The sequence below is a fragment of the Pantoea sp. 9140 genome (assembly GCF_000745295.1).
Classification (GTDB): domain Bacteria; phylum Pseudomonadota; class Gammaproteobacteria; order Enterobacterales; family Enterobacteriaceae; genus Pantoea; species Pantoea vagans.
This window is the reverse complement of sequence record NZ_JQNO01000002.1, coordinates 341285-398955: the sequence shown is the minus strand read 5'-3', so window position 1 is coordinate 398955 and position 57671 is coordinate 341285. Positions and strand designations below refer to the sequence as shown.

The 57671-nt window shown below is 55.8% G+C and carries 46 protein-coding genes (2 of these 46 running past the window's edge); 22 read left to right on the top strand and 24 right to left on the bottom strand.

The window, feature by feature from the left end; translation table 11 throughout:
• From FA92_RS21145 to FA92_RS21125, 5 genes are all read right to left on the bottom strand, one after another.
• A protein-coding gene (locus FA92_RS21145; RefSeq protein ID WP_033785067.1) for an AAA family ATPase crosses the window boundary here: on the bottom strand, window positions 1-4175 show its 5' portion. It extends 1366 nt beyond the left edge of the window; 4175 of the gene's 5541 nt are visible here — the first part of the coding sequence; its start codon is at window positions 4173-4175; its stop codon lies off the left edge, out of view.
• Window positions 4175-4558 (bottom strand): response regulator, encoded by a 384-nt coding sequence (locus tag FA92_RS21140; RefSeq protein WP_033735675.1) that lies wholly within the window; start codon window positions 4556-4558, stop codon window positions 4175-4177. Before FA92_RS21140 ends, FA92_RS21145 begins: the two co-directional genes overlap by 1 nt.
• A 43-nt stretch (window positions 4559-4601) precedes the next feature.
• On the bottom strand, window positions 4602-4856 hold the full coding sequence (locus FA92_RS21135) for a XapX domain-containing protein (protein WP_033785066.1): 255 nt from the start codon (window positions 4854-4856) through the stop codon (window positions 4602-4604).
• A gap of 2 nt (window positions 4857-4858) precedes the next feature.
• Complete coding sequence (locus tag FA92_RS21130) at window positions 4859-5080, bottom strand: DUF1427 family protein (RefSeq protein ID WP_033785065.1); 222 nt, start codon at window positions 5078-5080, stop codon at window positions 4859-4861.
• 62 nt (window positions 5081-5142) lie between these two features.
• Window positions 5143-5835 carry a hydrolase gene (locus FA92_RS21125; RefSeq protein ID WP_013196231.1) on the bottom strand — a complete coding sequence of 231 codons (693 nt, stop codon included), beginning with the start codon at window positions 5833-5835 and terminating at the stop codon, window positions 5143-5145.
• A 287-nt stretch (window positions 5836-6122) separates the two neighbouring features.
• Here FA92_RS21125 and FA92_RS21120 point away from each other — a divergent pair, with 287 nt between their 5' ends.
• Genes FA92_RS21120 through FA92_RS21105 form a run of 4 tightly spaced genes read left to right on the top strand, consistent with a single transcriptional unit; the run spans window position 6123 to window position 10909 of the window.
• A complete protein-coding gene (locus tag FA92_RS21120; RefSeq protein ID WP_033785064.1) occupies window positions 6123-8000 on the top strand; it encodes an amidohydrolase in 1878 nt (625 codons plus the stop codon).
• Between the two features lie 2 nt (window positions 8001-8002).
• Window positions 8003-8425: a DoxX family protein gene (locus FA92_RS21115; protein WP_033785062.1), complete on the top strand. Its 423-nt coding sequence runs from the start codon at window positions 8003-8005 to the stop codon at window positions 8423-8425.
• Window positions 8412-10037, top strand: coding sequence for an MFS transporter (locus tag FA92_RS21110; RefSeq protein ID WP_033785060.1), 1626 nt, complete (start codon window positions 8412-8414; stop codon window positions 10035-10037). The genes FA92_RS21115 and FA92_RS21110 overlap by 14 nt, the downstream gene beginning before the upstream one ends.
• A gap of 50 nt (window positions 10038-10087) precedes the next feature.
• Window positions 10088-10909, top strand: coding sequence for an alpha/beta hydrolase (locus FA92_RS21105; RefSeq protein WP_033785059.1), 822 nt, complete (start codon window positions 10088-10090; stop codon window positions 10907-10909).
• A gap of 41 nt (window positions 10910-10950) precedes the next feature.
• On the opposite strand, the gene FA92_RS21100 is transcribed toward FA92_RS21105, so the two are convergent.
• The 5 genes from FA92_RS21100 to FA92_RS21080 all read right to left on the bottom strand — a co-directional run bounded on the left by FA92_RS21100 (window position 10951) and on the right by FA92_RS21080 (window position 16263).
• Window positions 10951-11676 (bottom strand): pirin family protein, encoded by a 726-nt coding sequence (locus FA92_RS21100; protein WP_013196226.1) that lies wholly within the window; start codon window positions 11674-11676, stop codon window positions 10951-10953.
• A 163-nt stretch (window positions 11677-11839) separates the two neighbouring features.
• The gene (locus FA92_RS21095; protein WP_033785057.1) at window positions 11840-12820 is read right to left on the bottom strand and encodes a LacI family DNA-binding transcriptional regulator; all 981 of its coding nucleotides are present in this window, start codon (window positions 12818-12820) and stop codon (window positions 11840-11842) included.
• 68 nt (window positions 12821-12888) lie between these two features.
• The gene (locus tag FA92_RS21090) at window positions 12889-13950 is read right to left on the bottom strand and encodes a sugar phosphate isomerase/epimerase (RefSeq protein WP_033785055.1); all 1062 of its coding nucleotides are present in this window, start codon (window positions 13948-13950) and stop codon (window positions 12889-12891) included.
• A 26-nt stretch (window positions 13951-13976) separates the two neighbouring features.
• Entirely contained in the window at window positions 13977-15206 is a 1230-nt protein-coding gene (locus FA92_RS21085; protein WP_033785053.1) for an MFS transporter, read from the bottom strand.
• A 145-nt stretch (window positions 15207-15351) separates the two neighbouring features.
• A complete protein-coding gene (locus FA92_RS21080) occupies window positions 15352-16263 on the bottom strand; it encodes a DMT family transporter (protein ID WP_033785179.1) in 912 nt (303 codons plus the stop codon).
• 231 nt (window positions 16264-16494) lie between these two features.
• Here FA92_RS21080 and FA92_RS21075 point away from each other — a divergent pair, with 231 nt between their 5' ends.
• Window positions 16495-17511: a lipoate--protein ligase A gene (locus FA92_RS21075; protein ID WP_033785178.1), complete on the top strand. Its 1017-nt coding sequence runs from the start codon at window positions 16495-16497 to the stop codon at window positions 17509-17511.
• Between the two features lie 182 nt (window positions 17512-17693).
• On the opposite strand, the gene cspA is transcribed toward FA92_RS21075, so the two are convergent.
• Entirely contained in the window at window positions 17694-17906 is a 213-nt protein-coding gene (gene cspA, locus FA92_RS21070; protein WP_003855207.1) for an RNA chaperone/antiterminator CspA, read from the bottom strand.
• A gap of 424 nt (window positions 17907-18330) precedes the next feature.
• Complete coding sequence (locus FA92_RS21065) at window positions 18331-19527, bottom strand: MFS transporter (protein WP_033785051.1); 1197 nt, start codon at window positions 19525-19527, stop codon at window positions 18331-18333.
• A gap of 304 nt (window positions 19528-19831) precedes the next feature.
• Between FA92_RS21065 and FA92_RS21060 the strand changes: the two genes are divergently transcribed.
• The gene (locus tag FA92_RS21060; RefSeq protein ID WP_033785049.1) at window positions 19832-20581 is read left to right on the top strand and encodes an NAD(P)-dependent oxidoreductase; all 750 of its coding nucleotides are present in this window, start codon (window positions 19832-19834) and stop codon (window positions 20579-20581) included.
• Between the two features lie 101 nt (window positions 20582-20682).
• On the opposite strand, the gene FA92_RS21055 is transcribed toward FA92_RS21060, so the two are convergent.
• Complete coding sequence (locus FA92_RS21055; RefSeq protein WP_033785047.1) at window positions 20683-21576, bottom strand: ABC transporter six-transmembrane domain-containing protein; 894 nt, start codon at window positions 21574-21576, stop codon at window positions 20683-20685.
• 104 nt (window positions 21577-21680) lie between these two features.
• Here FA92_RS21055 and FA92_RS21050 point away from each other — a divergent pair, with 104 nt between their 5' ends.
• From FA92_RS21050 to FA92_RS21040, 3 genes are all read left to right on the top strand, one after another.
• The gene (locus FA92_RS21050) at window positions 21681-22265 is read left to right on the top strand and encodes a TetR/AcrR family transcriptional regulator (RefSeq protein ID WP_013196216.1); all 585 of its coding nucleotides are present in this window, start codon (window positions 21681-21683) and stop codon (window positions 22263-22265) included.
• Window positions 22266-22728: 463 nt separating this feature from the next.
• A complete protein-coding gene (locus FA92_RS21045) occupies window positions 22729-24114 on the top strand; it encodes a diaminobutyrate--2-oxoglutarate transaminase (RefSeq protein WP_013196214.1) in 1386 nt (461 codons plus the stop codon).
• Window positions 24115-24128: 14 nt separating this feature from the next.
• Complete coding sequence (locus tag FA92_RS21040; protein WP_033785044.1) at window positions 24129-25595, top strand: aspartate aminotransferase family protein; 1467 nt, start codon at window positions 24129-24131, stop codon at window positions 25593-25595.
• Window positions 25596-25725: 130 nt separating this feature from the next.
• Here FA92_RS21040 and FA92_RS21035 read toward each other — a convergent pair whose 3' ends face one another.
• A complete protein-coding gene (locus FA92_RS21035; protein WP_033785043.1) occupies window positions 25726-26598 on the bottom strand; it encodes a LysR family transcriptional regulator in 873 nt (290 codons plus the stop codon).
• 178 nt (window positions 26599-26776) lie between these two features.
• Here FA92_RS21035 and FA92_RS21030 point away from each other — a divergent pair, with 178 nt between their 5' ends.
• Window positions 26777-27790, top strand: a complete 1014-nt coding sequence (locus FA92_RS21030) for a nitronate monooxygenase (RefSeq protein WP_033785042.1) — start codon at window positions 26777-26779, stop codon at window positions 27788-27790.
• A gap of 340 nt (window positions 27791-28130) precedes the next feature.
• Entirely contained in the window at window positions 28131-28265 is a 135-nt protein-coding gene (locus tag FA92_RS23790) for a hypothetical protein (protein ID WP_013196210.1), read from the top strand.
• A 103-nt stretch (window positions 28266-28368) separates the two neighbouring features.
• Here FA92_RS23790 and FA92_RS21025 read toward each other — a convergent pair whose 3' ends face one another.
• Window positions 28369-29682 (bottom strand): MFS transporter, encoded by a 1314-nt coding sequence (locus FA92_RS21025; RefSeq protein WP_033785041.1) that lies wholly within the window; start codon window positions 29680-29682, stop codon window positions 28369-28371.
• 205 nt (window positions 29683-29887) lie between these two features.
• On the opposite strand from FA92_RS21025, the gene FA92_RS21020 reads away from it, so the two are divergent.
• Window positions 29888-30199: a VF530 family protein gene (locus tag FA92_RS21020; protein ID WP_033785177.1), complete on the top strand. Its 312-nt coding sequence runs from the start codon at window positions 29888-29890 to the stop codon at window positions 30197-30199.
• A gap of 71 nt (window positions 30200-30270) precedes the next feature.
• Here FA92_RS21020 and mqo read toward each other — a convergent pair whose 3' ends face one another.
• Window positions 30271-31920 carry a malate dehydrogenase (quinone) gene (mqo, locus tag FA92_RS21015; protein ID WP_033785040.1) on the bottom strand — a complete coding sequence of 550 codons (1650 nt, stop codon included), beginning with the start codon at window positions 31918-31920 and terminating at the stop codon, window positions 30271-30273.
• Between the two features lie 350 nt (window positions 31921-32270).
• Here mqo and FA92_RS21010 point away from each other — a divergent pair, with 350 nt between their 5' ends.
• The gene (locus FA92_RS21010; RefSeq protein ID WP_033785039.1) at window positions 32271-33860 is read left to right on the top strand and encodes a sensor histidine kinase; all 1590 of its coding nucleotides are present in this window, start codon (window positions 32271-32273) and stop codon (window positions 33858-33860) included.
• Window positions 33857-34576, top strand: coding sequence for a two-component system response regulator DcuR (dcuR, locus tag FA92_RS21005; protein WP_033785037.1), 720 nt, complete (start codon window positions 33857-33859; stop codon window positions 34574-34576). Before FA92_RS21010 ends, dcuR begins: the two co-directional genes overlap by 4 nt.
• On the opposite strand, the gene FA92_RS21000 is transcribed toward dcuR, so the two are convergent.
• Both FA92_RS21000 and FA92_RS20995 read right to left on the bottom strand, forming a co-directional pair.
• Window positions 34570-35532 (bottom strand): FAD:protein FMN transferase, encoded by a 963-nt coding sequence (locus FA92_RS21000; protein WP_033785036.1) that lies wholly within the window; start codon window positions 35530-35532, stop codon window positions 34570-34572. The genes dcuR and FA92_RS21000 overlap by 7 nt on opposite strands.
• Window positions 35533-35595: 63 nt before the next feature.
• Window positions 35596-38376 carry a flavocytochrome c gene (locus FA92_RS20995; protein WP_033785175.1) on the bottom strand — a complete coding sequence of 927 codons (2781 nt, stop codon included), beginning with the start codon at window positions 38374-38376 and terminating at the stop codon, window positions 35596-35598.
• Window positions 38377-38965: 589 nt separating this feature from the next.
• On the opposite strand from FA92_RS20995, the gene FA92_RS20990 reads away from it, so the two are divergent.
• Both FA92_RS20990 and fumA read left to right on the top strand, forming a co-directional pair.
• Window positions 38966-40474 carry an anion permease gene (locus tag FA92_RS20990; RefSeq protein WP_033785035.1) on the top strand — a complete coding sequence of 503 codons (1509 nt, stop codon included), beginning with the start codon at window positions 38966-38968 and terminating at the stop codon, window positions 40472-40474.
• Window positions 40475-40630: 156 nt separating this feature from the next.
• A complete protein-coding gene (fumA, locus tag FA92_RS20985; protein WP_033785034.1) occupies window positions 40631-42277 on the top strand; it encodes a class I fumarate hydratase FumA in 1647 nt (548 codons plus the stop codon).
• 329 nt (window positions 42278-42606) lie between these two features.
• Here fumA and FA92_RS20980 read toward each other — a convergent pair whose 3' ends face one another.
• Both FA92_RS20980 and FA92_RS20975 read right to left on the bottom strand, forming a co-directional pair.
• Complete coding sequence (locus FA92_RS20980) at window positions 42607-43263, bottom strand: SDR family oxidoreductase (RefSeq protein ID WP_033785033.1); 657 nt, start codon at window positions 43261-43263, stop codon at window positions 42607-42609.
• 89 nt (window positions 43264-43352) lie between these two features.
• Window positions 43353-44420: an SDR family oxidoreductase gene (locus FA92_RS20975; protein ID WP_013196196.1), complete on the bottom strand. Its 1068-nt coding sequence runs from the start codon at window positions 44418-44420 to the stop codon at window positions 43353-43355.
• Window positions 44421-44520: 100 nt separating this feature from the next.
• Here FA92_RS20975 and FA92_RS20970 point away from each other — a divergent pair, with 100 nt between their 5' ends.
• The 4 genes from FA92_RS20970 to FA92_RS20955 all read left to right on the top strand — a co-directional run bounded on the left by FA92_RS20970 (window position 44521) and on the right by FA92_RS20955 (window position 49126).
• Window positions 44521-45423: a LysR family transcriptional regulator gene (locus FA92_RS20970; RefSeq protein ID WP_033785031.1), complete on the top strand. Its 903-nt coding sequence runs from the start codon at window positions 44521-44523 to the stop codon at window positions 45421-45423.
• 321 nt (window positions 45424-45744) lie between these two features.
• A complete protein-coding gene (locus FA92_RS20965; protein ID WP_033785029.1) occupies window positions 45745-47187 on the top strand; it encodes a sugar porter family MFS transporter in 1443 nt (480 codons plus the stop codon).
• A gap of 91 nt (window positions 47188-47278) precedes the next feature.
• Window positions 47279-48106, top strand: a complete 828-nt coding sequence (locus tag FA92_RS20960) for a TIM barrel protein (RefSeq protein ID WP_033785027.1) — start codon at window positions 47279-47281, stop codon at window positions 48104-48106.
• Window positions 48107-48115: 9 nt separating this feature from the next.
• Complete coding sequence (locus FA92_RS20955) at window positions 48116-49126, top strand: Gfo/Idh/MocA family oxidoreductase (RefSeq protein ID WP_033785026.1); 1011 nt, start codon at window positions 48116-48118, stop codon at window positions 49124-49126.
• A 135-nt stretch (window positions 49127-49261) separates the two neighbouring features.
• On the opposite strand, the gene FA92_RS20950 is transcribed toward FA92_RS20955, so the two are convergent.
• The 4 genes from FA92_RS20950 to malT all read right to left on the bottom strand — a co-directional run bounded on the left by FA92_RS20950 (window position 49262) and on the right by malT (window position 54573).
• Window positions 49262-49735, bottom strand: coding sequence for an OmpA family protein (locus tag FA92_RS20950; RefSeq protein WP_033785025.1), 474 nt, complete (start codon window positions 49733-49735; stop codon window positions 49262-49264).
• A gap of 2 nt (window positions 49736-49737) precedes the next feature.
• Complete coding sequence (locus tag FA92_RS20945; RefSeq protein WP_033785024.1) at window positions 49738-50946, bottom strand: diguanylate cyclase; 1209 nt, start codon at window positions 50944-50946, stop codon at window positions 49738-49740.
• A 1-nt stretch (window position 50947) separates the two neighbouring features.
• Window positions 50948-51472, bottom strand: coding sequence for a YfiR family protein (locus tag FA92_RS20940; RefSeq protein WP_239780561.1), 525 nt, complete (start codon window positions 51470-51472; stop codon window positions 50948-50950).
• Between the two features lie 398 nt (window positions 51473-51870).
• Window positions 51871-54573 (bottom strand): HTH-type transcriptional regulator MalT, encoded by a 2703-nt coding sequence (gene malT, locus FA92_RS20935; RefSeq protein ID WP_033785022.1) that lies wholly within the window; start codon window positions 54571-54573, stop codon window positions 51871-51873.
• A gap of 282 nt (window positions 54574-54855) precedes the next feature.
• Here malT and malP point away from each other — a divergent pair, with 282 nt between their 5' ends.
• Both malP and malQ read left to right on the top strand, forming a co-directional pair.
• The gene (gene malP, locus FA92_RS20930; protein WP_033785021.1) at window positions 54856-57258 is read left to right on the top strand and encodes a maltodextrin phosphorylase; all 2403 of its coding nucleotides are present in this window, start codon (window positions 54856-54858) and stop codon (window positions 57256-57258) included.
• 8 nt (window positions 57259-57266) lie between these two features.
• A protein-coding gene (gene malQ, locus FA92_RS20925; protein WP_033785020.1) for a 4-alpha-glucanotransferase crosses the window boundary here: on the top strand, window positions 57267-57671 show its 5' end (the start). 1662 nt of this gene lie beyond the right edge of the window; 405 of the gene's 2067 nt are visible here — the first part of the coding sequence; the start codon lies at window positions 57267-57269; its stop codon lies beyond the right edge, outside the window.

Here is a 57671-nt window from a genome sequence, read left to right as displayed (position 1 = left end):
GTGCGTATCTCCTGACCGGTACGGATCACCGCTGACAGCACGGATAAAGGCAGGTCGGTGGCGAGAGGCCGCTCTTTGACAATCTGCACCCGTACCCCCTCTGCCATGCTCTCTGCCCAGGCCTGCGTCTCCGGCAGGTTGCCATCCAGAATCCGGATGAGCCGACAGCGCTGAGCACCGGCCCGTTCCAGCAGCATTCGCATCAGGGTATGTATCAACCGATCAAGGTTGATCTCCTCCGTCAGGGCGCGCACGGCGGTCAGCACGCTTTCCATGTCATAAAACGCAGCATCCTGAGTAAACGGAATCGTCGCCAGCGCGCTGTTTTGCAGCGGCGCAGACAGATGCGGATAGCGCTGCTCCAGCTGACGCACCATCGCCTGCGCACCCCAGTTCTCCCAGCTTCCTGTTGCGGCTTTAATATACGCATCTGCTGCGATATCCAGCTGCAAAGCCTTATAACAGCGGCCTGCCAGCTGATTCGCCAGCGCATGAATGTGCAGATACCCCGCCTGTCTGGAGAGACGAATAGCCCGTTCATACTGCTGCAGCGCTTCGCCCGTGTTGCCATCAAGACGCGCACACTCGGCCCTGAGCAGAGCATATTTGTCTGCAAACAGAGCGGGGTTGAGGTCTGCCCAGTCAGCAAATTTATCGAGATGGCCGCGCAGCGCGTTGCTGTCAGCCGCTTCAGGCTGGTGACTCAGTGACAATGCGCTGTAGAAATGAAAATCCATCAGATAGATATAAGCGGGCACTGCGCTAATCAGCGGATGAACCGCCTCAAAACAGCGCAGCGCCTCCCGGTATTCAGCCGCGAAGAAATGCGCCATTCCCCGATAGAGACCGGCCCAGAACCGCACCATCGCTTTAGGGCCGGATATCGGCCCCGGCTCACTGCCCGCCACCAGCGGCAAAGAGGTGACACGATCCTCTGCCCTGAATCCATTACTGTTACGCAGTTGCATCACCAGTTGCTTCTGCATCACCAGCACGTTCTCGACATCGGGATAATACGATTTGCGGGTAAACGCGAGCCCACGCTCAATGGAGGTCAGCACTGACTCAAGGTGATCGCCGCGTGTCAGCGTATTCATGATCTGATGACGCAGCGAGAGGCAGGCAAAAGAGCGGTCGCCATGCATCACCGCCACGCGAAAACTTTCGCGGGCACACTCCACGGCGACCTCCAGCGGCTGTGTCCAGATCCCCACCTGATCGAGTGGCAGCAGCGTGCGTGCTTTGTAGCGGATAAAGTTATGCTCTTCCACCAGCTCACGCGCCACACGGCCACAGGCATAGCTAAACTGCCAGGCCTGATAGCGGTCGCCAGTCAGTACGCTGAACCAGGCGAGACCAAACGCAGAAGCCCCAGTCATGCCCTGGTCCAGCGTCATCTCCAGCATCCGGCAGACCAGCATCAGATGCAGCTGCGGGCAATCGTAGGCGGAAACAAAAATGGTGCTGGCCATCAGGTTCAGCACCGACTCCGTTTCGGCATTATTGTTCAGCGGAAGCCATGAAAAAGCCGCTTGCGGGGAGTCGCCGATGCGCGTCCTGAGCGACAGCCAGGCGGCGTCGATCTCTGCGTCTTCCGGATTGCGGTTGAAATGCTCACCAAAGACCGCCAGCCAGGCGAGAGCGGTTTCCAGCGCCAGATGATTGTCAGACTGGCGCATATGAATTTCAGCAGAGAGACAGGCAGCCCTGGATTTTTCACTGAGTGTGCCAGGCTCACGCAGCAGTCGGGTGCAGAGCGATTGTGCGTTGCTGAGATTACCGTGCAGAAACTCGCACTCTGCCTCATCCAGACCCAGCATAAAGTCATTACCGGTCACCATCCGCTGGCTAAGCCGCTGGGCGGTGCGCAGATAGCGCAGCGCCGAGAGGTAGTCCCCGGCACGCTTTGCCCCCTGTGCAGCGCGCAGACAGAGCGGATAATACCGCTCACGCTCTGCGACACTCAGCGGCAGTTCAGCAATCATGCCAATGTGATAAACCGCCCGGAACAGTGTTTCACTGTTATCCGCCGTCATCACCGCATCTGACAGCCAGGCCGCCGCCTGCTGGTGAAGATGCTGTTGCTGTCGGCGGTCGGGCAGTAAAAATGCCGCGTTGTGAACCCGATCGTGGGTAAAGGCGTAGTTGCCGCCCGTCAGGGCGATAAAACGGCCACTGACAGCAGGTTCAAGCTGCTGCTGAAGCCGTGTAACAGGCGTCCCGCTGATATGACTTATCAGGGAGAGTTCGCCGCTGGCGCCCAGGCAGGCCAGATCGCTCAGCAACTGCCGTGTTATCTCCGGCATCCGTACCAGCTGATTCAGCACCAGCGTTGCCACGTTGTCGGTGTACTGACGCGCAATCAGTGCCTGGCTGTCGTAATGCCATTTAAGCGGGTTCTGACGAAAGTAAATGACCCCATCGTCCACCGCCTGACGAAAGAACTCCTGCACAGAGAGCGGATTGCCCCCGGTTTTGTCGAAAATAATCTGTGCCAGTTCGCGATGGCCACCGGGACGGGTATGCAGCCTCCCCGCCAGCCAGCGGCCAATGCTTTTCACGCTTAGCGGCTGCGGCGTCAGCGCCACAAGCCGCGCCGCGGATTCTCTGATCCGCAGCAGAAAACCGGCAATCATCGGACAGGGCATCGATTCGCCCTCCCGGAAAGCGAGCACCAGCATAAAAGGCAGATGTTCACTTCGAGTGATCAGCGTTTCCAGCAGTTGCAGCGTGGCATTATCTGCCCAGTGAACATCATCAATCAGCATCACCAGCGGGCGACCCGGCGTGGCAAAAGCCTCAATCAGCGCACACGCCATCTGGTTAAACTGCTCGCGGGCGTCCGTGGCGTGGCGTACCACGGGCGGCAGTGTCCGGATATTCAGCAGCTGTTTTAATTCAGGCACCAGCTCAATGGCTAAATCGGTATATCCGCCCAGTAACCGCAGCAGTCGCCCCCGCCATTTGCTGACTTCCGGGGCTGACAAACCCAGCAGATAGAGCGTGACCGTACGAAACGCGGAGGCGATTGCGGCATAGGGGGCGGCTGGCGAATGCTGATCGGCCTTGCTGGCGGCCAGCAGAATCTGTCGGTGCTGCAGGTTTTTCAGTGCAGAGGCGATGATGGCAGATTTCCCGGAACCGGGTGCCCCGCTCAGCATCACCAGACTCTGCGTGCCGCTGCGGTTGACCGCCTCAAGCGTGGTCAGTAATGCGCGCGCCTGTGGATGCTGCGTGAACAGCATCTCGGGGCGGAAACTGCTGCTGAACCGCTCCTGCAGACCGGGCGTAAACGGCGCAATGGTATTTTCGGCAGTGAGGGTCGCCTGACAGCGGCGCAGATCGGCCATCAGTCCCTGCACGGTCTGATATCCCTCTGCGGGCGACTTTGCCAGCAGACGCAACAGAATCACCGAGAGCATCGGCGGCACATCGTCTCTGACCTGATCGGCGGGCCGGGGTGCAGTAGCAATGTGATGATGAATCCACTCTGCTTCACCCGCGTCGGGTGAGCCAAATGGCAGTCTGCCGGTCAGGTACTCATACAGCACGACACCCAGGCTATAGAGATCGCTGAGGCTGCTGACCGGATGCGGCGTGCGGCCGGTATGCTCAGGAGACATATAGGCCAGCGTACCGCCTGAAGCGCGCAGACTGGTTTTGTCCGCCGACTGCGCGGCCAGCGAGGCCAGTCCAAACCCGCCCAGGCGAAAGCGCCCCTCGTCAGTCACAAAAAAGTGGCCCGGCTTGATATCGCCATGCACGATGCCCTGATGATGCGCCTGACCGAGCGTGTAGCAAAGCTGCAACGCAACCTGCAGAAAGTCAGCGATGTGTTCAGGTGGCGTGGCGAGATTGTGAGCCAGCGTTCGAAACGGAAACGAAGGATAAATCAGGGCATAACGATTGTGATAACGGGTGGTGCCGGTCGCGGTGATTGCCCAGCGCGGTGAAAGATAGCCTGCCAGCGCACGCTCATTTTTGAGCCGCTGCGTCGCCTGAAAGGTGACGTCGTCACTTTGACTGGTGGCGATAATTATGGATTCACCAGACTGACAGCGCGCCAGCATCCAGAGCAGACAGCCATCCTGCGCCAGCGGCGTCAGCGTGTCGAAATGGTCAATCGCGATCCCTGCGTCGTCACTTTCCTGGACATTAACCGAAAGCATACTCATCAGCGGGCTTCTCCCCTGGATAACTCGCAACGGATCAGTGTCAGCAGCGTATCAACATCGATGGGCTTTCGCAAAAACGTGACCGCACCCAGGGCGATGGCATACCACAGGGTGGTGTCATCCAGGTCTGCCGAAATAAAAATAACCGGGGGCAGTTCTGTCTGCTGTTTCAGGAGAACAAACAGCTCAAAGCCGGACATGCCCTTGAGTCCGACATCAATGATCAGCATGCCCGCCTCTGAAAGGGCATCGTCATCGCTCAGGAGTGCTTCACCGGACTCATATAAGCGCGTCGGGTAGCCGTCTGAGTGCAACAGGTTGCTCAGTCCACTGCGGACCGCGCGTTCATCATCAACAATGATAATACGCTGTGACAGCGCCATGCCGTTATTCTCCGGAACGCCTCACCGTGCGGTACGCGAGGACTTAAGGGGTGTTATCGCCATCGGGTGGCGGTGTTCCACTGATTTTTGGCACACACTCATGGCGAAACCACTTCAGCGTCACCGGCTGACGGCGTAGCAGACGTTTAGCCAGCGGAATGACCTGTTCACCCAACAGCATGCCGAACAACCCCACCAGAGCAATAATCGGCGGAGCCGGGGAGTTAACGTTAATCAGCGCATAGATTACCCCGGCAAGCAGGCCCACCGTGAGAGAAATAATGTAGGATTTCAACATGTTCAGCTTATCCGCAACGGGTGTGTTTCAGGCTGATCGCTGAGCGACTGCAGGACGGTCGCATGCGCCGCAGGTATCATCGCCTGCACCAGCGCCCCGCCCAGTAACATTCCCAGCAGGCCCACCAGCGCAATCGCAGGCGGAGCGGGTGAACGGACCTTAAGCAGGCCGTACAGCACGCCAATCAGCACCCCTGCCGTCAGGGAAAGAAGTAAAGGATTCATGACCGGACTCCTGTGATGCCCGTCTGCTGACCGGCAGCGCGTGCCGATCAGCAGAGCGACGCTTAGCGGACCGGCGCGTGAACCGGTGCCAGAGTACGGTGTTCGCTTTTCTGACGAGACGGTGCTTTATGCACCATGGTGTAGGCATAATCCACACCAATGCCATAGGCACCTGAATGCTCTTTGGCAATATTCATCACCGCATCGTAGGTATCACGGTTGGCCCAGTCACGCTGCCACTCCAGCATCACCTGCTGCCAGGTCACCGGCACCACTCCCGCCTGGATCATGCGCTGCATCGCGTAGTCGTGCGCTTCTTTGGTGGTACCGCCTGACGCGTCGGCCACCATATAGATTTCGTAGTCGCCTTCCAGCATCGCACACAGGGCAAAGCTGTTGTTACAAACCTCTGTCCAGAGTCCCGACACCACCACTTTTTTCCTGCCGTTCGCCGCCAGGGCATCACGCACTTTCTGGTCATCCCAGGAGTTCATCGAGCTGCGCTCCAGGATATCCTGTCCAGGGAAGACATCCAGCAGCTCCGGATAGGTATGACCGGAGAAGCTTTCGGTTTCGACCGTGGTAATGATGGTCGGGATATTGAAGACTTTTGCCGCCTTCGCCAGCGCAACAGTGTTGTTTTTCAGCACCTGACGGTCAATCGACTGCACGCCAAAGGCCATCTGCGGCTGCTGGTCGATGAAGATAATCTGGCTGTTATGTGGCGTGAGGACTTCAAGCTTTGCGTTGGACATGCGTTCACCCATAGAGGTTAAGTAACGGAATTTCCGCCAACCGGCGCGGAGCAAAAAGACGGTCAGGGCAGGTTTGTTGTCCTGCTGCTGGCTGTCTGGTCGCAGTGTAGGGCGACGTGCCACGGCAAACTATTATCTCTGCGTATAACTATACGAAGGTATAGGTATCCCTCTGTATAACTAGACGATCCCTCAGCCCGCTCACCATAATCCGGCTTATTCGTGCCCTGCTTATTGCGGCACTTCCTGTCCCGCGCTGAGTCGGACAACCCCGTTGAGGAGGATCTATGGTTACGCTGGGTAAAGCTGAACTGATACTGACCCATGGCAAATTTCACACTGTTGACCGCAGCAATCCGGTCGCAGAAGCCGTGGCAATTCGTGATGGCAAATTTGTTGCGGTCGGCACGCTGGCAGAGGCGATGGAGTATCACTGTGACGGCACTAAAGTGATCGATCTTAAAGGCCACACCGCCGTACCGGGCCTGAACGATTCACACCTGCATCTGATCCGCGGCGGGCTGAACTACAACCTTGAACTGCGCTGGGAAGGTGTACCGTCGGTGGCCGATGCGCTGCGGATGCTGAAAACACAGGCGCTGCGTACTCCATCACCGCAGTGGGTACGTGTCGTCGGTGGCTGGACCGAGTTCCAGTTTGCCGAGCGCCGGATGCCGACGCTGGATGAGATCAACGAAGCGGCCCCTGACACGCCGGTTTTCCTGCTGCACCTTTATGACCGCGCCCTGCTCAACCGCGCCGCACTGAAAGTGGTTGGCTATACCAAAGAGACGCCGAACCCGCCGGGTGGTGAAATCCAGCGCGACAGTAACGGCAATCCCACCGGCCTGCTGATTGCCCGTCCCAATGCAATGATCCTCTACGCCACGCTGGCGAAAGGCCCGAAGCTGCCGCTGGAACAGCAGATCAACTCCACTCGTCAGTTTATGCGCGAGCTGAACCGTCTGGGCCTGACCAGCGCGATTGACGCCGGCGGCGGCTTCCAGAACTATCCTGAAGATTACGAAGTGATCGCTGAGCTGCATCAGAAAAAACAGATGACGCTGCGTATCGCCTACAACCTCTTCACGCAGCGTCCGGGGCATGAACTGGAAGATTTTGAGAAGTGGACGGACATGCTGACGCCAGGCCAGGGCAGCGACTATTTCCGTCACAACGGCGCAGGTGAAATGCTGGTCTTCTCGGCAGCTGACTTCGAAGATTTCCTGGAGCCGCGTCCCGACCTGGCGCCCGGTATGGAAGATGAGCTGGAGCGCGTGGTGCGGCATCTGGTGGAGCATCGCTGGCCATTTCGCCTGCATGCGACCTATGACGAGTCGATCAGCCGGATGCTGGATGTCTTCGAGAAGGTCAACCGCGATATTCCGTTTAATGGCCTGCACTGGTTCTTTGACCACGCGGAAACGGTCACTCAGCGCAATATCGATCGTATTAAAGAGCTGGGCGGTGGCATTGCCGTGCAGCACCGCATGGCGTTTCAGGGGGAATACTTTGCTGAGCGCTACGGCATCGAAGCCACCCGCCACACGCCGCCGGTGCAGAAAATGCTGGAGACCGGCGTTCCGGTCGGCCTTGGCACCGATGCGACCCGCGTCGCCAGCTACAACCCCTGGACCGCACTCTACTGGCTGGTTTCCGGTCGCACCGTGGGCGGCATGCAGATGTATGACGTCAGTGCCCGCCCTGACCGCGAAACGGCGCTGATGCTCTGGACCCAGGGCAGCGCCTGGTTCTCCAGTGAACAGGGTAAAAAAGGCCAGATAAAAATCGGGCAACTGGCGGATCTGGCGGTGCTGAGCAAGGACTTCTTCAGCGTGCCGGAAGAAGAAATCAAAGGCATTGAGTCGGTGCTGACCGTGGTGAATGGCAATATTGTCTATGCCGCTGGTTCGTTCAGCGCGGATGCACCGCCCGCGATTCCGGTCCTGCCTGAGTGGTCGCCAGTGGTAAACGTGCCGGGTCACTATCGCAGCGCCCCGCCGGTTGCGCAGAGCCGGGCAGGCATGATGCCCGCCGTCCACCACTGCAGCGGTCCGTGTGGGGTTCATCAACACTCGCATGAGATTGCGCGGGGTTCCAGCGTGCCGGTCGCCGAAGATAACGCCTTCTGGGGCGCGCTCGGCTGCAGCTGCTTCGCGTTTTAATCATGAATAGCGCTATTGCTCTTTCGCCCCGCATCAACGCGGGGCTGTTCTTCCTGCGCCTGACCGGCAGCCTGCTGCTGTTGCAGGTGCATGGGTTGCCGAAAATTCTCCATTTCAGCGAAGAACTGACGCGAATCGAAGATCCCTTCGGGCTGGGACCGATGATGAGCCTGCTGCCGGCGATCGTGGCGGAAGTCATCTGCCCGGTTTTTATTATCATCGGCTGGGGAACCCGGATTGCCTGCCTGCCGATCATCGCGGTGCTGCTGGTGGCGATGCTGGTGGTTCACCCTGGCTGGTCACTGACTGAAGGCCAGTTCGGCTGGCTGCTGCTGATTATCTTTACCACGCTGGCGCTGACCGGGCCTGGCGGCTGGTGCATCGGCGCGACAAAACCTCAGGGGAGACGTTATGGCACAGGTTAATGATATCCACCAGCTCGATCAGGAACCGCCTGAGACGACTTCAGGTGAGGTTTCACCGCTACAGCCACTGCGACAGCCGGTGTTCCGCATGTTGTGGATCGCCACCGTGGTCTCCAATATCGGCTCCTGGATGAACGATGTGGGCGTGAACTGGAGCATGCTGACGCTGAGTGCCGACCCGCTGGCCGTGGCGCTGGTACAGGCAGCCAGCAGTCTGCCGATGTTTCTGTTCGCGCTGCCCTCGGGCGTGATGGCGGATATCGTTGACCGCCGCAAATATCTGCTGTTTTCCCAGCTCTGGACCTTTATCGCCGCGGCCGGGCTGACGGTGCTGGCCTGGACCGGCCATGTGACACCTGAGGTGCTGCTGGGCGCAGCTTTTTTGCTGAGCGCGGGTGCCGCCATGAGTTCACCGCCCTTCCAGGCGATCGTGCCGGATCTGGTGACCAAACCGGAGCTGGGGGCCGCCATTGCGCTTAACTCGCTCGGCATTAATATCAGTCGCGCCATCGGTCCGGCGCTGGGCGGCCTGATCCTCTCATTCACCGGCCCCTGGATGGTCTTCCTGCTCAATGCGTTGTCGGTGCTGGGCGTCGCCTGGGTGCTCTGGCGCTGGAAAGCGGAGCCGAGTGTGCAGCGCCTCCCGCCGGAGCATTTCTTCCCGGCGGTGCGTGCCGGTCTGCGCTACGTGCATGCGGCACCGGTTCTGCGTAACGTGCTGGTGCGGACCTTCGCGTTCTTTCTGTCTGGCAGCGCAGGCTGGGCTTTACTGCCGCTGGTGGCGCGTCGAGAGCTCGGCCTTGGCCCTGGTGGCTACGGCATCATGCTGGCCTGCATCGGTGTCGGCGCGATTACCGGTGCAGTACTGCTGCCGCGTCTGCGTCGTCGCCTGAGCTCCGATCGCCTGATGGTGCTCGCCAGTCTGATCTTTGCCCTGACTATGCTGGCGCTGGCTTTTGTGCGGCACTTCTGGCTGCTGAATGCGTTTGAGTTCTTTACCGGCTTCGCCTGGATAGCGGTGCTCTCAACGCTGAATCTCGGCGCACAGCGCAGCGCGGCGAAATGGGTCAAAGCGCGTGCGCTGGCGGTTTATCTGACGGTCTTCTTTGGCTCTATGACCGCAGGCAGCGCACTCTGGGGACAGCTCGCGTCGCACTTCAGCATTCCGCTGTCGCTCTGTATCGCGGCGCTGGGTATGGTGCTGGCCAGCAGCACCGTCTGGCGCTGGCGACTTGATCAGGATCCCGATCTTAATCTCGACATGATCGGTGACGGCGTCAATGCACCTGTGCTGGATATTCGTCACGAACGCGGGCCGGTTATGGTGAATTACGAATACCGGATTACTATTGATGATGCACACGCTTTTACCGTCTGCATGCAGGATATGCGACGGGTCAGACGCCGCGGTGGCGCCATCAACTGGTCACTTTATGAAGATATCCTGCAGCCCGGCATTTTCGTTGAGACGTTTGTGGTCGGCTCCTGGGTCGAGCATCTGCGTCAGAAAGAGCGCTACACTATCAACGACAAAAAAATAGAGCGGCGGGTTTTCGCTTTTCATCAGGGCGAGTGCTCACCCGAGGTTCGCTATCTGGTGGCGCCAGTGTGACTGGCGTAACACCAACTTTTTATCCATCACGTCATACAGAGGGCAATACCATGAGCACCTTTAAAACGACCGACGGCACACAAATCTACTTCAAGGACTGGGGTACCGGTAAACCTGTGTTGTTCAGCCACGGCTGGCCGCTGGATGCCGATATGTGGGACAGCCAGATGAAATTCCTGGCTGATAACGGCTATCGGGTTATTGCATTTGACCGTCGTGGTTTTGGTCGCTCCGATCAGCCCTGGATCGGTAACGACTACGATACCTTCGCCTCGGATATTAATGACCTGATCACCCATCTTGACCTGCAAAACGTGACGCTGGTGGGCTTCTCCATGGGTGGCGGCGACGTTACGCGCTACATCGGCAGTTACGGCAGCGATCGCGTCGCGGCGCTGGTGCTGCTGGGTGCCGTTACGCCCATCTTTGGCAAAACGGCAGACTACCCGCAGGGTGTCGATATGTCGGTATTCGAGGGAATTCGTGAGGGTCTGCTCAAAGATCGTGCGCAGTTTATCAAAGAGTTCGCCACACCGTTTTATGGTACTAACGCCGGACAGACCGTTTCAGATGGCGTGATGACGCAGACGCTGAACATCGCGCTGCTGGCCTCGCTAAAAAGTACCGTGGACTGCGTTACCGCGTTTGCGGAAACCGATTTCCGTGCTGACGTCGCGAAAGTGAATGTGCCGACGCTGGTGATTCATGGCAGCAACGACCAGATCGTGCCGTTTGAATCCACCGGCAAAGTGGCGGCGGAGATGATTGAGGGTGCTGAACTCAAGGTCTATGACAATGCGCCGCATGGTTTCGCGGTAACGCATCAGGATCAGCTGAATCAGGATCTGCTGGCGTTTCTTAACGCGCAGTGATGAAAAAAAAACTGCGCGGTGAAAGCCGCGCAGTTTTCATTTTAACGGGTTGGATGATTCACTTCATTCGGACGCAGATCGAATAACAGCACTTCTGCCCCGTCACCGTGACTGAACGACAGCGTTTTCTCATCACGGACCCGCGCGCCGTCTCCGGCATTAAACTGCAGGCCATTGACCCGGACACTGCCCCGCGCCACATGAATATAGGCGTAGCGATCGTCCGGCAGCGTGATCGTCTGCTGCTCATCGCCCTGGAACAGTCCCGCATAGATGCGAATATCCTGACGCACCCGCAGCGCCCCGTTTTCACCCTCTGGCGAAATGATCAGTCGCAGATTACCGCGTTTATCCGCTTCGCTGACGGAGATCTGCTGGTAACCTGGCGGCGTGTTCTTCTCAGCAGGCACCACCCAGATTTGCAGGAAATGCACGCCCTCAGTACCTGAGTGGTTGAACTCACTGTGGGTCACACCACTGCCCGCACTCATCAGTTGCACATCGCCGGGAACAATCACCGAGCCGGTACCCATTGAGTCTTTGTGCTCCAGCGCGCCTTCCAGCACATAAGAGATGATCTCCATATTGCTGTGCGGATGCGCACCAAAACCACGTCCTTTAGCGACACGATCATCATTGATCACCAGCAGATCGGAGAAGCCCGCCTGTTTTGGGTCCCAGTAGTTTGCAAAAGAGAAGGTGTGACGTGAATTCAGCCAGCCGTGATCGCCCACGCCACGTTGCTCTGACAATCTTTGCTCAATCATATTCTGCCCCTTCGTTGATTCGGGAAGTGCGAATGCCCTTCGATGGAAACAGCATATAAGTAAACCAGAGAGTCACACAATGGCGTTAAATGGCAATCACTGTCGCTTTTTGGTGGACAATAGAGGCGTGGTTAAACGGAGGAATGGCAGGCGAGCCGCGTGTTTAGCTGCTGCCCCGCACCACCAGCTCACCCGGTATGATCACGCATTGTGAAGGCGCATCGGGACACATGATTTTCTGCAACACCAGTTCACAGGCCCGACGGCCTATCTCCTTTGAGGGCTGCGCCAGCGTTGTCAGTGGCGGTGAGACCATTTCAGCCAGTTCGCTGCCGTCAAACCCCACCACGGCGATATCATCGGGTATCCGTAACCCCGCCTGCTGAATCGCCGTCATGGCACCAGCGGCAAGCGTATCAGACACGGCAAACACCGCGTCAGGAACGGTTTCGTCCGCCAGCAATTGTTCCATTGCCGCTTTTCCGGCGCTGAAGCTTAATTCGCTGGCACAGGCAATCGCCTGCCAGGTCAGGTGCTGTTCTTTGAGCTGGCGGGTGTAGCCCTGCTGACGCAGACGGGCATATCGGTAGCGGAGGTCGTGATTGATTAACGCGATGCGCTGACGTCCCCGCGCCGCAAGGAACTGCACCACGGACTGCACAGCGACATCATCGTCAATACCGACGCAGGAGACCTGGCCGGTGTCATCATGTTCGGCGCACTGAACCCAGGGGGCCGCGCCTATCAGCTGACTCAGCTCCGGCAGCTTGCTGAAGGCATCCATCGTAATGATGCCATCCACCATTTTGCCGGAGAGCAGTTGCAGGCTGGAGCGTGAACGCTCTATCTCCGCGCCCGAGTTGCACAGCAGGATGCGATAGCCATTTTTCTCGGCGTGCGCCTCTATGCCTTTAACCACCTCGGCGCAGAACGGGTTAGAGATATCTGAAACCAGCACCAGAATCATTGAGCTGCGCGCCGTGCGCAGCTGGCGAGCCAGCAGGTTTGGCTGATAATGGCTCTCATCGATAGCCGCGAGCACCTTCTGACGATTAGCTGGTTTTACGCTGTCGCTGTTATTCAGCACCCTGGAAACCGTGGCAACTGAAACACCCGCCATCCGGGCGATTTTCTGAACAGACATAAAGATCCCTCTGTTTTGATACGATCAAAGTCGCCTCACCACTCATCCGCTGAATCCACACCGCCATTTCAGGCGTTGCGATCCAGTCCCAACTGGTGGCGTACCGATGGGGCGTTCTCTGCTAACGCAAAATCATCAAACGCGCGGTCAGCCACGGGAATAATATGGCGACGGATAAACGCTGCACCTTCACGCGCCCCGGTTTCGCCCTCCTTCAGGCAGCACTCCCACTCCAGTACCGCCCAGCCGTCATAGTCATACTGCGCCAGCTTGCTGAAGATACCACTGAAGTCGATCTGCCCGTCGCCCGGCGAGCGAAAGCGTCCGGCACGGGCCAGCCAGGGCTGATAACCGCCATAGACGCCGCTGCGCCCGTTAAGCTGATATTCAGCATCCTTAACGTGAAAGGCTTTGATACGCGGATGGTAGAGGTCAATGAACTGCAGATAGTCGATGTGTTGCAGCAGCAGATGGCTGGGGTCAAACAGAATGTTGCAGCGCGGATGGTGATTCACCTCCGTCAGGAAACGCTCAAACGTGACACCGTCATGCAGGTCTTCGCCGGGATGAATCTCATAGCACAGGTCAACGCCGTGATGGTCAAACACATCCAGTACCGGCAGCCAGCGCCGGGCCAGTTCGGTAAATGCCTCGTCGAACAGCGCTTCATGGTGCGGCGGCCAGGGATAGAACCAGGGCCACGCAAGCGAGCCGGAAAACGTCGCGTGTGCGCGCAGACCGAGTTTTTCCGAGGCCGCCGCCGCACGCTTCAGGGCGGCGATAGCCCAGTCGGTGCGCCGGGCGGGATCGCCCCGCAGTGTTGCTGGCGCAAAATTATCAAATGCGAGGTCGTATAACGGGTTCACCGCCACCAGCTGCCCTTCAAGATGGGTAGACAGCTCGCTGATCTCCAGTCCGAAACCGGCCAGCATTCCCCGGACATCATCGCAATAAGTCTGGCTGACCGCTGCCTTTTCAAGATCGAAAATAGCGGGCTGATGGCAGGGGATCTGCAGCGCCCGATATCCCAGCGCGGCGGCCCACTCCGCCAGACCCGCCAGCGAATTAAACGGCGGCTGCGAGGTGATAAACTGCGACAGGAAGATGCCCGGTCCCTTAACTGTTTTCATCAGTAGCTCCTGTTTTTCGCTACCGCCTAATCACGGTATTTAAACGAGAAGAAGAAGATAATCGCAATCAGCGCAGCGGCAACCGCAGGGATCCACCAGAAGATTGCCCAGCTCTGCGCGCTGGCGTGACCTGCCACCAGATGGTTGTAGAGTGCGCCGGAGATTTGCGACCCCAGCAGCATGCCTATGCCGTATGTGAACATCACCACCATGCTCTGCGCCTGCCCTTTTACCTTTTCACCGGCAATCCGATCGGTGTAAATAAATCCCACTACGAAGAAGAAGTCATAGCAGACACCATGCAGCAGAATGCCGAGGTAGATCAGCGTGCGCGTTTCATCACTCAAGCCCAGCGCAAACAGGGCATAGCGAACAAACCACGCCGTCATCCCAATCAGCAGCATGTACTTCACACCCAGGCGACGAAACAGCAGCGGGATGATCAGCATGAAGGCAATTTCAGACATCTGGCCCAGCGACATCAGCGTGCTGACTTCGCGGATACCGGCATCCGCCAGCCAGGAGGCCGTAAACGCGTAGTAGGTGCCGAGCGGAATGGAGATCAGGGTGGCGCACAGCGCAAAGACCATGAAATGACGCAGCCGCAGCAAGGCGAAGGCGTCGGCGCAGAAGAGATCGCGGACTTTTAACGGTAAACCTTTAGCCGGTGCCGGGGTGTGAGGCAGCGTCAGGCTATAAATGGCCAGCAGGACCGAACAGAGTGCCGCCAGCTGGAACACCACGACGCTGTCCGCAATGCCGGTCACGCCGATAAAGATCCCCGCGACGATCCAGCCGATGGTGCCGAAGACCCTGACAATAGGGAAACTCTTCTCACTGCTGGCGAGACTGTGAAAGGCGATGTTATTCGAGAGCGCCAGCGTCGGCATAAAGCAGAGCGTATAGCCAAATAACAGGGCGATTAGCAACGCGCCGTTCTCTGCGATCAGTGCCTGCGGCACGAACCAGAGAATCGCTGCACCCGCCAGATTCATCACGGCCATCACTTTCTGCGAGGGAAAGAAGCGGTCCACCAGCATACCGAGCACAAACGGCGAGAGAATTGACGCAATAGGCCCGGCTGAAAACGCATCCCCAATCAGCAACGGCATATTGTGACGAGTCATCACCAGCCCCAGCGTTACCGACCAGCTGCCCCAGATAAAGAACTGCATAAACATCATCAGAGAGAGGCGCGGCACCAGCAGCTTATGCTGCACCCGCTGACCAGCACTCACCTGCACCGTTGCAATCATGAGAACCTCACGAATAAGTAATCGATTACTTTCAGCCGGATTTAAAAGTAATCGATTACAAGCATTCATTCTTTCGCCGCGATCACAAACTGGTAACAGTACGTTATCATCTTTTCGTTATTCAGCATGGTGATGTGACATCTGCTCAGGTCGTGATATCCGCTACCCGCGCTTTACGAAAACGGTAGCGCTCATAAAGCACTGAATAGAGGCCGCCGCACACCACCAGAACCGCACCGATGACCGTAGTGGTAGTCGGCAGGTTACCCAGCAACAGATATCCCACCGCGACAGACCAGATCAGCGTGGTGTAATCGAACGGCGCCAGCAGCGAGGCTTCGGCGTACCGCAGGCTCAGGGTCATCAGAATCTGCGTGATTCCGCCCAGCAGCCCGCAGCCTATCAGTAGCGCTACCTGATTACCGTGCGGCACTTTCCAGCCGCCCGGCAGCGTGATCAGCGACGTTAACGCTGTGGTGACGGCGAACCAGAAGGCGATGGCACCCGGCTTCTCTTTGCCGTTAAGAAACCGAATCTGGACCAGTGCGCAGGCGGTACAGAAAGCTGCCATCAGCGCCAGCAGAATGCCCGCCGACGCGGAGAGCGAGAATGACGCCGACTGCGTCAGCGAAAGATGCCCGGAAAACATCACCAGAATGCCGCTGAAACCGGTAAAGACCGCCACCCAGCGATGGTGCCGCACTTTTTCACGCAGCAGCAGTGCCGCCAGCAGCACGGTAAACAGCGGCGCGGCATAGTTAATCGCGGTGGCGTCGGTCAGTGAGATGTAGAGCAGCGACAGATAGCTGAAATAGAGGCCGCCGGTTCCGGCCAGCCCGCGCACAAAATGCCCGCGAATATTACGGGTGCGAATACCCTCCAGCACGCTGCCCTGGAAACGCAGCCAGATAAGCAGCGGGACCAGTGCCAGCACAGAGCGGAAAAAGATCACTTCGCCGACCGGGATTGCGCCATCCAGTCCTTTTACACAGGCCAGCATCAGCGTGGAGCTCAACGCAGCTGTGATCTTCATCGCTATGCCAGCGGACGCGTTCATAAGGTTTTTAATCTCAGTGGGGAAAATAAGCAGTAAAATCAGCAGACTCAGACAACATACTGGCACAATGCTGTGCAGCAATCTGCCGTGATTGCGCCGCAGACAGCAGATTATCTTTTTTTGCCGCCGCATCACGGCATGAAGAGGCATGTGGGTCCGTATTCGTGCTGGTAGACTTCTGCGTTCTGCCCTGTTTTATGGGCCGCTTCTCATATGGAACGGGAGTTAATGATGTCCACGCTGCGTTTACTGTTATCGGAATCCAGTGATCCCTGGTTTAACCTGGCCGTTGAAGAGTGCATTTTCCGGCAGATGCCCGCCACCCAGCGGGTGCTGTTCCTGTGGCGGAATGCGGAAGCGGTGGTGATTGGGCGGGCGCAAAATCCGTGGAAAGAGTGCAACACCCGGCGCATGGCGGAAGATGGCATCCGTCTGGCGCGTCGCAGCAGCGGCGGTGGCGCGGTGTTTCACGATCTCGGCAACTGTTGTTTCACCTTTATGGCAGGCAAGCCGGAATACGATAAAAGCGTTTCAACTGCCATTATCCTGAGCGCGCTGAATGCGCTGGGCGTTCCGGCGGAAGCATCCGGCCGTAACGATTTAGTGGTGAACACCGCTGACGGGCTGCGCAAAATCTCAGGTTCCGCCTACCGTGAAACACCCGATCGCGGTTTTCATCACGGCACTATTTTGATGGATGCCGATCTTTCCCGGCTGGCAGATTACCTTAATCCTGATGTGAAGAAACTACAGGCCAAAGGGATTACGTCAGTGCGCGCCAGGGTCGCCAACCTGACGGAGTTAACGCCGGGTATCAGCTATCAGACGATCTGCTCCGCGGTGACGGACGCTTTTTTTGAACATTTCGGCGAGCAGTGTGAGCCGGAGATGATCTCTCCCGACGCACTGCCCGACCTGCCTGGATTCACTGAGCAGTTCGCAAAGCAGAGTAGCTGGGAGTGGAATTTCGGTCAGGCACCTGACTTCTCGCATTTGCTGGACCAGCGTTTCGTCTGGGGCGGTGTGGAGATTCACTTCGATGTCGAACGCGGCGTGATCAGCCGCTGTCAGATTTTCAGCGACAGCCTCAATCCCGCACCGCTCGAAGCGCTGGCCCAGCGAATGCAGAACGTCACTTACCGGCCCGATGCACTGGAGCACGTGCTGAGTCAGCTGGTTGCCGATTTTCCGGCACAGCAGGCGGAGCTGACAGAATTGCAGCAGTGGCTGATCGCAAGCTTAAGATGAACAGGCTCAGTCTGAGACTGGCCCGCGCGAAACGCTGTCGCGGACGAAGACATCGCGCATATATTCAGCCAGGCATAAACGCAAAAAACCCGCACAAGGCGGGTTTTATTATTATCAATTCAGGCTTATCTGCTCAGGCTATTGCCGTCATCGCGATTGTAAGCGTCATTGATAACAGAGGCTTACATAGGAACTACGTTTGCCGCTGAAGGACCTTTAGCGCCGTTTTCAATAGTGAATTCGACCTGCTGGCCTTCGTCCAGAGTTTTATAATCGTTGCTCTGGATTGCAGAGAAATGTACGAATACATCTTTGCTGCCGTCCTGAGGAGAGATAAAACCGAAGCCTTTACCCGCGTCAAACCATTTTACTAAACCAGTCATTTTATTAGACATCGATATTTCCTTAATTTATGAGCCACAAGTGGCGAAGATGGCCTGTCTTCCAGAAGGTTACTTACCAGGATTTTAGGAGGAGACTCATGAAGAAGGGGTATCTTGAGATATCGCTTGCACTGAGGACTGCTTTACTAAAACTGCTTTGATAAGGTCTGTGTTCCAAACCGAGGTCGCTATTAAGTCATGCCTGAGCGACTTAAGCAAACATTATTTTAATTTAATTTTAACATCCAGACGTCCGGAGCGCCCTGATTGATTTTTAAAGCCTTTTCAATTTTCAGGGCTGTCGGATGGATAATGATTGCTGAATGGTCTGATTAATTAAAACGACGTGATTAGCGTTGCAAAAAAAATAATACCTCAGGTCCGGGCAAATGCGGCGCAGCGGCCATGTCTGTCGCTGCGCCCTGCACTATTTCGGTCAGGCTGGCTGTACCTGCTGACGCGCAGCATGGCGCGCCGTCATTACAAACACCATCAGACCGGCCACACCCAGCGCCACGCCGACCCAGGCTGTGGAGATCCAGCCATAGCCCAGCGACACCGTCAGGCCACCGAGATAAGCGCCCATCGCATTGGCGATATTCAACGCCGAATGGTTCATTGCAGCCGCCAGCGTTTGTGAATCATTGGCGACATCCATCAGGCGAATCTGTAACGACGGCAGCAGCACCGAGCAGGAGCCAATCAGGAAGGTCGCCAGCAGTCCGGTGGCCACATGCTGAACCAGTACCGGGAAGGCCAGCATCACCAGCACGTTCCATAACAGCGTCCAGCCAATAATGTTGAGCACCGCACCATCAGCCAGACGGCCACCGACCAGATTACCGATGATCATTCCCAGTCCAAACGCCACCATCGCCCATGGGATGAGTGAAGGAGAGATGCCAGCGATATTAATCAGCGTCGGCGCGATGTAACTGAAGATCGCGAACATGCCGCCAAAGCCGACCGCGCCCACCAGCAGGGTCAGCAGCACCTGCGGGTTTTTCAGCGCACCCAGTTCGCGCATCGGATGTGCATCCGCATCGCCTGGCGTGTAAGGCACATAGCGACCAATCAGCAGGCAGGTCAGAAGACCAATCGCGCCCACAAAGGTGAATACCACGTGCCAGCTGAATAGCTGCCCAATCCAGGAGCCCAGCGGCACGCCAATCAGCGTCGCGACGGTCAGGCCCAGCATCAGAGACGCCAGCGCGCGGCCGCGCCGTTCAGGCGGTACCAATGAAGCCGCCACCAGGGAGGCCACGCCAAAATAAGCGCCGTGCGGCAGCCCGGTCAGAAAGCGCGCAATTAGCAGCCCGTGATAGCTGTCGGCCATTGCGCTGGCGACATTACCGATGCTGAACAGCGCCATCAGGATCAGCAGCAGCAATTTACGCGCCATCCGCGCTGCCAGGACGGCAATAAACGGTGCGCCCACCACCACACCCAGCGCGTAACTGGCGATGGCGTTGCCCGCCTGCGGTTCGGTGATCGCCAGAGAGCGTGAAACATCGGGCAGCAGGCCCATCATGATGAATTCACCGGTTCCGATACCAAAGCCGCCCAGCGCCAGAGCGAGTAATGCCCAGCGGATAAAGCCGGCATCGTCGGTTTTATGATTTTTTCTTAACAAAATTGATTCCCAATGGCCTGAACTGAAAAGCTGACGTGAGCCGGCGGGAGAAAGCAGAACGTGTTCCCGTCCGGATGAAGCGGTTTGACTATAGAAAGTCATGCCGCGCTAAGCAACCCATTTTGTGATCTGACGCACAGTTAAGTCTGTGCCAGCGGCAGGCTTCCACTGTACTGGTCAGGAACGAATCACTCTGTGCCCGCTCACAATCCAGAGAGACCAGGCAGGCTTAAGTCGGGAATGTCTGCTTAACTGACCGGTTAACGCGTCTTTATTTAACAGGTTACTGAACAGGAATCAGCAGATGACGACCAGAGTGATTTTTCTTACCGGTGCCAGCGGACGCATCGGCCGGACCTTCTTCGCAGCCACCCAGAGTCGCTATCGTTTTATCCTGACGGATGTGCGGGAGCCCGACTATGCGATCTCTGCCCCGCATCGGTTTATCGCAGCGGATTTGTCGCAACCGGATGCGGCAGCGAGCTTACTGTCAGACGAATCTGTCGATACCGTCATCCACCTCGCCGGTATCCCTGATGCACAGGCCAGTTTCGACGTTCTGCTGCCCGCGAACATTCTCTCCACCACCTGGTTACTGAAGGCAGCCGCAGAGCATCGCTGTCGTCGTCTGGTGTTTGCCAGCAGTGCGCAGACCATTGAAGGCTATCCGACAGATGTTCAGATACATCCCGGCATGGCTGTCTGTCCTGCAAATCTGTATGGCGTCACTAAATGCTTTGGGGAAGCCCTTTGCGCTTTCTATGCCAGCCAGCACGGTCTGAGCTGCGTGGCACTGAGAATCGGAGCGTTTGAAGCAAAACTGGATAACAGCCAGCACACGGCGCGGGATTACAGCGCCTGGCTGAGTCCGGATGATGCCGTCCGCTTGCTGACCGGCGCTGTCGAGGCAGAGAACATTACCTTCTTTATTGGCTACGGCATTTCCGATAACCGCTTTAAACGCTTTGATCTGACACAGACGCGCGAGGTGCTGGGCTATATACCGTCCGATAACGCATTCAGAGCCTTTACCCCGGGTGAACTGGATTATTAACCCAGCTCCCGCGGGCGTTGCGGTGCCGGATTCTGGCGCTTTATCTCAACAGCCGCCGGGAACTCGGGGGTTGCTTCAGCTTTGTACCAGAGATCGGCAAATCAGTGCGTGCCGGTATTTACCCGACGGCCAATGTCTTTGAGCTGTGAATATTTCTCCAGCAGCTGAGGGCCATCATCCAGACTCATCGCAAACATCCACATATAGGTCATCACCGAATAGATATGACCGGCATTGGTGCCGCCACGGCCCGACATCACCGCGATGGTGACTGCGAACAGCAGTGCCGCCACGCTACCGATGGCCAGATAGCCGCACGCTTCCCGATCCGAGAGGCGGATCCGCAGACTGGCCAGCACGCCATAGTGGCGGCCTAGTGACGCGGCGTTCGCGTTGCTGACAAAGCTCACCTCTTTCTCCAGCCGGTTGTTAAGACGGCCAAACAGCGCATCGTTCTTGCGGGTAAATCCCGGCAGGAAACAGGCGAAGAACAGCAGGATCGCCAGACAGCCTGCGCCGGTCCAGAACTCGATAGCCAGCAGCATCACTGCCGCACCGGTCATTGACGCCAGCGAAGTAATCAGCACCGGCAGATGCTTCTCGAAAAAGTCGACAAACTCGCGAGACAGCGCCACCCGCGCAGCAATCGTCGACGCGCTCTGTTTTTCATTGCGCTGTGCCACAATCACCGGCACGGCCAGCTCAGCATAGATGCGGGCAAAAGTACGGGTATCGACACTGCGCCGCGCTGCGCCGATGGCCCACATGGTAAAGACCATCGCCGCATAGAGCACCGCATGCCAGGTCCTGCCGGAGAGTATGGCGTTGATAGCGAAGCCCGCCAGCAGCGGATAAAGCAGATACATGACGTTTTCCGCCACCACCAGCAGCAGCGTGAGGAATAGCTTGCGGCTATGGCGGCGGCCAAGCATTTTTAATGTCAGAATAGCGCTGCGGGGAGCCGCAACGGGCAGGATCGTTTTTGAGGAAGACATAGTTTCTGTTTCTGATAGAGTCACTCTTGAGCGGTTGCTCAAGTACGAAAAGCAGTCTATTTGAGCAGTTGCTCAAAGTCAACGTGGCAGTGATAGAGAGAATAATGAAAGAGTCGGCTGAAGTATTAAGAACCAAAATCCTGGATGCAGCGATAGTGCTGTTTATTGAGAAAGGGATCGAAAAAGTGACCACCCGTGAACTCACCGAGTCGGTAGGTATTTCACGCAGTCATATTTACCACTACTTCAGCAACTGGCAGACACTCTGCCTGGCGGCGCTGGAACGCTTTATGCGGGTCGATTTTGAAAGTTTTGCCGACACACTGGCCGTGCTCACACCGCGTCAGCGGCTGCATACCCTGTTTGAAAGCCATCTGCCGAGTGCGCCGGATGCCACCTGGCAGCTCTACGCCTCTTTCTGGCAGACGGCAGCGCACAATGCTGCTTATGCTGCACTGGCTGAAGAGATGACTGAAGTGTGGCAGGCACTGATGGAGGGGATAATTCGTGACGGTGTCACCGACGGCACGCTGCGATGTGATGATGTTCCCCGCACCGCCAGGCAAATCAGCGCCATGCTGAACGGCTATGCGGATTTGCTGACCATAAATCCTTCAGAGTCCAAAGCTCGCGAAGCCATGACAGACCTCGACCAGTTTGTTGAATTTGCCCTGGGGCCATGCCGTTAATCCCGCTTAATACGGTTTACCTTTCGCCATGTATTAATTAAATGTTAAAGAAAGGTTTATTGTTTTAATTAGCGTGCAGTTTTAAGCGGCTATAAATGCGAGTTCGTCAGTTAAGCTGACTTATGCTTTTTACGTCTGAAAAGCCCCCTTTTTGATAGCGTTTTTCGCCGGAAACAGCTGTTTACACAGATTATAATCATTGACTTGGCGCCTGGTGAAACGGGTAAGCTGGTGTTTTTACGCCATTTATTAGAAAGCCATTAGCGTAGCGGCAATAATGCATGCGGTCATAAACCCACCAACTGATTGATTCCTATAGCAAAGAATGTGTTATCTGCCGACAAAATTAATCATTGAGTCGGACCTGAAAAACACCTATATTGGCCGCGCTTTACACATAGCCACCCATTTTAATTCATTTATTCAACTGTGACGCTACGCCCGTCCCGGTTGTAGGAGAGATATGATGACGGATAAAGTCCGTATTGATAGTTTGAATGCACAGAACTTAAACGCAACCAACGAAACCTATTTAGCCCGTCAGGCTGAATTTGAATCAAACGTTCGAAGTTATCCTCGCAAATTGCCGTTCGCGATTGCGAAAGCTCAGGGTGTCTGGATCACCGACGTCGAGAATAATCAGTATCTCGACTGTCTTGCCGGTGCCGGAACGCTGGCGTTGGGTCATAACCATCCAGACGTTCTGCAGAGCATTCAACATGTCATTACCAGCGGCTTGCCGTTACATACTCTCGATTTAACTACGCCGTTAAAGGATGAGTTCTCTGAATACCTGCTCTCGTTATTACCGGGTCAGGGCAAAGAGTACTGCCTGCAGTTTACCGGTCCGTCCGGCGCAGATGCCGTTGAAGCGGCGCTGAAACTGGCGAAAAAGCACACCGGCCGTTCCGGTATCATCAGCTTCTCAGGTGCCTATCACGGTATGACCCACGGCGCGCTGTCGGTCACCGGCAACCTGTCACCGAAAGAAGCCGTAGACGGCATGATGCCGGAAGTGCAGTTCATGCCTTATCCGCACCTTTATCGCTGCCCGCTGGGTATTGGCGGTGAAGCGGGCGTGAAAGCGTTGACCTACTACTTCGAAAACCTGATCAATGACGTTGAAAGCGGCGTTCGCAAACCTGCGGCGGTGATTCTGGAAGCGGTTCAGGGTGAAGGCGGGGTTAACCCGGCACCGGCTGAGTGGCTGCAGCGCATCCGCAAAGTGACCAAAGAGCACGGCATTCTGCTGATCATCGACGAAGTCCAGGCGGGTATTGCCCGTACCGGTAAATTCTTCGCCTTTGAGCACGCGGGTATCGAGCCAGACATCATCGTAATGTCCAAAGCGGTCGGCGGCGGTCTGCCACTGGCGGTACTGGGCATTAAGAAAGAGTTCGACGCCTGGTCTCCGGGTCACCACACCGGCACCTTCCGTGGCAACCAGCTGGCGATGGCTACCGGCCTGACCACGCTGAAGCTGCTGAAAGACAACAACATCGCTGACAAAGTCGCGGCACAGGGCGAATGGCTGAAAGGCAAACTGGGCGAGCTGCAGCAGCGCTACCCGGTTATCGGCAACGTGCGGGGTCTGGGTCTGATGATCGGCATTGAGCTGGTGAAACCTGACGAGCCTGCTGACCACATGGGCAGCTTCCCGGCAGACGGTGAGCTTTCTGCGCTGGTACAGAAAAAATGTTTTGAGAACGGCCTGATTCTGGAGCGTGGCGGACGTCACGGCAGCGTATTACGTCTGCTGCCTTCCCTGCTGATCACAGATGCAGAACTGGACGTGTTCCTGGATAAATTTGAAAACGCCCTGCTGTCCGCTGGCGTGAAAGCAGTTTAAGTGGAGTGAATGCAATGTCCCGGTTAAACCCGATTCTGGCGGCCTCAGCACAGAGTACCGAGGCCTACCAGCAGGCGATTGCCCAGAGTAGCGCGGCCGTCGTTAAGTGGCTGGAACAACCTGAGATGTATCAGGGAAAAACCGTCGCAGAGCTGCGCGAGCGCATCACGCTGGACTTCAATCCTCTGGGCCTGGGTAACCAGGCCGCGATTGAACGCGCCATTGAGTACTTCCTCAAAGACAGCCTGTCGGTGCATCACCCGCAGTGTGTGGCGCACCTGCACTGTCCGAGCCTGGTCATCAGCCAGGCGGCGGAAGTGCTGATCAACGCCACCAACCAGAGCATGGATTCATGGGATCAGGCACCGTCTGCCACCCTGATTGAGATGAAGCTGATTGAGTGGCTGCGCACCCAGGTCGGTTATCAGCCTGGCGACGCGGGCGTCTTCACCAGCGGCGGCACTCAGAGCAACCTGATGGGTCTGATGCTGGCGCGTGACGCCTGGTTTGCGCGTCAGGGACATTCTGTTCAGCAGGATGGCTTAACCGGCGATCTGAAGAAGATTAAAGTCTTCTGCTCAGAGAACGCGCACTTCTCCGTACAGAAGAACATGGCGCTGCTGGGTCTGGGCTATCAGTCCGTCACGCAGGTGAAATGTGATCAGTTTGCCCGCATGGATATGGATGACCTGCGTCAGAAGCTGGCCGCATCTAAAGCTAACGGCGAAAACATCCTTGCGATCGTTGCCACGGCGGGTACTACCGATGCCGGTGCAATCGATCCGCTGCGTGAAATCGCGGCGCTGGCAGCGGAAGAGAACATCTGGGTGCACGTCGATGCGGCCTGGGGCGGCGCGCTGCTGCTTTCAGAGAAGTATCGTGACTATCTGGATGGCATTGAGCTGGTCGACTCCATTACCCTGGACTTCCACAAGCAGTTCTTCCAGACCATCAGCTGTGGTGCCTTCCTGCTGAAGGAGGCACGTCACTATGAGCTGATGCGCTACCAGGCGGCCTATCTGAACTCGGAGTTTGATGAAGCACAGGGCGTGCCGAATCTGGTATCCAAATCGCTGCAGACCACCCGTCGTTTTGATGCACTGAAACTGTGGATGGGTCTGGAAGCGCTGGGTCAGAAGCAGTATGCCGAAATCATCGATCACGGTGTGACGCTGGCGCAGCAGGTGGCACAGTACGTTGAAGAGCAGCCTGCTCTGGAGCTGGTGATGAAACCGCAGCTCGCCAGCGTCCTGTTCCGTTATCGTCCGGCGCATCTGGCGCACCTCAGCAGTGCGGATATCGCCCTGCTGAACCAGCGCATCGGGGATGCCCTGCTGGAGTCAGGCCGCGCTAACGTCGGCGTGACCGAGCACGATGGCGTCACCTGTCTGAAGATGACCCTGCTGAACCCAACGGTAACGCTGGAAGATATCAAAGTGTTGCTGACGCTGGTGGAAACGACGGCACAGCAGCTGGTGTAATTCATTACATCGGTTCACACCACAGAGGCGCCTTCGGGCGCCTTTTTATTTTTCTGCCACGCTTTTTGCTTTTAATATCATGATGACCTGTTCATCCCTGTCCCCCTATCCATCATCTGACCTCTTCATCTCAGGTCCTGTACTGACTGATCCATTCGGTGCAAAAATCGAGGTACGCGAGCGTAATGGCCGAAGGATGTTTGTGTCGCACATAGAGCAGATGCAAAGGCGTCGAATAAGGCGGGCTTTGAGGCAATAGCCGCACCAGCTTCCCACTTTCCACATCCGCTTTGACCATGAAATCGAACAACAGGGATACGCCGGCACCGCTGAGTGCATAGTGGCGCAAAGCCTGTGCACTATTGGAGGAAAAGAATGGCTCAAATTTTACCGTCTCGTTACCGGAAGACCATTCGAAGTAGCCACTGTTAAGCCCTTCCCAGCTGGCTATCGGGCAGGATGTCAGGGCCGCCAGCGTCTGCGGATGACCAAAACGTTCAGCCAGCGCGGGGGTTGCGACAAACCATGCCTCAATATTCATAACCGGTCTGGCAACAACATCCTCGGTATGCAGAGCACCCAGCCGGAGTGCTACATCAATCCCATCCTCATAGAGGTCGACCACTCTTTCCCCTGAGTGGCAAAAGACTCTGATATCAGGATAACGTTGCTGAAACGCATGCAGTAACTCCCACCATAATGTGAAATCCGCTGGCACCGATATGCGCAGTTTACCCGCCAGTTTGTGCGCGGATGTCACCGTTTTTCTGGCATCTTCCAGTAACTCCAGACCCGGGCGCGTCTGCTCAAAAAACTGCTGGCCTTTATATGTAGGCCTGACGCCCTTTTTGGATCGCTCCAGCAGCTGCACATCCAGAGCCAGCTCCAGCTCGTTGAGTTTACGCACCAGCGTGGAGATGGGGATCCCCGTCCGGTCACTTGCGGCAGAGAAGCTGCCTGCCTGAACAACGGTGATAAATAACTTCGTGGCGTTAAGATCCATTATCTTTCCATATATGGCAAACACCTGCCAAATTTTGCCCGTTTACTTCATATTTTCAACTATTAAACTGCCTGTTCTGGCGGTTAAGTGAAGAATAAAACGGCCAGGGGATCAGGTAACGCGGTCTGGTTCAATGAAATAAGTCTGGCGATACGCTCAGCAGAAAAGGAAAAAACCGATGAAAAATTGTGTGACGGAAATTCTGAATATTCGCTTTCCCATTATTCAGGCACCTATGTATTTTCTGACCGATGCAACCTTTGTTGCCGCGGTGTCTGACGCAGGGGGGTTGGGAATTATTGGCCCAAATGCCGGGCAGGACACCCTGCCCGAGTCACGCTTCGATGCGCTGGAACGCATGCGTGAGCAGATTCGTAAAACGAAGCGCCTGACCGACAAACCTTTTGGTGCAACGCTGATCAATGGACCAGATATGAGTTTCTGGCGGCCAACGGCTGAAATGTTTATTGATGAGAAGGTTGAGGTGGTGTTAATTAATGAGCTGCTTGATCCCGAAATATTCCATTTATTAAAACAGCACCGCATTAAAATCATTTATCGTGCGCTGACTCCCGATGTCGCCAATTCACAACAGGCCGAAAAACTGGGCGCCGATATTATTGTCGCTACCGGATTTGATGAGGGGGGAACCGTACCCGCACGCATTATTGGTACATTCAGCATTGTCCCCATGATCGCTGACAGTGTGAAGATTCCGGTGCTGGCGGCCGGTGGCATTGGTGATGTACGTGGCGTGCGTGCAGCGCTGGCGTTAGGCGCAGAAGGCGTCTGGATAGGTAGCCTGTTTTTAACCGCGCAGGAAAACCCGGCAGATGAAAAGGTAAAGCAACTCATCGTGGCCTCAAGCGCGGAAGATTTGCTTCTTTTCCGCACCCTGCCCGCGTATTACCGGACATTACCCACCCCGCTCAGCCCCAGGCTGGCAGAGCTTGATGAGCAGGGAGCCGATCGTGAAACGCTGTTCAGCGCAATGAATGGCTATCACGCATTGTGGCAGGCGATGCGTCTGGGCAATATTGACAAGGGCGTAGTTTCAACAGGCACCGGCATCTCAATGATAAAATCAGTGCGTTCCGTCGCAGCTATCATTGCCGATCTGGCGCAGGATTTTACTACCACGCCCGACGCACGGAAATCAGACGAAACGGTTCACAGCCTCAGGTCTGCTTAATCCTGCACCGGAATCAGCTCGCCGCCGCCGGCCAGCCAGATTCCGGTCTCCTGCATGTCGCTTTTAACAATGCCCTCACGACGTAAACTATGTATGTTCAATTTTTATTGATCAAACGCGCGGAAGAGAAACCGACGGATTTAATGATTCTGTTTAGCGCGCGTTTAATATAGAACCTGCACAGATTCTTTATTTCATCTTATATGGATAAACCGCATCACGATCAAAAAATAACGTTTACCTTTCAGCCATAATAGACCAATATTCAACTTAACTCTTTGAATAAGCCACAATAACGGCTATTCACCTGGGTTAATTAATTCATCAGGAGTAATGGCTTATGCTGCTGCGTAAATTAATCATCATTATTATGGGTCTGATTATGGCGGCCGTGATTATCATTGCCGATAACCATGCCGATAAAGTCCGCTCGCGCGATCAGGTTTTCAGTTTATCGTCATCGCAGGATCGCTAATCTGTTCTGAATAACCAACGCCTGCACCCTCGCGGGCGTTAACGCTAACAGGCAGCCTGATACACAGGCAGCCTGGCCGATTATCCTTTACCGCTCACAGAACTTAGCGTGACGGCGGCTCATCCAGCAGTCGCAGATGATCATCTTTATTCAGCGTCATCAACGCAACAATACTGACCAGCGCAGTCGCCATCACATACCAGGCGGGAATATCAGGATTACCGGTCTCTTTGATCAGGCTGGTAATGATCAATCCGGCGCAGCCGGAAAAGACCGCGTTAGAGAGCGAATAGGCCAGGCCCAGCCCGGTGTAACGCACGCGTGTCGGAAACATCTCGGCCAGCATCGCGGGCCCTGGCCCCGCCAGCAACCCGACCACGCCACCTGCGATAAAGACCACCAGCGCTTTGGGCAGCAGTCCGGTACTCTCTGCCTGCAAAACGTTTAACAGCGGCAGAGAGAGCACCAGCAACAGTACCGCCGCTGCGACCATCACGGCGCGGCGGCCAATCCTGTCGCTCAGCATCCCGGCCGGGATAATGGTGGCGGCAAAGCCGAGGTTCGATATTACCGCAATCAGCAGTGCCTGGTTAAATCCGGTGTGCAGCGATGCCTGCAGATAAGTCGGCATGATCACCAGCCAGGTGTAACCTGCCGCCGACCACACCATCAGCCGGCAGATGCCCAGCAGAATCGTTTTCAGCGTGTCACCCAGGCTGGCGTTCACTTTTTCCTGGGTTTGTGCCTGCTGCTGAACAAACGCGGGCGTCTCTTCCATCTGCACCCGCAGCCAGAGTGCCAGCGCCCCCAGCGGCAGTGCGATAAAGAACGGGATGCGCCAGCCCCAGCTCAGCATCTGCTCTGGTGTCAGCAGCACAGAGAGCAATGCCACTATGCCCGCACCTGCCAGCAATCCCAGCGCCACGGTGAAGGATTGCCACGCGCCATACAGACCGCGCTTTCCGCGTGGTGCAAACTCGGTCATCAGCGACACCGCCCCGCCATACTCGCCTCCTGCGAACAGCCCCTGCAGGATACGCAGGCCGGTAACGATCAGCGGAGCCAGGATACCCAGTTGGGCATAGGTCGGAACCAGACCGATGGCGGCTGTCGCCAGCGTCATCATTATCAATACAAAAATCAGTGTAGGTTTTCGCCCGATGCGATCGCCCATGCGGCCAAAAACCATGGCACCCAGTGGACGGAAGAAAAAGGCGATGGCGAACGACGCATAGGTCAGCAGCAGCCCGGTCAGCGCGGACTCGCCCTCCAGCCGGAAAAAGTTCTGCGCAATCACCGTGGCCAGAAAGCCATAGACCGCGAACTCATACCATTCAATGAAATTTCCGACCGAACCGGCAAGCAGAGCACGTTTTCGGCTGGCGGAGGAGAGCAGATTATCAGCAGGAGCAGACATGGCAGGCGATCCTTTTGAAGCCTCATCAGTCGCTTATGATTAGCACAATCGCTGCTCATCTGCGCAAACTTCTGCCCGTCACGTTACTTCAGGCACATAAATCTGCGGTTGCACCCCCCCCACGCTCTTTTTCACCTTCAGTTCTTGCACAACCGCTGTGCGATTGTCAGGATACGCGGCATTGAATGAATCAGGCGGATAGATGATGAACGCACACACCTCAAAAGATCCTCTGCATGGCATCACGCTGGAGATGCAGATAAACAGTTTAGTCGCGCAGTATGGCTGGGCGGAGCTGGCAAAACGGATCAACATTAACTGCTTTAAAAGCGATCCCAGCGTTAAATCGAGCCTGAAGTTTTTACGCCGTACGCCGTGGGCGCGCGCTGAAGTCGAAGCGCTCTATCTGGCCTCGTTAAACGTGCAACCGGCAGCACGCGACGAAGCGGCTGAAGAAGCCGATCGGCCACCTGCTGAAGATCCATGGGGCAAGTGGCGCGGGAACACGCCAGAGTAACACTGAAAATGAAGTAATAAAAAAGCCCGCGCAGGTAAACCTGGGCGGGCTTTTTTCACGTCAGGCTGCTGTTACAGCGCCATGTCGTGTTTCGCTGAAGGCGCAGCCTGCTGAGGCTGTGCTGCCGGCGCGTCTGCGGTTTTGCCTTCCATGTTGATCACGGGCGGCGTGGTCAGCTGCAGAGTCGCTGCGGTCTCATTCCAGACCTGCTGCAGCAACGGCACGTTATCATTCAGTTTCTGACCGTAGCCTGGGATCATTTTGTGGATCTTCGCCTGCCATTCCGGTGACTTAAACTCTTCCGGGAACAGTTTCTGCATCACGCTCAGAGAGATTGGCGCTGCGGTTGATGCACCAGGAGAAGCACCCAGCAGAGCCGCCACGGTTTTCTGCTGATCGGTCACAATTTCTGTTCCCAGTTTCAGCACGCCACCTTTATCAGCATCTTTCTTGATAATCTGCACACGCTGACCGGCCTGAATCAGTTTCCAGTCCTCTTTCTTCGCGTCCGGGTAGTACTCTTTCAGCGATTCGAAGCGATCTTCATCACTCAGCATCACCTGTCCAATCAGGTATTTTACCAGGTCGAAGTTATCCATACCCACATCGGTCATTGGCACGATGTTATGGGTAGTGGTGGTGCTCAGCAGATCAAACAGCGAGCCGTTTTTCAGGAACTTGGTTGAGAAGGTCGCAAACGGTCCAAACAGCACGACGCGTTTGCCATCCAGATAACGGGTATCCAGATGCGGAACGGACATCGGCGGTGCACCGGTTGAAGCCTGACCGTAGACTTTCGCCAGATGACGATCGGCGATAGCACTGTTTTCGGTGACCAGGAATGAACCACCGACCGGGAAGCCTGCATAGTTATCGGCTTCCGGGATGCCGGTCTTCTGCAGTAATTTCAGCGCGCCGCCGCCTGCACCGATAAAGACATATTTCGCGTCAACCGCACGTTCGTTGCCGTTTTTGGCATCTTTAATTGTGACGTGCCAGGAGTTGTCGCCGTTACGTTTGAAGTCGGTCACTTCCGATGAAGTTTCCAGACGGAAGTTATCATTCTTCTTCAGGCTGCCGATCAGCTGACGGGTAATTTCACCGTAGTTAACGTCGGTGCCGACTGGCGTCCAGGTAGCGGCCACTTTCTGCTGGGGATCACGACCTTCCATTACCAGCGGTGCCCACTGCGCGATCTGTTTATGATCGGTAGAGAACTTCATCCCCTGGAACAGCGCAGTTTTCTGCAGCGCCGCATAGCGTTTGGTCAGGAAGTCGACATTGTCGCCCCAGACAAAGCTCATGTGTGGCGTTGAGTTGATGAAAGAGCGCGGGTCGTGCATTACGCCTTCTTTAATCTGAGAGCTCCAGAACTGACGTGAAATCATAAAGGCTTCATTGATTTCCAGCGCTTTGGACACGTCGATCGAGCCGTCTTTACGCTCAGGCGTATAGTTCAGCTCCATGTTGGCAGAGTGACCGGTACCGGCGTTATTCCAGCCGTTAGAGGATTCCAGCGCCACGCCATCCAGCTTCTCGACCATGATCTGTTTCCAGCCAGGCTGCAGCTCTTCCAGCATGGTGCCCATAGAGGCGCTCATAATGCCGCCGCCAATTAACAGGACATCGGTTTTCTCTGGTGAGGTTTCAGCGTGGAGGGCTGAAGAAACTAACAAGGCCGCGAGGGAAAGGGTGGGAATAACTTTCTTTGAATTCATCATTTTAATCTACAGCTCAGACGGTACTGGTTAAAAAAAGTCCTTAAAGTTTAAAATAATGTTATTTATGAGTTAATGTGAAAATAGTTATAAAATTAAAAATAGCAATTTAGCCTTAATTTAATTACAAAAGGCTACCGAATTGCTCACATATTTTAACCACACATTAAGGGTGTCCTTTGAATTATACAATCCCCTAACCCAAATATTGTTATTGCGCTGTCGCCCGCGCGCAGACTGCTAAAACTGTACTGATGCGGTGAGTTAGCGTATGTTTCCAGCCGATCCCCCACCCGTGCTGAACATCGATGACAAGCCAACCACAGAACCGACATGCCGTGACGAAACGACCCATGAAACTCAGTACCCTGACCACCCTCATGATGACTGCGGTGATCGTTACCGTGCTGCTCGCTGTCCATCTGCTCTATTTCGTTCAGATTGATAACTTTGCCCAGTCGCATCTTAAAGATAAAGCGATGGCGGTGGCGCGAACGCTGGCAGACAGCCCGGAAGTGCAGCGCGGGTTACTGTTGCCAGACGGCAGCAGCCAGATTCAGCCGCTGGCGGAAGCCGCGCGCAAACGCAACGGCCTGCTGTTTGTTGTGGTGACGGACATGCGCGGCATTCGCTTTTCACATCCCAATGCCGCGGTGATCGGCAAACATTTTGTCGGCAATGACATCTATCCTACGCTGAGTGGCCGGGAAAATGTGGCGGTTAATCATGGCGTGCTGGTGGAGGCACTGCGGGTGTTTACGCCGGTCTATAACGCACAGCATCAGCAGATTGGCGTGGTAGCAATCGGCATTGCGCTGAATGATGTTGCAGCCCAGATTGCAAAGAGCCGCTGGAATATCGTCTGGACCGTCCTGTTTGGTGGTGTGGTCGGGCTGCTGGGTATTCTGATTCTGGTCAGGCGACTCAAGAAAATACTGCTGGGGCTGGAGCCACACGAAATCTCCAGCCTGTTTGAACAGCGCCAGGCGATCCTGAATTCCATTAAAGAAGGGGTGATTGCGGTCGATGATCAGTCACGCGTCAGCCTGATTAACCACGCGGCTCAGCAGCTACTGCATGAAACCACCCGCAGGATGCCGTTAAGCGGTGACCTGATTGCTGAGGAGAGCGTCATGCATCGTCATCAGCAGGATGCGCTGCATGCGGGCAAAGCCTGGCACGATCAGGAGCTGACGCTGGGTAATCGCATCCTGATCAGCAACACCGTTCCGGTGCGCAGTCGTGACCGCATCATCGGCGCGGTAACGACGTTCAGGGATAAGACCGAAATCAGCCAGCTGATGCAGCGTCTGGACGGCATGGTAAACTACGTAGATGCGTTACGTGAGCGGTCCCATGAGTTCATGAATAAGCTGCATGTGATTCTGGGCCTGCTACATATGAAAAATTATGCACAGATGGAAGAGTACATCCTTAAAACCGCTAACGCCTATCAGACGGAGATCGGTTCGCTGCTGCAAAAGATCAAATCGCCGATCATTGCCGGTTTCCTGCTCAGCAAAATCAACCGGGTAACCGATGAAGGTCATCAGCTGATTATCGATGAGGCGAGCTTTCTACCTGACTGCGGCAGCGAGGAGCAGAGCGCGGTTCTGATTACCGTGCTGGGCAATTTAATTGAAAATGCCCTTGAGGCGCTGGATCCGGAAACCGAAGGGGAAATTCACCTCATGCTGCATTATCAGAATGGCTGGTTAGCCTGCGAAGTGAGTGATGACGGGCCAGGTATCGACAGCTCGCAGCTCAACGCTATTTTTGAGCGCGGCGTCTCGTCAAAAGGTGACGATCGCGGTGTCGGACTGTTTCTGGTTAAGCAGCAAACCGAAAGCCTGGGCGGTAATGTCAGTGTTGAGTCGGAACCCGGTGTATTTACCCAATTTTTAGTGCAACTTCCGTGGGAGAGAGGAATGATTACCCAATGATCAATGTGTTAGTTGTCGATGATGACGCCATGGTAGCCGAGCTGAATCGCTGTTATATCGGGCAAATCCCAGGCTTCACCTGCTGCGGCACGGCCTCAACCTTACAGCAGGCCAAAGAGCGGCTGGCCGAGGCTGAACCACAGGTTGATCTGATCCTGCTGGATATCTATATGCAGCAGGAAAACGGTCTCGACCTGCTGCCGGAGCTGCGCAGCGCAGGACGCCCGGTTGACGTGATTATCATCTCGTCAGCGGCCGATGCCGCCACGATCAAGACCTCGCTCAACTATGGCGTAGTGGATTATCTGATCAAGCCCTTCCAGTTTGCCCGCTTTGAAGAGGCGCTGACCGGCTGGCGGCAGAAAAAATCGCTGATGGACAATCATCAGTTCTATCAGCAGTCGGACGTTGATCAGCTGTTGCATGGTAACCTACCCGGTGCCAGCGAACAGAAACGTCTGCCGAAAGGATTAACGCCGCAGACGCTGCGTACCCTGTGCCTGTGGATCGATGCTCATCCCGGCACCGAGTTCTCTACCGACGAACTGGCGACGGAAGTGAATATCTCGCGCGTTTCGTGCCGTAAATACCTGATCTGGCTGGCGCAGATTAATATTCTGTTCACCAGCATTCATTATGGGGTCACGGGCCGTCCGGTTTACCGCTATCGCCTGCAGCCGGAGTATCACACCTTACTCAAACAATACTGTCAGTGAACCAGCCGGTAGTCCGTGTCGAGTAACTGAAACGAAAAGTGACGTTGTGACGAGCAGATGATCTGCCTGTCACGGGTCACAAAGATAGCTTCAATGCCCGGTTTGTCGGCCAGGCAGGCGATACCCTTTTCAACGCCCAGCCCGTACAGCAGCGTCGTATAGATGTCGCCATCCAGCGAGCGCTCGGAAATCACGGTCACGCTCAGCAGCTCGTTATCCAGCGGATAACCGGTCTGTGGATCCAGGATGTGGTGATAACAGACCTCATCCAGCTCGAAATAGCGCTCATAAATACCGGACGTCACGACCGAGCGGTTATTTACACCGATGACACCGATTAGCGCATCGGCCTTACCAAACGGCTTTTTCAGACCGATTGCCCAGCCCGCCTCTTCAGGCGGCGCGCCCACTGTCTGAACGTTGCCGCCCAGATTGATCAGCGCACTGCTGACCTGCTGCTGACGCAAAAAGGCCTGGACTACGTCGGCGATATAGCCTTTGGCGATGGCACCCAGGTCAATCTCCATTCCTGGCCGTGCCAGCATCACGCTGCGGGTGGCAGCATCAAGGATGACGTCCTGCGGATTGATCAGCGTCATGCGCGCCTGAAGATCGGCTTCTGATGGAACGCTGTGGCCCTGAAAACCAATTTTCCAGCACTTCACCAGCGGACCGATAGCGAGATTAAACAGGCTGTCGGGCAACAGACTCACCGCATGCGCACAGGCGATCAAATCAAACACGGGCTGACTGACGACCACCGCATGCTCTCCTGCCGCGTGGTTAATCGCCATGACTTCCGATGCCGCGCGATTTACCGTGAAGAGATTCTCCTGCTGTTTGATCAGGCGGAAAACCTGTCCGGCTAGCGTCTGGTTGTCTTCGAAGAGTTTGAGCAGGATGGGCGAACCCATTAGTACAGCGGAGTAAGCATAGACACGCGCATCAGTTAACATAGGCGACTCTGCTTTATAGGGGAAAAACCGGCACCCGCAGGATGCGGATGCCGGAGACTACCGTTAACGTCGGGCGTAGGCGGCAGCGTTACCGCCGGCCAGGATACCGAAGATGATGATATCTGCAACGGCGTTACCGCCGATACGGTTCGCGCCGTGAATGCCGCCAACCACCTCACCACACGCCCAGGCACCGTTAATCACCTGTTTCTGGCTGTCCAGCACCGCGGTGGTGGTGTCGATGGTGACACCGCCCATGGTGTGATGCACGCCCGGTGCGACACGAATCGCGTAGAATGGCGCTTCACTCAGCGGATGACGCAGTGCAGTCTGGCGACCGAAATCTTCGTCTTTCTGCATGATGACGAAGTTGTTGTAACGGGCTAGCGTCGCTTCCAGCGTGTGATGCTCACTCATGTTGAGTTTCACCGCCAGTTCCGCCACGGTTGGCGCGCTGACCACAAAGCCTTTGGCGATATATTCATCAGCCGCTTTGTTATTCATACGCACCTGCTCGTCAAACACAATCCAGGCACTCTTCTCTGGCAGAGCAATAATCTGCGCCGAGACTTTGTCGCGGGTTTCCATTTCGTTGTAGAAACGCTTGCCAGCCTGACTGACCAGGATAGCACCGCCGCCACGAATGGATTCAGAGACCAGATAAGAGGTCGTCTGCTCAACCGTCGGGTGAATCTGGATTTCCTTCATATCCACGGTACCGGCACCAATTTTCTCCAGCATCGCAATACCGCTACCGGTCGCACCTTTGTGGTTGGTGGTGACAAAGCCATCGAGTTCAGGACGGTATTTCACCACCAGCTCACGGTTTGCACTGAAGCCACCGGTTGCCACAATCACGCTTTTAGCGTTCAGGATACGGCTGTCGTTATATTCATCGACTACTTTCACGCCCGCGACTGCGCCATTCTCATAGAGGATCTCAGCAACCGAGGTTTCCAGCAGCACTTCGATGTTGCGGCTGTTGATGTTTTTCACCAGGCCGCTGATCAGGAAGCCGCCCACCGCTGAGCGGTCAGCCGGACGGTGAGTTCGGTCGATGCTCATCCCGCCGGTAATGGTGATGTCGTTAAGCTCAATGCCTTTACCCGCCAGCCACTCAATCGCCTCAGGTGCCAGGTCAACAAACTCACGCAGCAGCACCGGATTGTTTTTGAACTGACCACCCTTCAGCGTCTCCTCAAAAAACAGCTCTTTGCTGTCTTCGATGCCTTTGAGTTTCTGGAAACGGGTTTCAGCGGCGTTCATGCCCACAGACGCTTTGATGGTGTTGCCGCCGATGGTCGGCATCTTCTCGATGATGACCACGCGTGCGCCTTCATCATGCGCCTGAATCGCGGCCGCCAGACCGGCACCGCCGCTGCCCACAACCACCACATCGTAGTTCTGAGGTGCGTTAGGGTTACCACCCTCTTCAATCACATGCTCTTTACTGGAGGTAGTCAGCGCACGGGAAACCGCTTTTTTCAGCGCTTCACTCTGGGTAGTCGCGCCGGTAATCGCATCAACGTGGGGACTGTTAGCCACCAGAATGCGGTTACGCAGGCTTTCAAAGGTGGTGGTGAAATCCACATCCAGCGTGTCGTCCGGCACCAGCGAGATGTCGGTAATACGGTCGGTATCCAGTGTGACGTTGATTTTCAGCTTCAGCGCTTCGGCTTCCACTTTCTCCTGGTAAACACCCGCTTTGTATTTACGGCCCGATTCGCTCATGTCGCGAATCATCGCGTCAACCAGTGAGAAGCGCCACAGCGGTTCCGGGATCTGCAGCTCTTCGCGTTTATTGCTGTCGATGTAGAGTTCGAGATGTTCGTTATTGATGATGCGGTCAGCCCAGTTCGGATAGGCGATACAGGCTTTACCAATCGCTACCAGATCGTAGCCTTTTTCCAGCGCCAGCTCGGCGTCGGCTTTATTCACCACGCCGCCCACACCAATCACCGGCACTTTTGCCAGCACAGGCGAACGCATCGCAACGAATTTCTCGATTAGCGGCGTCGGGTCCTGCGTATCGACAATGGACGGGCGCAGCAGCTGACCGACAGAGAAGTGAACATAGTCGAGTCCGCGCGCAGCAAGTTTTTCCAGCAGATAGAGAGTGTCATCAAAGCGGATGCCAGGGACTTCGATCTCCTCTGGCGAGAAGCGATAGCCGATGATGAACGAATTATGGGCAAAGCGCTCCGCCATCTTGTGGGTGATCTCCAGCACTTCCAGCGGGAAGCGTGCGCGGTTATCGCGGCTGCCGCCCCACTTGTCATCACGCTGGTTAGAGTTCGGAGAATAGAACTGCTGAATCAGATAGGTGTTAGCACCATGAATTTCGACGCCGTCGAAACCGGCTTTGATAGCACGGTTCACCGCATCACCAAATTTGGTGATCATGGTTTCGACTTCTTCGGCGCTCAGCGCCAGGGGTTTAGTTGCCCCTTCACGCGGTGCGGCAATGGCGCTCGGCGCAACCGGTGTTTTCCCGCCGATCAGTTCCGGCTCGACCATGCGGCCACCGTGATAGATCTGCAGAATGGCCGTAGAGCCTTCAGATTTAATCGCGTCCGCGATGCGTTTCAGACCGGGAATTTTGTTGTCGCTGTCGATAGCAATGGCACCCGGAAACGCCGGGCCGCGGTTATCAATGAAGCAGCACTCGACGATCACGGTTCCGATGCTGCCTGCACGTGCGCGGTAATATTCGACCAGTTCGCTGGTGACCGTTCCATCATAAAAACCGGTACAGGTGGTCATGGGGGCCATCACCAGTCGGTTTTTCAACACAGCGCCGCCAGGCAGGGTAAGGGGATTAAGGATGGGGGTGAGAGATTTCATTGCGATAAACTCCAAGATTTAAAAGTCTGGAAATTTTTTAGCGGACGCAAATTATCGCTTAATTAAGTGGTCCGATGTCATGTGTCTAATATACCCTTTTCTTTGCTTTCATAAGCGATAAATTTACTTTTTTAACTTTTAAACGATTCAGAGTTTTTATTTGCTGAATTCAGGAAGTGAAGTTATATTAATTGTTAACCATGGGTAACTAAAAATCAACCATTCATTTACATAAATAATTTACCCTTCATGATCAGGGTGTTAAGATGGATGCTTCGGCTCAGACCTTCCGGGGATTTGTCGATAAGCTTCACAAAACTGTCAGAATGTCGATGCCAGAAATATAAATAAAAAATAAATGTTAAAAATGAGGAATAATGAATAAATTTCTTTGATCTGGATCAAAATCTATATTTGCAAAAATCGCATCATATTTACATGGATTTAAATATGCTGCTCAATAGTCCAGCAGCAGATTAAAAAAATCAGTGCATCGCGGTTTATTCACACTATTAAGAATAAATAAGAAAGTCATCAGTGAAGGTCCGGGGCGCAAATCGCATTCTTCTCAACTTGCAGATAAAATACTATGAAACCACTCTCAGCTGTAACTGAACCCCCTAAAGCCGCATCTGCGGCGGCGGGTAAAAAGAAAGCTATCATGCTGGCGCTGCCAGTCATCGTTGCCGTGTTGCTGTTGCTGGTGCCGACGCCGGCCGGCCTCGAACCCTATGCCTGGCACTTCTTCGCCATCTTTGTCGGCGTGATTGTCGGATTAATCTTTGAACCGCTGCCGGGTGCCGTTATCGGCCTGACCGGCGTCGTGGCCATCGCCCTGTTCAGTCAGTTTGTTCTCTTCAGCCCGGCGGAACTGGCTGACCCGAAATTCAAAGTCGCCAGTGAGTCCTTCAAGTGGGCGGTCAGCGGTTTCGGCAACTCTACGGTCTGGCTCATCTTCGGTGCCTTTATGTTCGCCGCCGGATATGACAAGACGCAGTTTGGTCGTCGTCTGGCCCTGATTCTGGTGAAGTATCTGGGTCGCCGCAGCCTGACGCTGGGTTATGCCATTACCTTCGCTGACCTGCTTCTGGCTCCGTTTACCCCCTCAAACACCGCGCGCAGTGGCGGTACTATCTATCCGATTATCGCTAACCTGCCTCCGCTTTACGGTTCTAAACCCAACGACCCGAGCGCCCGTAAGATCGGTTCGTATCTGATGTGGGTTGCCATCACCGCAGCCTGTATTACCAGCTCAATGTTCCTGTCAGCGCTGGCACCTAACCTGCTGGCACTGGCGCTGGTGAAAAGCATCATCGGTTTCGATATCTCATGGGGCATGTGGTTCCTGGCCTTCCTGCCGCTGGGCGTGCTGCTGATTCTGACTATGCCGCTGCTGGCTTACTGGTTCTATCCGCCTGAAGTCAAAATCAACGATGAAGTGCCGAAATGGGCTATCGCTGAACTGGAAAAACTGGGCCGCCTGACCCGTAACGAAATCCTGCTGCTGGTGTTTGTGGTCTGTGCCCTGCTGATGTGGATTTTCGCCACCTCATGGATTGAGCCTGCAATGGCTGCACTGCTGGTGGTGGTACTGATGCTGTGGACCGGCGTCCTGAACTGGAACGACATTACCAGCAATAAACCGGCCTGGAACACCTTTGCCTGGTTCGCAACGCTGGTGGCGCTGGCTGATGGTCTGGCCCGTGTCGGCTTTATCGCCTGGTTAGGTAAAGAAGGTGGCATGCTGCTGCAGGGTTACGACCCACAGATTTCAGCCGTAGTGCTGTTAATCGCCTTCTTCCTGCTGCATTACCTGTTTGCCAGTACCACCGCGCATACCACAGCCCTGTTACCGGCCATGCTGACCATTGCAGCCTCAATCCCGGGCATCAATATGCCGGTCTTCTGCCTGATGCTGTGTACCTCTCTGGGTGTGATGGGCATCATCACCCCTTACGGCACTGGCCCAAGCCCGATTTATTACGGCAGCGGTTATCTGCCGACTAAAGATTACTGGCGTCTGGGTACCATCTTTGGTGCCATCTTCCTGGTCTCCATGATGGTGATTGCTTATCCGTGGATGGTGTGGATGTTCTGACGGATACAACATGCAGATCAACGCGTTATAAGATACCATTCCTTCACTTCCCCGTCGCACCCGCGGCGGGGAAGCATAATAAACAATGAATTCGCCTATGATGTTGCGCCCCGCAGCCTGCCCGCGGAGGTTCAGCCGGTCATTAAGTGAGAAAAAATGTCGAACAAACCTTTTGTCTATCAGAACCCTTTTCCGCTGTCCCACGAAGATACTGAATACTATTTGCTGACTCGCGAGCATGTCTCGGTCGCCGAGTTTGAGGGTCAGGAGATCCTTAAAGTCGACCCGCAGGCGCTGACCCTGCTGAGCCAGCAGGCGTTCCATGACGCCTCTTTCATGCTGCGTCCGGCCCACCAGCAGCAGGTGGCCTCCATCCTTGAAGATCCGGAAGCCAGCGACAATGACAAATATGTCGCCCTGCAGTTTTTAAGAAACTCTGAAATTGCCGCCAAAGGCGTGCTGCCGACCTGTCAGGATACCGGCACCGCGATCATCATGGGCAAAAAGGGCCAGCGCGTCTGGACCGGTGGCGGCGATGAAGCCGCGCTGTCACAGGGTATCTATAACACCTACATCGAAGACAACCTGCGCTATTCACAGAATGCTGCGCTGGATATGTACAAAGAGGTGAACACCGGCACTAACCTGCCGGCGCAGATCGACCTCTACAGCGTCGATGGCGATGAGTATAAATTCCTCTGTATCGCCAAAGGTGGCGGCTCCGCCAATAAAACCTATCTCTATCAGGAAACCAAAGCGCTGCTGAGTCCAGGTAAGCTCAAGAATTATCTGGTAGATAAGATGCGTACCCTCGGCACTGCTGCTTGCCCGCCTTACCATATTGCGTTTGTTATCGGCGGCACTTCGGCTGAAAGCACCCTGAAAACCGTTAAGCTCGCCTCAACGCACTATTACGACGGTTTACCGACCGAGGGCAATGAGCACGGTCAGGCGTTCCGCGACGTTCAGCTGGAGCAGGAACTGCTGGAAGCGGCGCAGCAGCTCGGCCTTGGCGCGCAGTTTGGCGGCAAATATTTCGCGCACGACATCCGCGTGGTGCGTCTGCCGCGTCACGGCGCATCCTGCCCGATCGGCATGGGCGTCTCCTGCTCGGCTGACCGTAATATCAAAGCGAAGATCAACCGCGAAGGTATCTGGATTGAGAAACTGGAAGCCAACCCAGGCCGCCTGATACCGGAAGCGCTGCGTCAGCAGGGCGAAGGTGAGGTGTTACAGGTTGATCTCAACCGTCCAATGGAGCAGATTCTGGCGCAGCTTTCTGCGTATCCGGTTTCTACCCGTCTGTCACTGACCGGTACCATTATCGTGGCGCGCGACATTGCTCATGCCAAACTCAAAGAACGCATCGATAACGGCGAAGGATTACCGCAGTACATTAAAGATCATCCGGTCTATTACGCCGGTCCGGCCAAAACGCCTGAAGGTTATGCATCCGGTTCACTCGGCCCGACTACCGCAGGCCGCATGGACTCCTACGTTGATTTGCTGCAGGCCCACGGCGGCAGCAAGATCATGCTGGCAAAAGGTAACCGCAGCCAGCAGGTGACGGATGCCTGTCATAAACATGGCGGCTTCTATCTGGGCAGCATCGGTGGCCCGGCCGCGGTGCTGGCGCAGCAGAGCATCAAGAGTCTGGAATGCGTGGAGTATCCTGAGCTGGGAATGGAAGCGATCTGGAAAATCGAGGTGGAGAACTTCCCTGCGTTTATCCTGGTCGATGACAAAGGTAATGACTTCTTCCAGCATATTGAACGCGCACACTGCGCGAAATGCGTGAAGTAAAAACTGCGTCAGATAAGAAAAAAGCCCCGTTTTCGGGGCTTTTTTTGTCACAAAATCAGGGCTATTCAACTGCAATAATGTATATGCGCCGGAATCATTCTCAGTGACAGAACTATGTATTAACCAAGTAGCTACGAAAAAGTTTAATGCGCAGGGAATACAGTCAGAGGAGGAAAGCGTCCCGCGCCAGGACGGCGCGGGCCGAGCGTGCCATGGATGGCGGTTTTTGCGTCTTTACGATCTGACTGTATTCCCTGAGCGAGGCTCAATCAAACCGCTAAGCCAACCCGACCTTTCCAGGTAAATAAAAGCGCCGCTATCAGACCTTGTTAACCCCGCTGCAACCGCTGCAACGCCACATCGATCTGCTCATCGCCTTTGGTGAGTTCAATGATTTGATACTTAATCGCCGTATTCTCAATCAGACCGACCAGCGTCGCCGCCACATCTTCGCGCGGGATCTCACCATAGGGGATCGCCAGATCTGCATGCACCCGACCCGTACCAGCTTCATCGGTCAGCGTGCCAGGCCGCAGGATTACCCACTCCAGCTTGCTCGCCACCAGCTCCGCATCCGCCAGACGCTTCACCCGCATGTAGTTCTCAAATCCCTCTGATGGCGTTTTACCGCGGCCCGCATCCGGAAAAGCGGATACCAGTATAAAACGCGACACGCCAGCCTGTTCTGCGGCGGCGACAGCCAGCTTCAGCCCTTCACCGTCGATGGCATTGGTCAGCGCGATACCGGCACCGCCCGCACCCGCTGTAAAGACCGCCACGTCGTGACCGGTCATCAACGCTACCAGCGCCGTCACGCTAAGCTGCTGAATATCGCCCGCGACAGGCTTAGCGCCTGCAGCCTGCAGGGTATCAGCCTGTTCCGGCTTACGGTGCAATGCCGTGACAGTGTGACCTTTGCTGCTCAGCTGACGGGTCAGCTTTTGGCCCACCTTGCCCGCCGCACCGATAATGAAACATGTCGCCATAAGATCCACTCCTCCATTCACTGATCAGGTGTCAGAGTATAGCTATCTGCCAGAAACGAAACAGGCGCCTGATGCGGCGCCTGCTGGGTTTATTCCGGAATCACTTTTTCCGCTTTCAGTTTATCAAACAGCTGCGTAAAGGAGTCCAGCGTACTGCGGTAGCCGGTAAAGCCCGCTTTGCGGCTCTTACTCATGTCGGTGAAAGCTTCCATTGGGCGGCCCAGGTCGGCATCGGTATGCCACCATGAAGCCAGCTTAGTGACATCAGCCTCACGCAGCTGATGCTGTTCTGCAATCGCTCGCCATGCGCTATCAGCTTCCTGCATGCGATTTTCCAGCGGCATCATCTGCGCCGGGTACTCTGCGGCTTCGATACCGAAATAGTCAGCCAGTTTTGGCCACATCCAGTTCCAGCGGAACACATCGCCATTGACTGCGTTGAAATCCTGATTCGCGGCGTTCGGTGACGTTGCCGCCCAGTGCAGCTGCTCGGCCAGCAAACCGGCATCGGTCATATCCGCGACACCATTCCACTGCTCCGGCGAACCCGGGAAGATAAACGGCCAGCCCTTCTCTTTGCACAATGTTGCATAAACCGCCAGCGTCTGCCCCATGTTCATCGCGTTGCCTACGGCATAGCCGATGATGGTGTGCGGACGGTGCACGCTCCAGCGGTAGTCATACTTCTCTGCGCCCGCGAACACTTCATCTTCCTGCGCATAGTAGAAGTTATCGACCGGCTGACGCCCCTGCTCTTCACGGAACGGCGTAACCGGCACGGCACCTTTCCCGTACGCTTCAAACGGACCCAGGTAGTGTTTCAGCCCGGTCACCAGCGCGACGTGCGAACCTTTCAGGCGATCGCCGAGGGCTTCAATCACGTTGCGAACCATGCCGCCGTTAACGCGGATGTTCTCTTTCTCATTTTCCTGACGCGCCCAGACGCTGAAAAACAGCGCGTCCGGTTTGACCTCTTTCAGTGCGTCACGCACAGCATCTGCATCGGTCAGATCGGCGGTCAGGCTGGTTGCGCCTTCAGGTACTGCACCACGTCCGCGTGACAGGCCACTGACCTGCCAGCCCTCCTGCTGTAATTTATCTGCTAGTGCGCGACCAATAACGCCGCTGATGCCCACAATCAAAGCGTGCTTTTTCATTTGATTTCTCCTCGTTTTGCGTAATGCTAAGCCTAATAGAGAATTCAGTTCTTATCTCTGGCATTTATTCACAGCATTCTCAACCTGAGTTCACTAATCGATGCACGATCATCGCCTCAAAGATATTCTGCCCTTTGTCGCCAGCGTGGAGTGCGGCAGCTTTACCGCCGCGGCTGAACGTCTGCACGTGACCGGCTCGGCGGTCAGCAAAAGCGTCAGCCGCCTGGAGACGCGCTTAGGCTCGCGGCTGCTGGAGCGCACCACGCGTAGCCTGAATCTGACCGACGCGGGCAGCGCCTATTATCAGACCTGTCTGCGGGTGCTGGAGGATCTGGCCGAAGCCGAGGCGGTACTGGCCGCCCAGCGCACCATTCCATCCGGCCGTCTGCGTCTGGCAGTACCCACCACCTTTGGACGCCTCAACGTCATGCCGGTGCTGATGCCCTTCTGCCAGCAAAATCCGGAGCTGGCACTGAGCCTGAGTTTGTCCGATCGCTTTGTTGACCTGTTTGAGGAAGGCGTGGATATGGCAGTGCGGATCGGCGGTGCGCCCGACCTTCCCGCGTCGCTGGGCTGGCGTAACATGGGTCGCGAAAAGATGCAGTTCTGTGCTTCTCCCGCCTATCTTGACCGCGAAGGCCGTCCTGAAAATGAAGCAGCGCTGCTGAACCATCCTGCCATTCTTTATGAGCGCGTGGATGGCACAACCAAACCCTGGCTGTTTACCACCGAAGATGGTCAGCCCCACTGGCGCGACGTGCCCTATCGGCTGGCACTGGGCGACGTCGATGCTCAGCTTCAGGCAGTCATTGCCGGGCTGGGTGTCGCGCAGATGCCCTCCTGGCTGATTCAGCGCGCCGTGGCCGCCGGTGAACTGGAAATTATTATGCCGCAGTTACAGCCCGACGGGCTGACGCTGAGCGTGGTGTGGCCACGCCGCAAACAGTTCCTGCCAAAAGTGGATGCACTATTGTCGGCACTCAACGCCCTCGCCATTCGCTGATACCGGCTTACTTCTGATTACAGCGGTTGGGAAATTTCATCCTGACCCTGTTCCTCTGCTCTTTTCGGCCCGGCATTGGTGACCATTTTTCCCTGCCCGAAATATCCGCAATCTTTTATCCCCACAAATAAACCCTTTAAGTTTAATGCCTTTATTTTTGATTTGATGGAATCCCATCAAAATAAAAAGCGCGGAAGGCTTGAACTCACATAATGAAAACTAAGTTTCAAATATAATTTAACCCGAAATAAAAATATCAGTAGGGTGATGGCTTCTTCATGTTCTGACGTTTTGTCTTTGTTGTTATTACCAGGAGTTTTCATGGAAAAAGAACTTTATATTTCGTCGAACCCGGCCTCCGGTCCAAATAGCGCCACCCGCACCGAGCCTTTTGTGAAGATTATTGCGCTGGTCGCTACCCTGGGTGGATTGCTGTTTGGTTATGACACGGGCGTGGTCTCGGGCGCGCTACTGTTTATGCGCGGCGATTTGCATCTTACCCCGTTTACCACAGGGCTGGTCACCAGCTCCCTGCTGTTTGGTGCCGCCTTCGGCGCGCTGGCGGCCGGTCATCTGGCAGATGGCCTGGGCAGACGCCGCATCATCATTGCGCTGGCGCTGATCTTCGCCTTTGGCGCTATCGGCTCTGCCCTTGCGCCGGATGTGACCTGGATGATCGCCTCGCGCCTGTTCCTGGGCTTTGCCGTGGGCGGTGCCGCGGCCACCGTGCCGGTTTACATCGCAGAGATCGCCCCCGCCAATAAACGCGGCCAGCTGGTCACCCTGCAGGAGCTGATGATCGTCAGTGGTCAGTTGCTGGCGTATATCTCAAACGCCACCTTTAACGATATCTGGGGCGGCGAAAATACCTGGCGCTGGATGCTGGCGCTGTCGATAGTCCCCGCCGCTCTGCTCTGGATCGGCATGATATTTATGCCTGAAACCCCACGCTGGCATGTGATGAAAGGCCGCAGCCAGGCTGCGCGTGAGGTGCTGGAAAAAACCCGCGCCGCTGAAGATGTTGAGTGGGAACTGGAAGAGATTGAAGAAACCATCGAAGAGAACCGCCAGCGGGGTAAAGGCCGCCTGCGCGATCTCGCGACCCCCTGGCTGATGAAAATCTTCCTGCTGGGCGTCGGCATCGCCGCGATTCAGCAGCTGACCGGTGTCAATACCATCATGTATTACGCGCCCACCATGCTCACCGCTGCCGGGCTGAGCAACGATGCCGCACTGTTCGCCACCATCGCCAACGGGGTGATTTCCGTGGTGATGACGCTGGCTGGCATCTGGTTAATCGGCAAAACGGGCCGTCGCCCGCTGGTGTTAATCGGACAGATGGGTTGCACCTGCTGCCTGTTCTTTATCGGGCTGGTCTGCTGGCTGATGCCGGAATATCTCAACGGCACAGTCAACCTGGTTCGGGCTTATCTGGTGCTGGCGGGCATGCTGCTGTTTCTCTGCTTCCAGCAGGGTGCGCTGTCACCGGTCACCTGGCTGCTGCTGTCGGAAATCTTCCCGGCCAGGATGCGCGGCATCTGTATGGGAGGTGCAGTTTTTTCGCTATGGATTGCGAATTTTGCCATCTCCATGGCCTTCCCGCTGTTATTAGCCGCATTTGGTCTGGCCGGTGCCTTCTTTATATTCGCCGCAATCGGCATCGGCGGTTCTGTTTTTGTTGTGAAGTTTATTCCCGAGACCCGGGGAAGAAGTCTTGAGCAGGTCGAGCACTATTTCTATGCGCTCTATAACGGCAACAAATAACCCCTGCTCGCTGTGAAAGAAATAAAAAATGTCATGAGGCATGACGACCTGATCGCCCTTAACACCGCACCCATAATTTAAGGAAACTGTTATGAGCCTGAATATTCCCAATGCGCGTTTTTGCGTCAATCGTAAAATAGCGCCCAGCCTGAGCATCCCGCAGTTTTTTAAACTGGTCAGCCAGCTCGGTATTCACAATGTCGAATTACGCAATGATATGCCCGGCGGACGCGTCACCGACGATCTCAGCGGCGATGAGGTGAAAGCGCTGGCGTGTGAGTCAGGCATCCGGATTGTCACCATCAACGCGCTCTACCCGTTTAACCAGCTGAATGAAGAGGTGCTGCAACGCGCCCGCCAGCTGTTAAGCGATGCGCAGGCTGTCGGCGCAGAATCACTGGTGCTCTGCCCGCTCAATGACGGCACGCCCATCAGCGCCGCCGACACCATCAGAGCGCTGAAAACACTGGCCCCGCTGTTCGCCGACGCAGGCATTCAGGGGCTGGTTGAGCCGCTCGGCTTTCCACAAAGCTCACTGCGTTCAGCAACCCAGGCGCAGACACTCATCCGCGAAGCGGGCGTGCCGTTCCGCTTGCTGATCGACACCTTCCATCATCATCTGTTTGAGGATGCGGAGCAGACCTTTGAGCAGGCAATCGACATTCAGCAAATCGGTCTGGTTCACCTCTCCGGCGTCACCGACCCGCGCCCGGTCAGCGAACTCACCGACGAAGAGCGCATCATGCTTACCGCAGATGACAGATTGCGCAGCAAACAACAGGTCGAACGCCTGGAGAAGATGGGCTACACCGGCCTTTATGCCTTTGAGCCGTTCTCCTCCCTGATGAACAGCTGGCAGGAAGCGGACATCACCCGCGAAATTCGCAACAGCATCCAGCTGTTAAACCACTCAGCGTAAGGAATCATTATGACCATTAACATTGGTGTTATCGGCACCGGCGCAATCGGCCGCGAACATATCCGCCGTTGCAGTACCGTTTTACAGAATGCGCGCGTGGTGGCACTCAATGACATCAACCGCGACAACTGCCAGCAGATTGTTGACGAACTGACACCGGAAGCGCGCATTTATGACAATGCGATTGATCTGATCAACGACCCGCAGGTTAACGCGGTGCTGGTCACCTCCTGGGGTCCGACGCATGAAGCCTTTGTGCTGGCCTGTATTGAGGCGGGCAAAGCGGTGTTCTGCGAGAAGCCACTGGCCGTTACCGCGCAGGGCTGTATGAATATCGTGGAGGCGGAGATCAAAGCGGGACGTCAGCTGGTGCAGGTCGGCTTTATGCGTCCTTACGACAGTGGCTATCGTGCACTGAAAGCGGTGATCGACAGCGGCGAGATTGGTGAGCCTTTAATGCTGCACTGCGCGCACCGCAACCCGGAAGTGGGTGACAGCTACACCACCGATATGGCGATCACCGACACGCTGATCCACGAACTCGATGTGCTGCGCTGGCTGCTGAATGATGACTATGCCAGCGTGCAGGTGATCTTCCCGCGTAAAACCCGTAAGGCGTCGTCCCACCTGCGTGACCCGCAGATCGTACTGCTGGAGACCACTAAAGGCGCGCGCATTGATGTCGAAATTTTCGTGAACTGTGAATATGGTTACGACATTCAGTGTGAAGTGGTGGGTGAAAGCGGCATTGCACGCCTGCCGGAGCCGGTTTCGGTGCAACTGCGCAGCGCGGCAAAGCTCTCGACCACCATTCTGACGGACTGGAAAAAGCGCTTTATCGATGCCTATGACGTGGAGTTACAGGCCTTTATCAACAACGTCATCAGTGGTGAGATGGCCGGTCCCTCCGCGTGGGATGGCTATGCCGCTGCCGTAGCCGCCGATGCCTGCGTTGCGGCGCAGACGTCCGGCGGGATCGTGCCGGTTACTATGCCAGCCAGACCAGCGTTTTATCGCTGACAGGAAAAGTGCACGGTGGAATTCCACCGTGCACTTCCCTGTCCCGCCCCCTTTTCAGTAAGGCTTCCCGCTATGGCTAATCAGGCAATCCACTATCTTAAATGCGGGCCGCAAAATTATGCGGCCGCTGAATAGTTACGGCGCGGTGATGACAATGGCCACGCGTCGGTTCTGCGCACGACCCTGCGCGCTGTTGTTGCTGGCAACCGGTGAACTCATGCCCAATCCACGCGTCACAATATTCTCACGCGGTATCGCCGCGCCTTCCGCCCACTGAGCCGCGACCGCGTTCGCTCTTTTTAGCGACAGCTGCTGGTTATAATCGGGTTTACCGTAATTGTCAGTGTGCCCGTCTATGCGTACATGCTGAATACCGGTCGACGCCAGATTTTTCGCCATCCCCTGAATGGTGAGCTTACTGGAGGGTGTCAGCTCTGATTCGTTCACACCAAACAGGATCTTATCGGATAAGCCTAACCCCCAGCCTTCCATATTCTGCGTGAATCCGGCACTTTTCATCGCTGCGATTTGCGCGTCGCTGAAACGCGCTTTTGACTGACAACCGACCAGCGCCAGCGTAAGCAATAGCAGGGAAAGGTTTCTCTTCATATTTACGCCCTATTTTTTCGCTTATTTTTGTACATGTTCATATCGGCACGTTCAAGAATAGATTCAACCGTATCACCAGGCTGTGACCACGCGTAGCCAATGGTTACCGAGGTCGTAACCGGCATGCCCTCTGCAATAAGAATGTGTTCCCCGATGGTGTCGTCAATGCGCTGCATAAGCTGCTGTAACTGCGCTTCACTGGTCCGGCTGCTGACCAGCATGGCAAATTCATCCCCACCTAAACGCGCGACTAAATCCTGTTCAGACGCCAGCGATAAAAGACGCGAGCCTATCGCTTTTAATACTTCGTCTCCGGCGGCATGACCCCAGTTATCATTGATGCTCTTGAAGCGATCGCCATCCAGAAAGAGCAGCGCAAAGCGTTCGTGCTCATGTGGCTGGTCAAGGCGCTGAGTCAGACGAGCAGAAAAGGCGCTGCGGTTGGCAAGACCGGTCAGCGGATCGGATAGCGCTTTCGCTGCCAGCGAGCGATTGTCACGAAGCAACGACGCCTTGAGTGACTGCATCTCCATCAGCAGGGAGTTGAGGTCATCGGAAAAGAGCTGAAATTCTCTGATCGGGCCACCCGGAATACGCAGGGAAAAATCACCCGAGTGAATCACATAGTGAATCGAACTGGTAATGGTGCGGAGCGACGCAATAATACCCCGATGCAGAAATTCACTCAGCATCAGTGAAATAATCAGCACGCAGAGCATCCCGACAGAGAGGATCATGAAGGAGTATTGAAGGAAACTCACCGCGCCGGTCACGGTGCCTTCCAGCGTCAGGGTGCCGACAACGACGTCAGCATGAATGATATTGACGTTAAGCGGTTTGAGGTAAATCCACTCACGCAGCAAACGTGAAAACCAACCCGTCTGTTCCCGCTGTGCATGCCACTTAGCCAGAACGATGTTGTCGCGGGTAACCAGCTTTGCAGAGTCATACATGCCCTCATTGCCAAACCGTTCAATTTTATTACGCGCATCGTAGCTGTCGGCAAATACGGTTGCCGCAGTGAGCGTGGTGCTTAGCGTCGAGCCGATTAAATCAAGATTACATTTCTCATAGTTTTTAATAAAAATGAGCGACGTCGATGACAGCAACAACCAGCACAACAGTAATATCACCGCCGAATTGATGGTGCTTATTTTACGCAGTTTATTGCGGATGGATGATTTATCGTGCTTTAGTTTATCGAATTTCATTTCATTCACTTCCCTCGCGGGAGAGTAAAAGCACATCCGGATTCACTCTGACACCGCTTCTGGCAAGTGAATCGAGATTAACGGAGAAGTGCGTATGGTCCGGTTGAAAAATCAGGCAAAAAGCGGCACCCACAGCGCATTCCGCATTGTTCTCTGCCAGGGTAAGCACCGCTTTTCCCTTCAGCTGCTCAATAATGTCCACCTGCTGCCGCGGTGTCTGATCACCGAAATAAAGAGCGTCGCAGCGATGCGACGCGAGATCACCTGCACCCGTAAGATAGACAACGGTGAATGTCGCTGCTGCAGCGGCGCTGTTTTGCGGCAAAGAGAGATGGCGCGCTGAAGTAAAAACACATAATTCAGGCGGCTTATTTAAATTTTGCCAGTGGGTAAAACTGATGATGCCGCTGACGATACGATTAGCCTTGTTATCCTTTATCCCGGCCAGAGCAACAGAGGGATGAAGACCCAGCAGAATAAGTAGCGTTAAGGCGATCTGGCAGATGCGGCGCAGCAGAAGCAGCACATCGACGTCATGATGAAGATGATATTTATCGGTCATACTGCGTTCCGGTAATGCTACGCACGGCAGGAGAGCTGAATAAGCGCACAAATATTAACATAGCGCGGGTTACGCTTGCACACAGAATTTTCTTAGCTATAGATCATTCTGCTTATACTTTCAGACAGGCTTATTCACGGAATAGTCTTTGGTCGTAACGGCTTTTGGCAGAGACGGCCGGCAGAGGATTAACGCATTTCACCGGCTATTTGTAGTGGGTAATTACGTCTCTCTTCTGGTGCAGCAATCCGCCTGGCTGTTCGTTGTAAGGCACAGACTGCATAAAGGCGCAAGAATAAACGTGATGCTGATAATCCATCGCGCCAGCGATATTCCGCAATTAATCTTTCCCCCTAATACCCTCAGACATACCCCATCATTTTCAGCAGCGACTGCACCTGATTCATCGCTTCGCTGCGATGTGACACGCCCAGTTTCTGATAGAGATTGCGGATATGAGTTTTGATGGTAGTAGACGCCACCGCCAGCTCACCGGCAATCTGATCGTTGCTGTAGCCCGAATAGATTAACCCCAGCACCTGCCATTCGCGCTGCGTCAGCGGGCTGGTGCGGATCAGTTCCGGCACGTCAGGATGGTTAAGCAACCGGCTGACAAAGCCTTCATCGAAATGGGCGAACTTGTGACGGTGATATTTGTTGATCTCCAGCAGGATGCGGCGGGCGCGGTGGCTGTCCAGCTCATTCAGGGTATTAAGCTGTATCAGCTGCCGCAGTTGCTGCGCCATCATCTCGCCTTCAATGACAAAGTGGCTGATAAAGCCGGTGCTGCGCGCCAGTTTCAGCGCCTCGATCAGCACGCGCTGCGCCTCCGCCTTGCGGTCGGTCTGCCAGTAGATCTGATTCAGCAGCAGCAGATTACGGTTTAAGTCGCTCATCAGGCGCAGGGCGCGGGCGTTCTCATTCAGCTCCTCCAGCACCACTTCCGCCTGACTGACATCGCCCAGCAGAATCTGCGCGCGGGCGATGTTACGCCACTGCCCCTGCAGAAAATGGTTGTTGGCGAAGGCGGGTTTGGGTGTCAGCCGCATCCAGTCTCGGGCGTTCTGGCTTTCGCCTGTCATCTGCCAGTAGATCACCCGCACTTTGTCGGCATTAGCAATCCAGTCGCTGTGCCAGTTACCGTTGTTCAGCAGGTTTTCCAGACGGTTAAGGTAGCTGCGGGCGTTATCCAGATTGCCGCGCGCCAGCGAGCACTGCACCAGCAATCCCAGACACTGGATCTGCTGCTGCGGCTGGAAACCGTTCAGCACCTTGATGCCTTCGCGCGCCGCCTGCTCTGCCTCTTCCAGTCGTCCCCAGGCCCAGAGCAGCTGGGCACGTATGCGCAGCAGAAACTCATGAAGCGGGAACTGTGCCAGATGCTGCTCTTCCACCAGCACAAAGGCGCGGCTCTGGATCTCATAAGCAGCCTGCAAAAAGCCCTGCGCAAACAGAATTTCGCTCTGCTGAATCAGGCTCCAGAGCGCGTAGTGCCACACTTCATCGCGACGCGCCATCTGTTCGGTCTGCCGCATCAGCTTAAGTGAATCGTCCAGTTCGCCTTTGCAGTGCATCACCTCACCATGCACCGAGGTTGCCACAATGCGGCTGTAGTGACGGCTGGCTGGCAGGGTATCAAGCGCCACTTTCGCCAGCCGCTCCGCTTCATCGGTCTTGCCATCGTTGATCGCCACCTGAGCGCGCAACGCATTAAATTCACCGCGCAGTGCCGCGTCAATCTCGCAGTGGCTGGCCTGCTCAAAACGCGCCAGCAGGCTGTCGACTTCTGAAAAGCGATGCTGAGTCTGCATCAGCCACGCCTGCAATAGCACCAGCATCGGGTTGTCGAGCATCATCTCCCACGGCAGCGCTTTTAAAGAGTTCTCCAGCAGCGGCAGTTCGCTCTGATTAAACAGCGTCCAGGCGTGCTTCAGCAGCACGTCCCGCAGCATGGTGGCATCGCCCGAGGCAAGCGCATGATGAATCGCCTCGCCGGGAAAGCCCTGCGCCATCCAGCTCTCGGCTGCCGCCCGATGCAGCGCAGGCAGCTCTGCCGCCAGTTCCCACTGACAGCGCTGACGCAGGAAGTTGCCAAACAGCGGATGGTAGCTGAACCAGCAGCCGGAGTCGTCCATGCGCTGCAGAAACAGTCCCTGGCGTTCGATCTCCTCCAGCCGCATCTGACCGTTCTCTTCGCGGGTCACGCAGGCGATCAGTTCATCATTCATTGAGCGCAGCAGCGCGGTTTTCAGCAAGAAATGGCGGGTCGGCAGATCGACGTTATCCAGCACCTCTTCAACCAGATAGTCGGCGAGATGGCTGGCATTGATGCCGGAGAGACGCCGGGCGGAATGCTGCGCCGAACTGGCTCCCTGGCGTGCCGATAGTACAATCAGCTGCAGCGCCGTCGCCCAGCCTGCGACATCATCACACAGGCGGCTGCTCTCTTCGCTTTCCAGCGGGGCCGCCAGACGACAGTCAAAAAACTGGCGCGCCTCCTGATGGGTGAACGCCAGCTGCTGGCTGCCCAGTTCGATCAGCTGCTCCCGCACCCGCAGATTAGCGATACCGAGCTGCGGCAGGTTACGAGACATCAGAATCAGGGTCAGATTTTCAGGCTGATGGCGCAGGAAAAAGCGCATCGCGTCATGGATAACCGGATTGGTGATCAGATGGTAGTCATCAACGATCAGCCACAGCGGCCGCTGCCACTCCACCAGCTCGATAAACAGCTGGGAAAACAGCGCGTTGAGATTCACATATTGCCGCTTCTGCGCCAGCAGCTCACTGCGGGGACAGCCGCCGTGTGTTGCCTGTTGCAGTGCCGCGATCAGGTAATCGGCGAAGCGCTCTGGCTGATTATCACCCTCGTCTAAAGAAACCCAGCCCAGATCGCTTTTCCCCGCCGCCCACTGTGACACCAGTGTGGTTTTACCGTAGCCCGCCGGACTGGTCACCAGCACCAGCCGATAGTTACCGGCAGCGGTGAGCTTTTGCAGCAATCTCTCGCGGATCACGGTGCCTTCAAGACGCACCGGGCGACTGAGTTTGGCGGGTATTAACATGGGCGCGCGTTTCTCCATTTGTCGAGCGCATCATTATTTTACGCTTCGTAATTATTCCTTACACAGGTTCAGCATTTCGTTAGATGAATGCAAGCAAACCCATTAATTAAACTTTACAAAAGCGGGCGCAATCACACTCCTGCGACAATTTCGGATTAGCCTCATCCTCTCCACCCTCCCTATCCTCCTGCCCTAATTCTTTGCAGGAGGATGAGCAATGATTTCCACCCGGGCAGACTGTCGCCACATTGACCCATTTTCTGTTTTTACAGGACATCAACCATGACACAGCCCGATTTCAACCCGACTCAGTTCAACGCGGCCCTGACCCGTCAGTGGCAGCGTTTTGGCCTGCGCGATGCGCAGGAGATGACCCACGCACAGTGGTGGCAGGCACTCAGCGGTGCGCTGGCCGATATGCTGGCCGCGCAGCCTGCTCCCCCGGTCCCGACAGACCTGCGCCATGTTAACTACCTGTCGATGGAGTTTCTGATGGGTCGCCTGACCGGCAACAACCTGCTGAACCTGGGCTGGTATGACGCGGTTAACGACGCGCTCTCGGCCTGGAACGTTTCACTGACCGACGTGCTGGAAAACGAAACGGATCCGGCGCTGGGCAATGGCGGCCTGGGTCGGCTGGCGGCCTGCTTCCTGGATTCCATGGCGAACGTGGGTCAGCCTGCGACGGGCTACGGTCTGAACTATCAGTACGGACTGTTCCGCCAGCGCTTTGAGCAGTGCGCACAGATTGAAGGCCCGGATGACTGGCAGCGCGATCGCTATCCGTGGTTTAACCACAACGCCGCGCTCAACGTGCGGGTCGGGCTGGGCGGTAAAGTGGTGACCATTGGCGGGCAGCCGCAGTGGCAGCCGGCGTTTGAACTGACTGGTGAAGCCTGGGATCTGCCGGTGGTCGGTTATGAGAATGGCATCAGTCAGCCACTGCGTTTGTGGCAGGCGAAACATGCGCAGCCGTTTAATCTGGGTCGCTTCAATGACGGTGACTTTCTGCGCGCGGAACAACAGGGCATTGATGCAGAAAAACTGACCAAAGTGCTCTACCCCAACGACAATCACCAGAACGGTAAAAAGCTGCGTCTGATGCAGCAATATTTCCAGTGCGCCTGCGCGCTGGCTGACATTCTGCGTCGTCATCATCTGGCCGGACGCAACATTGAAACCCTGGCCGATTACGAAGTGATCCAGCTGAACGACACCCATCCGACGCTGGCGATTCCGGAGCTGATGCGTCTGCTGCTGGACGAGCATCAGCTGAACTGGGATCGCGCGTGGCAGATCACCCAGCACACCTTCGCCTACACCAACCACACCCTGATGCCGGAAGCGCTGGAGTGCTGGGATGTCCGGCTGGTGCGCAGCCTGCTGCCGCGCCATATGATGATTATCAACACCCTGAACGCGCAGCTGAAAACGGCTGTCACGGCGCGCTGGCCGGACAATGACGCAAAATGGGCAAAACTGGCGCTGGTGCATAACAACCAGCTGCGGATGGCCAATCTCTGCGTCACCAGCGGCTTTGCCGTTAACGGCGTGGCAGCGCTGCATTCGAAACTGGTGGTGCAGGATCTCTTCCCGGAGTATCACCAGCTGTGGCCGGAGAAATTCCATAACGTCACCAACGGCATTACGCCGCGCCGCTGGATTAATCAGTGCAACCCGGCGCTGAGTGCGCTGATCACCCGAACGCTGAACAAGCCGTGGCTGAACGATCTCGATGCCCTGCAGGGACTGGAAGCCTTTGCGGATGACGCCGCCTTCCGCGCGGACTATCGCGCCATCAAGCAGCAGAACAAACAGGCGCTGGTCGGCTGGATCAAAAACCGCACCGGTATCGAAATCGACCCGACTGCGCTGTTTGATGTGCAGATTAAGCGCCTGCATGAGTACAAACGTCAGCATCTCAGCCTGCTGCACATCATTGCGCTGTGGCAGACGCTGGTCAGCGATCCGCAGGCGAATCGCGCGCCGCGCGTGGTGCTGTTTGGTGCCAAAGCCGCGCCGGGCTATGCGCTGGCAAAAAATATCATCTACGCCATCAACAAAGTGGCTGAGGTGATTAATCAGGATCCGCGTATTGGCGACCGGCTGAAAGTGGTGTTTATTCCCGATTACAACGTCTCCGTTGCCGAGCGGCTGATTCCCGCCGCCGATCTCTCTGAGCAGATCTCTACCGCCGGTAAAGAAGCCTCCGGCACCGGTAACATGAAGCTGGCGCTTAACGGTGCGCTGACCATCGGCACACTGGATGGCGCGAACGTTGAAATCGCTGAGCAGGTCGGCAGCGAAAACATCTTTATCTTCGGGCATACCGTGGAACAGGTGAAGGCGTTAAAAGCAGAGGGCTATGCCCCGGCGCAGTGGCGCAAAAAAGATCCGCAGCTCAATCAGGTTTTACAGGCGCTGGAAGATGGCACCTTCAGCCAGGGCGACCTGCACGCGTTTGACGCGATGCTGCACAGTCTTGGCCCGGAAGGCGGCGATCCTTATCTGGTGCTGGCTGACTTCCAGCCCTACCTGGACGCACAGGCGCAGGTTGAACTGCTGTGGAGCGATCAGGAGGCCTGGACGCGTGCCACCATCCTCAATACCGCGCGCTGTGGCATGTTCAGCTCCGATCGCGCGATCCGCGATTACCAGCAGCGCATCTGGCAAGCGAAACGCTAAGGACCGCCATGAAAGTTTTGGATGAATTTTCTCTGGCAGGCATCGCCGCTGAGTATATCAATGCACACGGCAAGCCACAGGCGATTCCGACCCTGACCCGCCAGCGGTTGCTGGCGGTGATGCAGCCTGCGCATCCGCTAAGCGCGCCGCTGCCACCGGCGGTAATTTTTCGCAGCGGCGAGTCTCTCAGCCTCTCGCCGCAGCTGAGCGACGATGCCCACTGGCATCTCATCAGCGAGGCAGGTGAGATCAGCTCCGGTCGCTGCCAGCCCGCCCAGCCGCTGCATCTGCCGCCGCTGCCCGAAGGCTATCACCAACTGACGCTGCAACAGGGCGCGCAGCAGTGGTCATGCAGGGTGATTATTGCCCCTGCCCGCTGTTATGAACCCCCTCAACTGCTGGCGGGTGAATCC

What these genes read in the sequence shown, in the direction of transcription:
- FA92_RS21140 (WP_033735675.1), bottom strand. Translation starts at nt 4,558, where the DNA reads ATGGCGCTGTCACAGCGTATTATCATTGTTGATGATGAACGCGCGGTC.
- FA92_RS21135 (WP_033785066.1), bottom strand. Translation starts at nt 4,856, where the DNA reads ATGTTGAAATCCTACATTATTTCTCTCACGGTGGGCCTGCTTGCCGGG.
- FA92_RS21130 (WP_033785065.1), bottom strand. Translation starts at nt 5,080, where the DNA reads ATGAATCCTTTACTTCTTTCCCTGACGGCAGGGGTGCTGATTGGCGTG.
- FA92_RS21125 (WP_013196231.1), bottom strand. Translation starts at nt 5,835, where the DNA reads ATGTCCAACGCAAAGCTTGAAGTCCTCACGCCACATAACAGCCAGATT.
- FA92_RS21120 (WP_033785064.1), top strand. Translation starts at nt 6,123, where the DNA reads ATGGTTACGCTGGGTAAAGCTGAACTGATACTGACCCATGGCAAATTT.
- FA92_RS21115 (WP_033785062.1), top strand. Translation starts at nt 8,003, where the DNA reads ATGAATAGCGCTATTGCTCTTTCGCCCCGCATCAACGCGGGGCTGTTC.
- FA92_RS21110 (WP_033785060.1), top strand. Translation starts at nt 8,412, where the DNA reads ATGGCACAGGTTAATGATATCCACCAGCTCGATCAGGAACCGCCTGAG.
- FA92_RS21105 (WP_033785059.1), top strand. Translation starts at nt 10,088, where the DNA reads ATGAGCACCTTTAAAACGACCGACGGCACACAAATCTACTTCAAGGAC.
- FA92_RS21100 (WP_013196226.1), bottom strand. Translation starts at nt 11,676, where the DNA reads ATGATTGAGCAAAGATTGTCAGAGCAACGTGGCGTGGGCGATCACGGC.
- FA92_RS21095 (WP_033785057.1), bottom strand. Translation starts at nt 12,820, where the DNA reads ATGTCTGTTCAGAAAATCGCCCGGATGGCGGGTGTTTCAGTTGCCACG.
- FA92_RS21090 (WP_033785055.1), bottom strand. Translation starts at nt 13,950, where the DNA reads ATGAAAACAGTTAAGGGACCGGGCATCTTCCTGTCGCAGTTTATCACC.
- FA92_RS21085 (WP_033785053.1), bottom strand. Translation starts at nt 15,206, where the DNA reads ATGATTGCAACGGTGCAGGTGAGTGCTGGTCAGCGGGTGCAGCATAAG.
- FA92_RS21080 (WP_033785179.1), bottom strand. Translation starts at nt 16,263, where the DNA reads ATGAACGCGTCCGCTGGCATAGCGATGAAGATCACAGCTGCGTTGAGC.
- FA92_RS21075 (WP_033785178.1), top strand. Translation starts at nt 16,495, where the DNA reads ATGTCCACGCTGCGTTTACTGTTATCGGAATCCAGTGATCCCTGGTTT.
- cspA (WP_003855207.1), bottom strand. Translation starts at nt 17,906, where the DNA reads ATGTCTAATAAAATGACTGGTTTAGTAAAATGGTTTGACGCGGGTAAA.
- FA92_RS21060 (WP_033785049.1), top strand. Translation starts at nt 19,832, where the DNA reads ATGACGACCAGAGTGATTTTTCTTACCGGTGCCAGCGGACGCATCGGC.
- FA92_RS21055 (WP_033785047.1), bottom strand. Translation starts at nt 21,576, where the DNA reads ATGTCTTCCTCAAAAACGATCCTGCCCGTTGCGGCTCCCCGCAGCGCT.
- FA92_RS21050 (WP_013196216.1), top strand. Translation starts at nt 21,681, where the DNA reads ATGAAAGAGTCGGCTGAAGTATTAAGAACCAAAATCCTGGATGCAGCG.
- FA92_RS21045 (WP_013196214.1), top strand. Translation starts at nt 22,729, where the DNA reads ATGATGACGGATAAAGTCCGTATTGATAGTTTGAATGCACAGAACTTA.
- FA92_RS21040 (WP_033785044.1), top strand. Translation starts at nt 24,129, where the DNA reads ATGTCCCGGTTAAACCCGATTCTGGCGGCCTCAGCACAGAGTACCGAG.
- FA92_RS21035 (WP_033785043.1), bottom strand. Translation starts at nt 26,598, where the DNA reads ATGGATCTTAACGCCACGAAGTTATTTATCACCGTTGTTCAGGCAGGC.
- FA92_RS21030 (WP_033785042.1), top strand. Translation starts at nt 26,777, where the DNA reads ATGAAAAATTGTGTGACGGAAATTCTGAATATTCGCTTTCCCATTATT.
- FA92_RS23790 (WP_013196210.1), top strand. Translation starts at nt 28,131, where the DNA reads ATGCTGCTGCGTAAATTAATCATCATTATTATGGGTCTGATTATGGCG.
- FA92_RS21025 (WP_033785041.1), bottom strand. Translation starts at nt 29,682, where the DNA reads ATGTCTGCTCCTGCTGATAATCTGCTCTCCTCCGCCAGCCGAAAACGT.
- FA92_RS21020 (WP_033785177.1), top strand. Translation starts at nt 29,888, where the DNA reads ATGAACGCACACACCTCAAAAGATCCTCTGCATGGCATCACGCTGGAG.
- mqo (WP_033785040.1), bottom strand. Translation starts at nt 31,920, where the DNA reads ATGATGAATTCAAAGAAAGTTATTCCCACCCTTTCCCTCGCGGCCTTG.
- FA92_RS21010 (WP_033785039.1), top strand. Translation starts at nt 32,271, where the DNA reads ATGAAACTCAGTACCCTGACCACCCTCATGATGACTGCGGTGATCGTT.
- dcuR (WP_033785037.1), top strand. Translation starts at nt 33,857, where the DNA reads ATGATCAATGTGTTAGTTGTCGATGATGACGCCATGGTAGCCGAGCTG.
- FA92_RS21000 (WP_033785036.1), bottom strand. Translation starts at nt 35,532, where the DNA reads ATGTTAACTGATGCGCGTGTCTATGCTTACTCCGCTGTACTAATGGGT.
- FA92_RS20995 (WP_033785175.1), bottom strand. Translation starts at nt 38,376, where the DNA reads ATGAAATCTCTCACCCCCATCCTTAATCCCCTTACCCTGCCTGGCGGC.
- FA92_RS20990 (WP_033785035.1), top strand. Translation starts at nt 38,966, where the DNA reads ATGAAACCACTCTCAGCTGTAACTGAACCCCCTAAAGCCGCATCTGCG.
- fumA (WP_033785034.1), top strand. Translation starts at nt 40,631, where the DNA reads ATGTCGAACAAACCTTTTGTCTATCAGAACCCTTTTCCGCTGTCCCAC.
- FA92_RS20980 (WP_033785033.1), bottom strand. Translation starts at nt 43,263, where the DNA reads ATGGCGACATGTTTCATTATCGGTGCGGCGGGCAAGGTGGGCCAAAAG.
- FA92_RS20975 (WP_013196196.1), bottom strand. Translation starts at nt 44,420, where the DNA reads ATGAAAAAGCACGCTTTGATTGTGGGCATCAGCGGCGTTATTGGTCGC.
- FA92_RS20970 (WP_033785031.1), top strand. Translation starts at nt 44,521, where the DNA reads ATGCACGATCATCGCCTCAAAGATATTCTGCCCTTTGTCGCCAGCGTG.
- FA92_RS20965 (WP_033785029.1), top strand. Translation starts at nt 45,745, where the DNA reads ATGGAAAAAGAACTTTATATTTCGTCGAACCCGGCCTCCGGTCCAAAT.
- FA92_RS20960 (WP_033785027.1), top strand. Translation starts at nt 47,279, where the DNA reads ATGAGCCTGAATATTCCCAATGCGCGTTTTTGCGTCAATCGTAAAATA.
- FA92_RS20955 (WP_033785026.1), top strand. Translation starts at nt 48,116, where the DNA reads ATGACCATTAACATTGGTGTTATCGGCACCGGCGCAATCGGCCGCGAA.
- FA92_RS20950 (WP_033785025.1), bottom strand. Translation starts at nt 49,735, where the DNA reads ATGAAGAGAAACCTTTCCCTGCTATTGCTTACGCTGGCGCTGGTCGGT.
- FA92_RS20945 (WP_033785024.1), bottom strand. Translation starts at nt 50,946, where the DNA reads ATGAAATTCGATAAACTAAAGCACGATAAATCATCCATCCGCAATAAA.
- malT (WP_033785022.1), bottom strand. Translation starts at nt 54,573, where the DNA reads ATGTTAATACCCGCCAAACTCAGTCGCCCGGTGCGTCTTGAAGGCACC.
- malP (WP_033785021.1), top strand. Translation starts at nt 54,856, where the DNA reads ATGACACAGCCCGATTTCAACCCGACTCAGTTCAACGCGGCCCTGACC.